Source organism: Formivibrio sp. oc-25, assembly GCF_055810895.1.
On sequence record NZ_JBVVOL010000020.1, the window covers coordinates 1 to 47719 of the forward strand.

The following is a 47719-nucleotide window of genomic DNA, read 5'->3' on the forward strand; positions in this document are numbered from 1 at the left end:
CGCCTCAGCGCCGATGATAGTGCAGATTGCCTGTGTGAAAGTAGGTCATCGCCAGACTCCCCTTAAAAACCCCCAGCTCAAAAGGCTGGGGGTTTTGCTTTGTGCACCCGACAGGTCAATAATTGCCAGGCAGAAATTAAATGGAAATTATTTCCCCCCAATTTCACTGGAAATTGTCGCGACATGGCGCGCCTCATTCGTGACATTTGCAATACTGATCTTATTCACGTCAATACCAAGTCTGACCAATTCCTCTTTGACGGTGAGTGCCCGCGCTTTGGCGGCACGCGTTGCATTTTTTATAGCACTCCGGTCACAATAGCCGGTAATAGTGACTTTATCTCCAGTTTTTAATAATGGCAGCATCTGTTCAAGTTGTTGTTGCGCCATTTTGTCGAGCTTGGCACTCATCTTGGTGAACGAAATGGTCATCGTAATGGGCTGCAGTGGCATTATCACGCTTTGGGCGGGGGTGACCGTTTCACTTCTTTGGGGGGGATTGTTGCTGCTCTTGTTCACAATGGTATCGCTGATCTTTTTCTGGACTACGTCCTCTGCTTGCCCTGTCAATTCATCTGTCGTTGGTACGGTTTCACACCCTGTTAGCAAAGTAACGGTGGCAAGTAATAATAAACCAGTCACTTTTATACTTTTCATGCAGTTCTCCTGATGGAGTATGAGTGTTGTCACGAACATGCCAGCGCGGGGCTGGCATGCTGTCATTGATCAAGATCTAGGCGATCGGCTTGTTCGCTGTCAAATCCCAGCCAGCACTGATGTTGCCTCCTCCTGCACCATCGGCACGTTTTTGCTGGGTATAGGTCCACTTGATCTTGCCGTAACTGAAGCTAACGGTTTCACCAGGAAATCCATCATCAGAGGCTGCGCCGCTGGTTCCGACTCGGGAAATCAGGACCTGTTCGAGTTTTACTTCCATGTATTTGAGCTTGTCGCCACCTGAACGACAAAATTCGATCACGACTTCCTTGATATGTTTCCCGGTGCAGCAAGCCTCGTAAATTTTCGGGCTGGCTTTGTCGAGCAAGTGGTAAATATCAAAAGTGGCGTGGTTGACGCGCTCGGCGGTGGCGCCACCTACTGAGCTGGCCGTCGCAGATGCGGGCTGCTCCATCCCATGCTGAAACGAGAGAATTTCAATCCAGTCCTTGTGTTTGTCATCCGTGCTTTCGCCGGGGATACCGTCAATTTTCAGAAATGCGTCAAATGCCATATTGCTAATCTCCCAATAGAGAAAATTCAGGTGGATGTGGAACTCGCAGCGGTTTGTTGTTAGCGAGTCGGTTTCGGCAACTCGGCGACGAGCCGCAGCGAAATGGTTAGCTCGTCGAGCTGGAAATGTGGACGCAAAAATGCGGCAGCACGGTAAACACCGGGACGCCCGGCTACTTCCACGACATCAACGCGGGCTTCTCGTAGTGGGTACTTTGCCTTGGCTTCTTGGCTGGCTGAGTCATCGAGCAGTACATACTGGGCTAGCCAGGTGTTGAGAAAGTCCTGAACGTTCTGACGTGAGGCAAAACTACCGATCTTGTCGCGCATGATGGATTTCATGTAATGCGCGATACGCGATACGGCAAAGATGTAAGGGAGTTGGGTGGAGAGCCGTGCATTGGCGTTGGCTGCATCGGTGTTGTAGCTTTTGGGCTTTTGAACAGATTGGCCGCTAAAGAAGGCTGCGTAATCAGTATTCTTACAATGCACCAGCGAGATGAAACCCAGGTCAGACAACAGTTTTTCGTTGCGATCGGTGATGGCGACTTCGGTTGGGCACTTGAGTGCGACTTCACCTGCATCGGTGGTGAACGTATGCGTTGGCAGCGCTTCAACAAGCCCACCACCCTCGACGCCACGAATCGCTGCGAGCCAGCCATATTCGGAGAATGCTCCCGTCATGCGGGCACCAAAGGCATAGGCTGCATTGGTCCAGAGATATTTGCAGTGATCTGCACCATTGACGTCTTCCTCAAATTGAAACGCTTCCACTGGAACTGTCTTGGCTCCATAGGGCAGGCGGCCCAGGACATGAGGGAGCAGCAGGCCAACGTAACGTGCATCTTCTGATTCGCGAAAAGATTTCCATTTGGCATATTCGACAGTGTCGAATATTTTCGACAGATCGCGTGGCTTGCCAATATTGGTAAAACTCTCAAGACCAAATAGTTGTGGGCCGGCAGCTGTAATCAGCGGGGCATGTGCCGAAGCGGCTACATGTGAAAGCTCTTCTATCAGGAAAAAATCTTCCGGGTGACGCGTGAATTCGTAATCTCCGATCAGACCGGCATAGGGGGCGCCACCGAAAGAGCCATATTCCTCTTCATAGATTTTCTTGAACAAGGCACTTTGATCGAATTCTGACGACGCTTTGAAATCTTTGACCAGATCTTTTTTACTGGCATTCAGCACCTTGATTTTTAACTGAGTACTTGTTTCCGACTGATCTGTAAGGTATTTCAGTCCACGCCAGGATGCCTCCAACTTCTGGAAATCAGGGTGGTGCATGATTGCATTGAGTTGGGTGGAAATCAGTTCATCCAGTTCCGCAATGCGGGCATCGATGCTGGCGGTTAAATCTCGCGATACCGTAACACTGCCTGCGAGCACTTGACTGACCAGTTCTTCGATCAGATCCCTTGTGTAGATTTTTTCCTGCTCATTGGTGGCGACCTTGCTTTGCTCAATGATGCTGTCGAGCAGGCTGGTTTCGGTGAGCATGGCGTTGACGTTTGCATGGATCAATGCGGAGGCTGTCATGAGTTACTCCTTGTCGCTGGGTTGAGTGCCGATTTCGTGCAGTTTCTGTGTGTCACGCAGAATTTCATCCAGCAGGCTTTCCAGCTTGTCATTAGCCACCATCTTGTTGCGCAGATCTGCCAGCCTGGTGCGGGCTGCCAGCAACTGACGCAAGGGGGCAACCTGATTTACTACGTTTTGTGGTTCAAAGTCTTCAAGCTTCTGGAAGTTGAGCTCAATCGAGAGCTGATTGCCGGCCTCTTTCGACAGCGTGTTATCCACGCGCATTGCCAGGCGAGGGCTCATGCCTTTGAGTACGTCATCGAAGTTATCGCGATCGATTTGGATGAATTTACGTTCCTTGAGCTTTGGTAATGCCTCCTTGCTGTGCCCGCTGTAATCGCCCATCACTCCAAGCACGAAAGGCAACTCCTTGGTTTCGATGGCATCGCCGATTTCGACGTCATAAGTGATCTGGACGCGAGGCGGGCGGATGCGGCTGAGTTTTTTCTGGGTACTTTCGCTAGACATATTTTGACCTGTCTGTAGTGGGGTGAAATGGTGGGGGTGAGGGTCAGCTGTTCCCGATTTTTTCCGCCAGCTGTGCGGTGAACTCGATCACTCGGCGTATGTTGGCCTGTGGATCAAGCAATTCGCGGCCAAGCAGATAGCTGGCCTCGGCATACAGGCGATGTGTTGCCCATGGTGGATTGGGTGTGTCCAAATCCAGTACGGTGAGCGGATCAGGCGCTGCACCTTGAAGTGCATGGGTGAGGCGCGACGGTATCCGGTCCGGGACGATGGTGAGGCGCGAGACGCCATTGCGGTGCGAGATGAAATATCCGGATAGGGCGTCGCCACGCAGATGGTGGGAAAACTGCATATAGATCATCAGCCAGGTGGCACTGTAGAAAGCATCTACGGCCGTGTCGCCAGGCAGGGGCAGCGAAATCTGTTGTTGCGTGCTCGGCGCGTTGAAACGTTTGCTTAACTCCAGTGAAAAACCGATATTGATCAACGCACGCTCAAGCAATCCACGATTGCCACGTTGCTCAAAGAGTGCTTCCAGGCTGGTTGCAGGTTGATATTGGTGAAAGCGTGTCAGTAATTCTTGCGCAAGATCCAGATCGGCACTGGCATGCCGACTGTTTCCAAGTTGTGTTTCAAGAAAATGCCGACATGCCAGCATTTCCACCGAATTATCGATTCCGCTAATCAATTGTTCACGCAGCCCAGTAAAGAAGAGCTCATAGACCAGCGGCAAATAAGGCATGAACTCGCTGATGGATTCACTCGGGGTAATGATGCCGGCTACTAAGGGATAGCGGCGGCCAGCACTGTCTCGACTGGGATGCATTGCGCCGATGAAGGCATGATGGAGATCTTGGGAAACAAAGAAAAAATCACACGGGCCGGCATGATCATAGTTTTCCTCCCAACCTGGTGTGGATGAGACTGCATCCAGGCTTTGTGCCAGTATGTTGTCAAATTCGCGAGCGATCGGATGGGTGGCATTGATGTAGAGAAAATCACTCCGTCCAGGTAATTTGCCAAAAATGGTGTAAGTTGCGATGCTTTCCAGGCTGCGGCCCTGTATCAATGCCATGTCTGGTATCCCTTTCAAAATGTAACTTTGGCAGGGAGGTTTTGCTTGCGCAGGCCGCCGAGCAACACGGGGTTATTGCCGCTGACCACCCGGAAATTGACACGAATTCGATCGGTCATATTCGTTTTGTTCTCTTGCGGGATGGGCCATTCGATCTGGCTGGAAGTCGCGGTGGTATTTTCGATGTGGCCGTGGGTCAAAAGACGCATCAAGCCCAGGCGTCCATTGAAGTTGTGTACCGTTAAGGTGGTTCCATTGAAGTAAACCACCTGAATGCGTGCGCCCAGAGCCGCTCCGCTGTTGCCAGGCCAGTTGAAGGGTGTCCAGATTTGCGGTCCATTGCGGTATCGCATGATCTGGCCATCAATTTCGATCAGGATTTCACTCATACCCGGGCTGGGGATGGGTTGCAGTTCAAACCGGGAAATATCATTTTCCGGCAGCAAGGTGGAACCCAACCCGGAAAGCCGGTTGATGCCGGATAGAAATCCTGGCGAGAAGTGGATGCTCTTGTCGGCCCAACTGCGCGCAATCAGGAGATCTCCTTTGCGGACCACCAGACCATCGAGGTGTTTATTAACGAATTTGGCCAGAATCCCTTCTTCTGGTTTGAGGAATTTCACAATATCGGCCATCGTGGCTTCATTGGCACTGTCGGCAAACGGATACTTGCTGGAAAGACTGGCCCAGGATGTCAGAACATCATGTCTCCATGCATCGTTCAGTGCCTGTTCAACCGGTGCGATCAACGCTGAGAAGGCGTGAATCAGCGGGCGAACCAATAGTGGACGTACCGTATTTCGAGCGTCCTCCGAAAGCCCCGCAAGCAAGGTGGTATCGATGTATTGCAAGGCCTCGGAGAGTTCGGAGCCGGAACCGTTGAAAGTGGCCTGCATCAATTGACGTGATTGCATGCCAGGTTGGTCGGCACTGGCGATCTGACCTAATCGCGTGTGCAATTTTCCGAGGATATCCAGATAGCCTTGCAATAACGGGTGCGATCCTGTTGGGTCAGGTGTCCAATCATGGCTCCAGGCAAATTGGCTGCCGAGCGAACCATATTGATGGGTTGCCAACTTGGTATCTACGTGTGATGTGGCCAGTAGCTGTTCAGTTTTTTGCAGGACGCTGACTTTGGCATTCTCAATTGAGCGGGATATTTCGCTGGGGTTATCCCATGATGTTTCGCATGCAATGCGCGCCAGAACGATACGGATCGGAGAGTTGCTTCGATCGGAAAGTATCCTCAACGACTGTGCTGCGCTTTCCGGGTTGGTATATTCAGGAACTGACAATCCAAGCAAAAATCGTTTCCATTCTGCGGCGTACTCGTTGCGATACAGCTTTTCCAGTTCAAGCTGATTGTTTGTTATATCTCCGTTCTTGCCGAGATTGTCCTGGATTGATCCACCCAGTACCCAGTCATCCCCCTTGATTTCCCCGTGGCTCGCATCCTGGATCGCCTTCCGGAAATATTTTTCCCAAGCTTCACGGGTAAAGGCACCTGCGATCATGTTGCTACTGGTGAGTACCCCTGCATTTTTACCCTCCAGAATTCTGCCGATGGTGAGCGGTGTAAATTGCGTATTGGCACGTGCCTTGAGCTCGTTGTACACACGTTCATGTGCACTCATCCGGGTGCGGGAGTTCTGCAAAACTTCTCGTGCCTGGTTGATCACATTTTTATCTGTGGTGATCAGAGGGAGATCCGGCTCATCAATCTGGGAGATATAAAACCCGACCAGTCGCTCAGCCAGGAGATTGACGCCGGCAGCCGGTTGCCCTCCGCTATGGCTTTCTAGCCAGCCGCGCCAATGGCGTGGTAACTGATCAGCCAAGTGCGTGGCTTCCATGTGGGCAGGATCAGCCAGCATTAAATAGGTTTTGAGTGAGTTGTATTGCTTTTCCTGCAGGTCGATGTTATCGGGTGCGATGCTTGATCCAGCTGTCGCTGCCGTGGCACGCATGGGTACAGGTCCACGTGCCGGTCGATAACTGCTCAGGTCGATGCTTGGCAGTTCATCTCGCTCTTGGGAGTGGCGCGAAGGTCGGGGCAGGGAGGGTGTGGGTAAATGGGGGGGAGTTGCCGCTGCTTTTTTTGGGGTACTTGCCAGCAGCGTTGCTTCCAGATGCGCTTGAACCGGCTCGAGCATGAGTTTGCGTACGCCAGCAAAGTATTCCTTGCGCAGTGTCTGTTCGATGGCTTGTCCGCGGTATAGTCCGAGGCCAATTTCCCAAGGGTGGTTTCCTTTGCGGTAGCGATACAGTTGCTCAATGCGCAATTGCAGAACCTGCAGGCGCATGAGCTGGTCATGCAGCGTACTGTTGCTTGCCGGTATTCCCGCGGTGTGCAGTTCTTCTGACGCCGCAGCAATCAGACGTTGATTACCCAGGTAGGACCAGGTCAGTCCCCCGCTCAAGCCCAGCAAGAACAGCAAACCGGTCAGGATGGAAACCAGCCGGATTCGTGCGGTGGCAGGTTTTGTCTGTCGCATGATCAGGTGCTGGTCAGGGAAAATCACCTCCCGGAACAAGTCACGCAAAAAATAACTGTATGAGGATACTGGCGGACCGGATTCAAACCCCGCACGCGAAAGATCGAACTGCGCGGCGATGCGATTCCCTGCACCGATACGCGGAGTTCCCTCTTGCAGTGCGCTAGTAAAGTAAAAACCACGAATCAGGGGGCGACTGTGATAAGGGTCATCCTCATGCAGGAGTTCAGCAAAACGTGCAATCGCTTCCTTGAGTGCATGGAATTCGATCGGGAAAGCGAAATGTGCCGGGCGATTCTGTGAGCTGCCAAGACGAGTAGCCTGTTTTTCTTCGCCACGCTGTACCAACCCTTTATAGAGCGTTTCCATCTGCTGATGGATAACCTGAGTCAGGTTGAAACCCGTTCCCTGATCGTGGGTAAGGGTCGCGCCCCAAGGCTTGGTGCGCTCTGCTTCTGGCATATCCTCGAAATACTGGCTGAATCCGCTCAGTAGATCGGCCTTGGTGAACAGAAGATAGATCGGAACCTGCACTCCAAAATTGTCTTCGATTTCGTAAATTCGCTCACGAATCTGGCGGGTGTAGATGGAGAAACTTTCATTTTTGTACTGCATTAATTCCGGGAGACTGATGGTTACCAGAATGCCGTTAACGGGTGCCTTGGCGCGGTATTTCTTGAGCAATTTCAGAAAACCCAGCCATTCACCGCGATCCTCGCTTTGTGTGGCGTATCGCCCCGCTGTGTCTAGCAGTACACCTTCCGTCGAGAAAAACCAGTCGCAGTTGCGTGTACCGCCTATCCCCTGGATGCCATTTTTTTCGTTGATTGGAAAAGAAAGCCCCGATTGCAGGATGGCCGAGCTTTTGCCGGCTGCCGGGTGGCCAATAATCATGTACCAGGGTAATTCGTACAATGCTGCTTTGCCGCGGATCTTGCCGATGCGCGAGGTTTTCAGCGTGTCGATAGCTGAAAGTAATCGTTGACGCAGTAATGCGACCTCCGCGCGCCGATCTCCCGCTGCCATGACCGCATCATCGGCTTGTCGCAGCAATAGTTTTTCCAATAAACCACTGGCATGCCGGGATAGATATTCGTGCAGCAGAAGGCTCGCGACCCAAAGCATCATGACGCCAAAAATGCAGGTTAAGCGAGACTCGCGTGATTCAAGGCCCAGCAATTGACCCATGAACCAGATCAATAGGATCAGGATCAGAAACCCCAGCGTTGACGCAATCTTTGGATCGCGCAGCCATTTCGACATCTTTTCGATCTCCGTTGTGCCAGATTTAGTGGTGAGTGCTGTTGCGGGCGGTTCGAGTTTTAATTAGCGTGGCGAGAGAGCCGCTCATTTCCACATGACCATAATCCCGAAATGACCAGCGCCCTCCCCATGTCATGCCAAGCAGCTCTGCTTCCTGGCCGAGTGTGCGATAGGCTTCATTGGCCCATTCGTCCTGGTTCTGGATGATCAGTCTCCCATCGTGCAGCGGCGCAACGTCAACCGCCAATCCAAATTGATGTTTGCTTTGATTGCCGCTGACCCGGGTAATGTGATTACCGCGGCTTGCCAAAATGTCTTGTCGCTCTGCGCTGCGATACCCCTCCAGCAGCGCCAGCGGATAACCACGTTTTTCCATCCTGGAAAAAAGTTGCAACACCCGCTGGGCGAAGTCGAAATCCAACTTCCCCCAGTCGCGATTTGCACTGGGCAAGTCAGTGTTACCCGTCGAGGTGAATAGCATCGGTGGCAGCGATGGTGGTGGGGCCAGTTTTTCTTCTGCCAGCATCTGGCGGACGCGTTGCTGCCCAGCTAACTCATGAATTTCCAGTTGCGCTGCGTCATGTTGATTTGCATTGATTTGTGCGAAATAAATCCCCGTCGTCAGCAGGGCGGGAATGGACAGGGGTATCAACCACCAATTCCAGCTTTCCCGGATGTATTGGGTGTAGGCAGATGCCCAAACTTTTGTTAACGCCTTTTGTGGCGCAGCTTCATTTTCTTTGAGTACTTGCAGCTCAGCGCAATGCCGTGCCGAGCGAATGGCTTGCAAGCAAATCCAGCTCAGCAGCACGTTCAGTAACAGCACAATCACGACGAGGATGTCGTCTAATCCTGACAAAAACATATAAAAATTCATCCATTGTGATTGCGGCCTGCTCGCATGGAGATGGTGTCTACTAATGACCTGCTTGACTGTCGGCTGCCCCGGTGCTTGCGTTATCACTCGGTCAACACACGGCGTGAGTTGGCAAACGACCATCATTGTTTCTTGGTCTGACATTGTTAATTAAGTAAGTTTAAAATAAGATTGGTGTATTTTGCAACGTGTTATAAAGTAAAATTTGCCTTGACTGGCTAGTGTCTTTTGTTTAGATTTCTCATTGCTTACTTTATTCGTATAAATAAATTTAAGCGAATATGAGATTAGTAAGTTATTGGGGGTGTGTCGTGTGCAAGTTGTTGCGCAAAGTTGCTTTGCATGTGCTGCCTCTCCTGTTTTTGGTGGCATGCACAAGTTCTGGCCCTATCAATGTTCAAGTGAGTGCTATAGCAGACGCCCGCATGAATCAGGATGAAATCGGCAATTCGCTTTCTCTGGTGGTAAGGACTTATCAGCTCAAATCAGAGAAGTCATTTGCGGCGCTCACTTTTGATTTTCTGGCGTCTGGGCGACAGGAAAATGAACTTCTCGGTTCGGATCTGGTTGCGCTGCGCGAATTGGTCGTGGTGCCGGGAGGACGAGTGGATATTCAGGACAATCTGCACCAGGAAACCCGCTATGTCGGTGCTGTGGCATTTATGCGCCATCCGGATCCGCATTACTGGCGCGTGCTGGTAGATGCGCGACAGGTTCGAAAAGACGGACTAACCCTAAAACTGAGCGACTGCTATCTGCAAGTCATCAAACCAGATTTGTTATTGCTTCCGGGGCAGCCCCCACAACCCAGTGGGATCTGCCCTTCGATGCCCGGTGGGCAGGCTCGTCCGATGGCTCATCCCCGCCACGGCAGATAGTTTTTTCGTTGATGTCCCGATTATTCAGCAAGGAACAGTACGTGATTCAGGCACAAAGAGTGCTGTGGGGCGAAGGCATGTTTTTACGCCCTCAGCATTTTCAACAACAAGCATTGTTTTTTGAGCAATCGCTAGCACAAGGCTTGCCCATGCATACCTGGGGGGTACGCCGCGTGGCGATGGATAACCAGGCCCTTAAAAACGGCATTTTGCGAGTTGATGTGCTTTCGCTCGTTTTTCAGGATGGTTTTGCTGTGGATGCGCCCACATCCGAGCCACTGCCTCAGGCTCGCCATCTGAATGAGTTACCCCAGCTGGGCAATAAAACGCGGGTCTACGCCTGCCTGCCGTTGCTGAATGCTTTTGGCTGCAATACTCGGGAGTCTGGCCAGGAAGTTTCGCGACCGACCCGATTTGTGAGTGAACGCGCCGTAGTGACTGATCTGTATACATGCGCAATTGACTCGGATGTCACGGTGCTGCGCGCTCAGACGCGCTTGATGCTGGAGGAGGAAAACCGCGATGGCTATTACTGTGTTGCCATTGCCAGAATTGCCAAAGATGCCATGGGTAACTGGCTGTTGGATGAAGCGTTCATTCCACCCTTGCGCACACTGGCCGGCTCTCAAGCGGTTCATCTGCTGATACGGCGTTTGCTGGATATCCTGCTGGTAAAAAGCCAAAGTCTGGGTGCCATGCATCGCGAGCGCTCCGGAAAGGTCATGGAGTATGGCACCAGTGATGTGGCATCTTTCTGGCTGCAACATACGGTCAATCGCAATTTTCCATTGCTGAATCACTTTCTGCATCAGCCCGATGCTATATCTGAAGCCCTATATTTGAGCTTGGCGCAGATGGCTGCTGAGTTAATCACCTTTTCGTCGTCGCACAGTCTGGCCGATATCCCGCTTTATCGGCATGACGATTTAACGTTGGTATTGGTGCGGCTGGACGAACTGATCCGAGAGCTCTTGGGAACGGTGATCTCGGCACGTTATGTTGTGATTCCACTTTCCACGCCCAAACCCTCTTTTCATGTTGGCATGCTGGAAAGCGAGCGTCTGATTGAAAACGTCGACTACTACCTCTCGGTACAAAGCGAGATGCCGTTGGCGCAGATCATTGAAGAAATCCCGTTCAAGCTGAAGGTGGGGGCACCGGATGATGTAGAAAAAATACTCAACTCGGCATTGCCTGGGGTGCGCTTGATTCATGCAGCACAAACCCCTGTGGCAATTCCTGTGCGCGTTGGGAATCACTATTTTTCCTTTGATCCGCACGGACAGATTTTTGAACGCATGCAAAAGGCACGCAGTATCTGCATTTATGTGCCGCAGGCGCTGGCCGAATTGAAACTTGAATTAATCGCCGTGTTCCGTTGAGGCTCCCATGACAACCGCCACGCTTGCTGCACAACCCATGGCCACCCGGCTGATAGATACGCCTCGCCCCCCCAGTTTGCGTGATTTGCTGGAGGATGGGATTTATCTCCTGTTTATGCTGCGTGACGGCAATGCTCCGAAGAGTGCGATGCAGTTCAATCGATGCATTGATCAATATCTGGCCATGTTTGAACGTAATGCCCGCAATTTTGGCAAGTCTACTGATGCCATAGAGCAGGCGAAATACGCATTTTGTGCCCTGATGGATGAAATTGTGCTCGCCTCCAATTTTCCGCTGCGTGAAGAATGGGAACGCGCACCCTTGCAGCTGCGTTTGTTTGGCGAACATTTGGCCGGAGAAGGTTTTTTCGAACGATTGGAACAACTGCGCTTCGATCCTGCCAAGCATATTGAGGCGCTTGAAGTGTTTTACAGTTGTTTGCTCCTGGGCTTTCAAGGCAAATATCTGCTGGAAGGACATGACCGGCTGGCCTATCTGCAACACCGCCTGGGGCAGGAAATTCAGCAGGCAAGAGGTGGATATGCCGATTTTTGCCCCAACTGGAAATTGCCACAGCGCTTTCAGCAATATGTGAAGAACGAACTACCCCTGTGGCTGTTTTTTGCCCTGCTGGCGATCGTGCTGGTCGTGGTGTACCTGTCATATCACTGGATGCTGGGGAATAAGATCGATGCGTTGACTCAGCATGCAGCGCAAACCCTTCCCGGCATGCGCATCGCATCGGCGGTGGTGTACAAGCCATGATTCGATATCGCCAAGCCAATATCATGGTGCCATCGTTGCTGGATCGTTTGATGGATGACAGCCTGCATGATCCGGTTGAGGCTGACGTGCCACGGCTCGACCTGCGCATGTACAAGCAAAGTGTCGCCCGCGATCTGGAATGCCTGCTCAATACGCGTTTGGGTCATGGTGAGGCGCTTTTCGAAAACTGCGCACTGGCCCGTTGTTCCGTTATCAATTTCGGCATTCTGGATGTCAGCAGTATCTGTTTGCTTGATCCGGATGACCGTAATTTTCTCCGCGATAAGGTACGGGAGGCGATTGAACGCCACGAGTCCCGTCTTGGACGCGTTCGAGTGACATTGGAAGTGCCGCAGGAGTACGAGCGTCAATTGCATTTTCGTGTGGATGCTGTGCTGCGCGTGCATCCCGGCCGGCCAGCCGTATCGTTTGATGCGGCATTGCAGTTGTCATCCAATGCCTATCAGGTTCGTGATTCACATTGAAAATAAAAGTGAATCCAGCCACGGGCACTTCGAAGAAGGCACAGTCAGATCGGATGATCGCTGTTGGAAATACGGCACGGCAATTTGGTATTTGCATCGGCCATAGTGATGTTGCAGATGATCTTTACCGATCTGCGATTGATGGCTTGGTTGGCACAGAAAACCAATGAGGCGTTTATGTCATGAGCAAGGGAGAGAAATGCGCGGCGTGATCCTTTTGGGTGACCCAACCAGCCATGGCGGCACAGTGGTCAGTGCCAGTTCTCATGTCTCGGTACATGGCAAGCCAGTGGCACGATTGGGGGATCGGTGTACATGTCCGATAGCGGGACATCACAACTGTGTGATTGTTGAAGGTGATCCGGATGTGCTGATCGATGGCATTCCCGTCGCTTTCGCTGGGCACAAGACCAGTTGTGGTGCCGTACTGATTTCCTCAACAAGCACGACTGGTCGAGGGTGAGTTTTCTACTGGGTAACGATTGATGACACGGATGCTCAAAACCCTGATTTCCCAACTGACCCCGCTTTCAAGGCGCAGCCTGGAAGCCGCGGCGAATCTGGCGCTGACCCGCACGCACCACGAAGTGGATGTCGAACATGTGCTGCTGTGCCTGCTCGATCGCGACGACAGCGATTGCGTGGCGGTGCTGCATGCGTTTGGCGTGGATGCCGATGCTTTTGCTGATGAGCTCAATGCCGCTCTCGCCGGTTTCAAATCGGGCAATACGCGCACGCCGGTGCTGTCGCGCCAGTTGCCCAAGTGGCTGGAGCAGGCGTGGCTCTTGGCCAGCGCGCAGCTCAAGCAGAACCAGATCAGCAGCGGCGTGCTGCTGCTCGCCTTGATCGCCAATGAGGAACTGTTGGAGACGCTGGGCAAGGCCGGCGTTTTGCTGCGCGGCATTGAAGCCGCTGAATTGCAGAAGGCGCTGCCGGCTTTCCTGCGCCAGTCGCGCGAAGGCAATGCGCCGGCGAGCCCGATGCCGCAGGAAGCGGCCGAGGCCGCGCCGGTGGCGCGCGGCCCGAACCGCACGCCTTCGCTCGATGCCTACACGATCGACCTGACCGCGCAGGCGTGCTCGGGCAAGATCGATCCGGTGCTGGGCCGCGATGCCGAAATCCGCCAGATGATCGACATCCTACTACGTCGCCGCCAGAACAACCCGATCCTGACCGGCGAGCCGGGCGTGGGCAAAACCGCGGTGGTCGAAGGTCTGGCGCTGCGCATTGCCGAGGGCACGGTGCCGCAAGTGCTGAAGAATGTGGTGCTGCGCACGCTGGATCTGGGCCTGTTGCAGGCGGGCGCCAGCGTGAAGGGCGAGTTCGAAAACCGTCTGCGCGGCGTGATCGACGAAGTCAAAGCCAGCCTGACCCCGATCATTCTGTTTATCGACGAAGCGCACACCATGATCGGCGCGGGCGGGCAGGCCGGCCAGAACGATGCGGCCAATCTCTTGAAACCCGCGCTGGCGCGCGGCGAGTTGCGCACGATTGCGGCGACGACCTGGGCCGAATACAAAAAGTATTTTGAAAAAGACGCCGCGCTGGCGCGTCGCTTTCAGGTGATCAAGGTTGAAGAGCCCGATCTGGAATCGGCGATCCAGATGCTGCGCGCGGTCGCGCCGGCCATGGAAAAACATCACGGCGTGCGCATTCTGGATGAGGCTGTGGTCGATGCGGCCAAGCTTTCCAGCCGCTACATCATTGGTCGCCAACTGCCGGATAAGGGTATCAGCGTGCTCGATACCGCATGTGCGCGCGTAGCCTTGTCGCAAGCCGGCAAGCCCGGCCCGATTGAAGACATCGAAACCCTGCTCGCCAATATCGAGCGCGAATGTACAGCGCTGGCCAAGGATGGCGAAGCGTACCGCCACGATGCGCGCCTGAACGAACTCGCCACGCGTAAAACTGAATTGGAACAGGATCTTGCGACCCTGCATGTCGCCTATGAAGCGCAAAAAGCCAAGGTCGAAGAAATCACCGCGCTGCGCGGTGAAGTGCTGACCTTGCAAGACGCGGCTGATCACGAAGAGGGCGGCAAGAAGCGCAAGAAGGCGGACGATCCGCTTGTGCAGGTGCGCGAACGTCTGCACGCCGCGCAAGCCGAACTGCGCGCGATGCAAAAGACCCAGCCGCTGCTGTACGAATGCGTGGATGGCGGCACGGTGGCCGACATTATTTCGGGCTGGACCGGCATTCCGCTGGGCCGCATGGTGGCGGACGAACTCGAAACCGTGCGCAATCTGCAGGCTTTGTTGGAGGAGCGCGTGATCGGGCAATCGCATGCGCTGGCGGAAATTGCCGAGCGCATTCGCATTTCCAAGGCGAGCCTGGAAGACCCATCCAAGCCCAAGGGCGTGTTCCTCTTGGTCGGGCCGTCGGGCGTGGGAAAGACCGAAACCGCACTGGCGCTCGCCGATGCGCTCTATGGTGGCGATCGCAATCTTGTCACCATCAATATGTCTGAATACCAGGAGTCGCATAGCGTCTCGGGCCTGAAGGGCTCGCCCCCCGGCTATGTGGGTTATGGCGAAGGCGGCGTGCTGACCGAGGCCGTGCGTCGCCGCCCGTATAGCGTGGTGCTGCTCGACGAAGTCGAAAAAGCCCATCCGGATGTGATGGAGCTCTTTTTCCAGGTGTTCGACAAGGGCACGCTGGAAGATTCGGAAGGCCGCGTGGTCGACTTCAAGAACACGGTGATCATCCTGACTTCCAATGTCGGCACCGATATCGTGATGCGGGCGATGGAGCACGGCGTGCGTGCGAGCGAAGAGGAAGAACCGCGTGCGCCGACCGTGACCGAGTTTACCGAGCTGCTGCGGCCGTCCTTGCAGAAAGTGTTCAAGTCCGCTTTCCTCGGTCGCCTTTCGATCGTGCCTTACTTCCCGATTCAAGATGACGCCCTGCGCGCGATCATTGGTCTGAAACTGGGCAAGGTCGGCAAGCGCCTGCATAGCAATCACGGCATCAAGGTGGATTTCCCGGCAGAGCTGATCGAGCTGATCGCCGGGCGCTGTCTGGATGTGGACAGCGGCGCGCGCGATGCCGATGCGATCATCAACCGTACCGTGCTACCGCAACTCTCGGACGAAATCCTGGGCTTCATGGCCGAGGGCCGGCCGCTCAAGAAGCTCGGCATTCAGGTCAAGCGCGGTGAAATCCGTGTGAAGGCAGCTTGAGCATGCTCGAAGAGTTGTTACCTTATTACGAACGTGAGCTGGCCAATCTGCGCCAGCTTTCCGGGGAGTTTGCCCGGCGTTACCCCAAAATTGCCGGACGACTGATGCTGGAAGGGGATCAGTGTGAGGATCCCCATGTCGAGCGCTTGCTGGAAGGCTTTGCCTTTATGGCTTCGCGTATCCATCGCAAGCTCGATGATGAATACCCGGAAATAACCGAGAGCCTGTTGCAGGTGCTGTATCCGCATTACACCCAGCCTTTGCCTTCATGCACCATCCTGCAACTGGAAGCCGATGCCAGCAAGCCGGAAATTGCCGGGCGCTATCACATTGCGCGCAATCAGTCGGTATTGGCACCTGCGGTCCAGGGTATCCAGTGCAAGTTTCGGACTGCTTATGCCGTGGACCTGTGGCCGATTACGGTGATCGAGACGCGGATTGAACAGGTGTCCAGTTCCTCATATCTGCAGAGAACTGCACAGGATGCGGCTGCGGTGCTGACGCTCAAGCTGCACACGCTCGGTAACCTGCCGCTGGCCCAGCTTGGGCTAGATAGGTTGCGTTTCTTTCTGGATGGTGATCCGCAACTGATGCCCCTGTTGTATGAGTTGCTTTGTGTACACAGCTTGCGGGTACAGATTTTTAATGGCGATGGCGTTTTGCAGCATACCTTGCCGGCGGGTGCAATCAGTCCGGTCGGTTTTGCCTGCGACGAAGCGCTGTTTGATTATGATGCGCGGTCCTTTCCCGGATACCGGTTGCTGTCGGAATACTTTGCATTCGCAGAGAAATTCCTGTTTGTCGATCTGCAGGGCCTGGATCATTCTGATCTGATGCTGGACGGACAGGTGCTGGAGATCCGCATTCTGTTTGACCATTTCCGGGATGGTGAACGTTATCTTCGCTTGATCGATGAGTTGGGGCCGAATAATTTTCGCTTGGGCTGTACCCCGGCAATCAACTTGTTTCGCCAGGCAGGGGAGCCTATCCGGATTACCCATCAGTGTGATACCTATCCGGTCTGGCCGGATAGCCGCAAGCAGCATGCATTCGAGGTGGTGAATATCGATAGCGTGATCCGCGTGGAGCGGGCAGGCAGCAATGAGATCACGCAGCGCATACCCCCGTTTTATTCGGTCAGTCATGCCAGTAGCGGTGTGAGTCGTTTTTACTGGCATATCACGCGGGAGGCCTCCACGCGCGCGCAGGATCGGGGCCGTGATGTGATGCTCAGTCTGGTCGAGCAGGATTTCAGTCCGGCGCGGCCTGATGCCGAAGTGCTGAGCATGGAACTGACCTGCAGCAATCGTGATTTGCCCGAGCAGATACCGTTTGGCGGTGGCGAGGCCGGGAGCCATACCGATTTCAGCTTGCCTGGACATGCCATCGTCAAGCGGGCTCGGGCACTGCGCAAGCCCACGGCTTCGCTGCGCCCTCCCACCAAGCGTGGCTTGCAATGGCGATTGATCTCGCATCTTTCGCTGAATTATCTGTCGATCGTAGATAGTGGTCGCGAGGCCTTGCAGGAAATGCTTTCGCTTTACAACTACAGTGACAGCCATGCCAATGTACGTCAGATCCAGGGGATTGCTGCCATCAGTAGTCATCCGACGGTGGCATGCATCAAGAGCGGCGCATTTTCTGGATTTGTCCGCGGGACACAGATCGACCTCACCCTGGATGAGGAGTTTTTTGTCGGTAGCGGTATTTACCTGTTCGCCAGTGTGCTGGAACGATTCTTTGCGTTGTACTGCACTCCCAACAGTTTTGTCCGGCTGCATCTGCATAGTCGGCAGCGGTCAGAGGAGGTCGCGCGGTGGAAACCACGCTCGGGCGATGCACTCGTGATTTGAATGTCGCGTTGCGGGTGGAGCCTTCCCGCTACCGTTTTTTTCAAGCCGTGCGGCTGTGGGGGCTGACTTGCCGTCAGCCCGGAGAGAAAAGGCTGATTCCAGCATCCTTGCGTTTTCGCACCCCGGCTTCGTTGATGTTTCCGCCCAGTGAGGTGCTTGTTGTGCGCGAACGTGAAGCCAGCGAGGCCGGACAAGGTGTCTTGGCGGAGATGGAGGTCAGCTTTTTGGGGCTGACCGGGCCGTCTGGAACGTTGCCAAGCCATTACACCGAATTACTGATCGAACGGCGTGCATATTGGCGTGATGGCGCCATGCATGAATTCTTTGATTTGTTCTCGCATCGATCGATCAGTCTGTTCTATGCAGCCTGGCGCAAATACCGGCACTGGGTTGCCTATGAGTCCGCTGACAACGATGGGCTTGCACATAATATCAAGGCGCTGGCTGGCATCGGTATTCGGCAGCTTTCGGAGCAGATCGCCGTCGGGAGCGGGGGCGTATCGCCTCTCTTTTTTATGTATTTTGCTGGCCTGCTGGCGCAAAAACCGCTCTCGGCCTGCAGTCTGGCTACCTTGCTTTCCGGTTATTTTGAAGTGCCCATCAAGGTCGAACAGTTTGTGGGAGAGTGGGTTTCGCTCCCTGCCAATGCGCAAACACGTCTGGGCCAGCAAGCGGCAAGCCTGGGTGGCGATGCGATTTCGGGAGAACGCATCTGGGCACGGCAGAATAAATTGCGTCTGATTGTCGGACCTTTGCGTGCCAATCAATTCGTGGCATTTCTTCCGGGGGGCTGCGGATGCGAGGCTTTGGCGACCCTGATGCGTTTTGCTGTCGGGCATGGATTGGGGTGCGATGTCATGCTGATTTTGTGTCAATCCGATATTCATCGTTCTCGCATGGATGGCGAGGCTGATGTGCGCTTGGGGTTCAACGCATGGGTATCGAGTGTGCCGCTGGATCATGATGCGGATGATGTGCGGTATACCTTGCTGCATTGAGCTGGAATGGAAGGGAAAAATACGCGCATGTTGTTCAATCTCGGGACGTGGATGGCGACGACACTGGGCTGGGCCAGCCTGCTGTGGTTCGGCCTGAAGCTTGAGCTGGCAAGTTATTTCCCTCTGACGCTGATAGCTATCCATCTGGTACCGCCCTTGCTGATTACACTGGTGGTGGCCGCATGGCGCCATGTGCGCAAGCGGCGCGCGGCATCCAGGGAGGCGGAACACTTGGCGTTCGAACAGGAAAAGCATGTGGCTGCGCAGTTGGCCGCGCAGCAGGCGCATCTCGCGTACATGGCGCAGCGGCGCGAGGGCTGTGATTGCCGAGGCGTGGCCGTGACCGGTTTGCGCGTGCCGGATGATCAGGTTCTGCAGTGTTTGCCGCAGGGCGATGGACTGTACTGGAGTCTGCTGGAACTGGAGGATGAACCGAAAGCGCAGGACCCGCATGCTGCGCTTGTGCCACCTCTGCAAGAGGCATTGCAGGCCGTGTATCAGCGATGTCCTGCGGCAATCTGGCTACCGCTTTTTATCTGTCCGCCTGCTGCTGCCCAGATCGGTGCGTCCTGGCAGGATTGGGTGCGCGATGCCGCACAAAGTGTGGCACGTACAATAGTTGGGGATCAGTTGCCGGCAATGTCATTGCGCCTTCTGCCTGAAGCCGTGCATATCACCGAGCGTTATCTCGATTTGTTCGAGTCCGATCCAACGTTGCCTGGGGCAATCGTTCTGGGTTTCGATTCCCCGGCTATGTTTGGCGTTCCGGATACGCCATGCGATGTGTCAGATCCCACCGCACAAGAATCACGACTCTGGCTGGGGCGACCGGGTCAGGCCGTTGTTGCCCTGTTGTTGACTGCACCGTGGTTGGCGCATCAGGTGGATTCCTTGCGGGTGAAGACATCGCAGCCTGTGGTCGATAGCTATACCCCGTACTGGGATCGAGATACGGTAGTACATGATGAAGCATGGTTCGCACAAATTCCGGCACCTTGGCGCGATAGCTTGCTGGATGTGCCGATATTGGCCCGGCTGTATCGGGGTGGGTACAGCCAGTCAGAGCAAGTGCCCGTTCGGCCGCTGGCGCTGGCGGATTGTTGTCTGAATGTACTTGATTGCGCACTGATCAATGCCGGCTTGCGCGAAATGCCTTACGGCGCCCAGTGCTCGGAAGCTATCGCGAAGCCACTTGATGCCCACTGTCGCTGGCTGGTTCATCATGCCGGTAGCGTCGAGCGTGGCGGTGTGCGCCTGGCCGCCTTGGGCAATGCCCTGACTTCTTTCGGTATCGATCTGCATCCGATTGATGATGCCTGCAATAGTGTCGTGTTGTTTGGCCATGTCGGGCGTGTTTTGCCGTTTTTGCTGTCCGCACTCACCATTGCGCACGCGTCTCGTGCTGGCGGCGCGCTTTGTGTCGAGTTTCCCTCTTCCGCCGAAATCGCTGCCTGGCTGGCGCTGTCGCCTGCAAGAAAATTGAATTTGAATGGATAAATTGCCATGAATGCTGAATTGCGCGCGCAATTGTTACATCCGATCTCGCCAGCCAGTGCCGCCGGGGAGGATATTTCCTATTCCCGGTTTTTTGACGACATTCGCGAAGCGCGCCGTTGTGATGATCCACTCCTCAATCAGGGGGAGTGGGCGACAGGAATAAAAAATGCCGACTGGTCCAGGGTCCGGCAATTGTGCGAGCAGGCCCTGCAGTGCGAGAGCAAGGATCTGCAACTGGCAGCCTGGTATCTTGAGGCGCTGACACGCCAGGGTGGCTTTGCAGGGCTTGGCTTTGGTTTGCAGATATTGACAGGACTGGTTGAACAATATTGGGAAACACTCTATCCGGCATTCGATCCGCATGATCTGGATGCACGCGCCGGCAAGTTTGAATGGGTGAACCGGCAACTGGCCAGCGTTATCCGTGAAATCCCGCTTACCAGCGTGCAGCATGGTGCTTATACCTGGAATGACTGGCAAGCATCGCGCGAAGTTAAAAATCTGGGCTTGCGCGACCTGCAATTGCGTGAGGCGGCCATTGCCGGCGGCAAGCTTTCCGACGAGTGTTTTGATAAATCGGTGCGTGAGAGTGGGCAGCAGCATTATGCGCATTTGGCTACGGAAGTCGCTAATGCCTGTCAGTATTTGCACCAGCTGGAGGCGTGGCTGGATCGGCATATGGGCGCGCAGGCTCCCAGTCTGGTAGATCTGCGCCAGGCGCTGGCCGATTGTGATGCTGTTATCAGGCAAGTTCTGGCGCAGTTTGGAGGCGATTCGATTTCACCGCATATGATGTTGCCAGACATCCATCCACAGACTAATTCTGTGAATCCTGCGGTGACGAGTGTGCCACTCGCTGGTGTGTCGGTACATGCTGGTGCGATTGCCTCGCGTACCGATGCTTTGCAGGCTTTGCGCCAGGTAGCGCAGTACTTTCGCATCAACGAGCCTCATAGTCCGGTAGCACTGCTGGCTGAACGCGCAGCACGCTGGGGCGAGATGTCGCTGGAAGAATGGTTGGCCAGTGTCATCAAGGATGACGGGACATTGCATCAGCTTGATGAGCTGCTGGGTGTGCGGCGAGGCTGATGCCGACAGTCACGAGGCCCTGATTCGGGCCTCGTGTGACGGATGTTGGCGTGACGTTTATTTCGGCGCCGACGTTCTGATCAGGTGATCAAACGCGCTCAGGCTGGCTTTTGCACCTTCACCCATGGCAATGATGATCTGCTTGTACGGCACCGTGGTGGAATCACCGGCTGCAAATACCCCCGGCAACGAAGTTTGCCCTTTGGCGTCGATTTCGATTTCCCCGCGCGCAGAAAGCTTGATCGTTCCCTTCAGCCAGTCTGTGTTTGGCAACAGGCCGATCTGTACGAAGATACCTTCCAGTTCGATCCAGTGCGTATCGCCACTGTTACGATCCTTGTAGAACAGGCCGGTCACCTTCTGGCCATCGCCGCTGACCTCGGTGGTCTGTGCGCTCTTGATGACCGTGACGTTCGGCAGGCTGTAGAGCTTGGCCTGCAGCACGGCATCGGCACGCAGCACGCTGTCGAATTCAATCAGGGTGACATGGGCAACGATGCCGGCCAGATCAATGGCTGCTTCCACGCCCGAGTTGCCTCCGCCGATCACGGCCACGCGCTTGCCCTTGAACAGCGGACCATCGCAGTGCGGGCAGAAGCAAACACCCTTGGCCTTGTATTCCTTCTCTCCCGGCACATTCATTTCACGCCAGCGCGCCCCGGTAGCAAGGATAACGGTCTTGCTCTTCAGTTCGGCACCGTTGGCTAGTTTGATGCGATGTGGTTCACCCACCTCACCCGGCACCAGCGCCTCGGCGCGTTGCAGGTTCATGATGTCCACTTCGTAAGTCTTGACATGCTGTTCCAGCGCCATGGCCAGCTTGGGGCCTTCGGTTTCCTTGACTGAGATGAAGTTCTCGATGCCCAGGGTATCGAGCACCTGGCCGCCGAAGCGCTCTGCCACCACGCCGGTGCGGATACCTTTGCGTGCCGCGTAGATGGCTGCAGCCGAGCCGGCAGGGCCGCCACCGACAACCAGAACATCGAAGACTTCCTTGGCCGACAGCTTTTCGGCTTCACGCGCACTGGCACCGGTATCGACCTTGGCGAGGATTTCTTCCAGCGTCATGCGGCCCTGGCCAAAATGTTCGCCATTCACGAAGACGGTCGGTACGGCCATGATCTTGCGTGCCTCGACTTCCTGCTGGAACACCGCGCCATCGATCATGGTGCTGCTGATATTCGGATTCAGCACGGCCATCAGGTTGAGCGCCTGCACTACGTCCGGGCAATTGTGGCAGGAAAGCGAGATGAAGGTCTCGAAGCGCAGGCTTCCGGGCAAGGACTTGATCTGTTCGATCAGTTCGGCTTCCACTTTGGGTGGATAGCCGCTGACTTGCAGCAGGGCCAGTACCAGCGAAGTGAATTCATGCCCCATCGGAATACCGGCGAAATGCACGCGCGCAGCATCGCCGGGGCGGGCAATCGCGAAGGATGGCTTGAGGGTGGCATCGCCATTCTCGCGCATGCTGACCTTGTCGGAGAGGCTGGCAATGTCTTGCAGCAATTCACGTATTTCTGCGGCTTTGCTGCTGTTATCCAGTGTGGCAACCAGCTCGATCGGATTGACGAGCTTTTCGAGATACGCCTTCAACTGGGTCTTGATGTTGCTGTCGAGCATGGTATTCGTCCTTTGGCAAAAGGGATTGCAATGAAAAAGCGCCAGACAGGTTAATGGCTGGCGCTTTTGCGCTGCAACCCGGTGGCAGGAAACCCGTGTTTCCGCCACCGTTGTTCAGTAGATTAGATCTTGCCGACCAGATCCAGCGACGGAGCCAGAGTGGCTTCACCCGGGGTCCACTTGGCCGGGCAAACTTCACCCGGATGGGAGGCTACATACTGGGCAGCCTGCACCTTGCGCAGCAATTCCTTGGCATCGCGGCCAATGCCCAGATCGTGGATTTCGGCAACCTTGATCTCGCCTTCCGGGTTGATCACGAAAGTGCCGCGCAGTGCCAGGCCTTCGGATTCGATCATCACATCGAAGTTGCGGGTGATCACGCCGGTCGGGTCACCGATCATCGGGTAATGGATCTTCTTGATGGTGTCCGAAGCATCATGCCATGCCTTGTGGGTGAAATGGGTGTCGGTGGAAACCGAGTAGCATTCCACGCCCAGCTTCTGGAATTCCGGATACAGATCGGCCAGATCACCCAGTTCGGTCGGGCAGACGAAGGTGAAATCGGCCGGGTAGAAGAACACCACGGACCATTTGCCTTTCAGGTCGGCATCGCTTACCTGGACAAATTTGCCATTGTGGTAGGCAGTGGCGTTGAAGGACTTGATGGTGGTATTGATCAAGGAACTCATGCTGGTTTTCTCCTGGTTGTGGTGACTATTGCTTGATTCGAAGAACGCGTGTTGTTCGTCGATGGATGTGACTGTAAAGCAATCTTTTTGATCAATCTAATTGATCTTTCCCAACTGTTTGATAGGTTTGCTCTATCTTTTGATCTGGGTCAGACAATCAAGGCAACCGTTTTGCCTCAACCATTTTCCCGATCAGCAAACTGGCTGGAATCCACTCGACCAAATCATCATAGTTTACAGAGGATGATTCATTTATTTGATTGACGAATGGCTGGCTGATAAAGACAGTATCTTCGTTGGCGTTTTCAAACTCTGCACCGGTGCTGCCGGCGGATCGTGTGCCGCCTTGTGGACCATAAGACCCCTGCAGATTCTTGCCGTGAGAGACAAAGACCGCAACGCTGGTAGGCACGCCAAGCGTGCCGGGCTGGCTCAGAATCGTGATGTCTCCGCTGGAACAAACCGCAAACGAAATGGCAAGGTCGGCGGCTGGCGCGCAGGATGAGCCCGCGCCAATCGTGGTGTGGTTGGTATCGGCAAAATAGTCGGTAATGCGGTAGCTGAAGCGACCACCCCAGACATCAAGCTCTTTCAGACCAAGCGTGGCCCAGGGAAGCACGCCCTCCACGCGTGTGCACTGACCTGCCGCCGTGCGGGATTCAACGCCTGCCCCGGGGCTGGCGCTGGCAAGGGTCGGATCTGCCGGGCAGGGCAGGTGCCCATGTCCGAGCGTGAAGCCAAACAGTGCTTCGCGGATATCTGCCAGTGCCTGCCGGGTTTCCCGAATGCGGTTGGCTTCAAGCTGGTTACGGTATGCCCCCAGCATGCCGCTGAGCACCAGGCCGACGATGATCAGCGCCAGACTGAGTTCTACCAGGGTAAATCCGGTTGCTTGTTTCATGGGTTCACACTCCCCCCGGTTGGCTTTGCTCTGACTGACAAATTGCTGCAGCGGTAGCTCAGCCATTGTTCCCATTGGTTGCGCGTGAGCCAGTTGGTATCGCTGCCTTCTTCGTCGTCGGCCGGCGGTGTGCCATCACAACTGCCCTCCTGTGCTGGAGGATATGGCGGAGTCGGGTATTGGCGACGCAGCATCTGCGGGTATTCCAGGAGTACCCGCTGCATGACTTTGGGCAGCAGCTCATCGACACTGATCGTGACCAGCTGGTCATTCAGAACCAGTGTCGTTCCATCGAATACCGGGCCGTTACGGAAACGGCTGGATGAGGTGAGGCCGGTATTGTCATATGGGCCATGTTTGTCGAGGTAATTGCGTACGTCCAGTTGTGCGGCCAGGGTGTCGCGCGATTGAGTGGGCAATATGCTGCCCGGGGCAAAAACCAATGCGACGGCAGCCGGATAGCTTGTGCCGAAGCCAGTATGGGCGCGCATAGGCATGGCAACAGGGGTGTCGGGGTTCAGCGCACTATTGTCGCTATCGTGAAACGGGGTGCTTACCGTGTACCACAGGGTCTCGCCACTGCCATCAAGCAGCCTGGGTAGGCCCAGTGTTTTCCAAGGCAGGCGACCGGTACGGCGTATTGCAGTTTCGCAGCTGGCATCGTCATTGCTGCCTGCCCAGCCGGCATCTTCACTGTCGGGCGCATGGAGATCAGGGCAAGGCAGTTCTCCCGGGCGGCCGTGGTTGTAAATGGTCGATTTGTGTGAAAGCGACCAGGCCATCAGGGCCTGTTTTGCCTCTGCCAGCGAGCGCGTTGTTCGTGCTGCGGACTGGGCCAGCTGGCGGCTGCGGGTTTGCCCCTGTACTGCCATCAACAGCAGAGCCAGCCCGGTGCTCAGCCCCAGCAACAGTAGCAGGATGACAGCGCCGCGTTGAGCCATGTTCAGCGGTCGGTTTGCCCGGACGTACCGGCTTGTACTGTCCAGCGATCACCCGGGCGAATGCCAAGCGGCAAATCATGGCGGGTTTGTGCTGTTCCGTTGACCCAGCGGATAGTGCTGCCCTTGCTGCTGCGCAGTTCACCATCGAAGCGGTAAGTTTGCTCAGGCATGGATGCAGGTCGATCCATGGCCGCGCGTTGTGCCGGAGAATAAAACAGTGTTTTCCATTCCGCCCGGATTTCAAGGCTGAACAGCAAGATGACAAGAGATAGCCACTTGCTCATGGCAACCGTTCTCCTGGGTCGATGGGCATGTCGAACATGATCCAGCCATAGTCGCAGTCGGCCTCAAGTCCATGATCGGTGCGCTTCAGTTGCCAACGTAGCGGCAAGGGCTTGTCAGGCAGGGATTGCACCCGCTGGTGCAGGACCGAAAAGGCCGGTTCATGGCGAGTGGGCAGCTGCAGGTTCAGGGGCGTAAGCAGCAAGGTGCGCCTGCCTGCTTGGCCTGCGCCCGGAAATGGGTGCTGCACCCCGATGCGATAGCGGATCTGCGGATGGTCTTGCTGGATAAGCATCAACCCATGCAGCCAGGCCATGCGATCTTCTTGCCGCTGCAACAGCCCATCCTTCTGCAGGATGTGCATAAGCCGCTGTTCGTCTTGCAACCGCGAATGCGTGGCTGTTTGTGTCTGCAGGGATGTCCGAAGCGTAGTCAATTGTTGCTGCAGATCGTGCTGTTGCACGGCCAGATAGTATGAACCGGCTGTTGCACCGCCCCAGCACAACGTAGCCAGCAGCAAGGCCAAAGCCGGCCAGCGCAGCAGATGCGCCAGGTCAATCCAGACCGGGCGGATGCTGGCGGCAGTCATGGCCGGCTATCCCGCATCGGGGCGATAACAATGCGGATGCCAAATGCTGCCGATGACGCGGCCAGTACATCGCTGCTGAGCTGGCTTTGCCCATCCAGGCTGATCAGGGGGTTGCGCAGGCGGACCTGGCTGCGCTCCAGTGTTTTCAGCCGCTGCAGCAGTTGTGCCAACTCTGCTAGGGCAAGGCGGTAATCCTGCAGATCGGCAGTGCCGTCCAGATCGATGATCTGCCAGCAACAGGCCGCCGGAGAGGGCAATGCAGATGGCATTGATGCCGCCGCTGATTCGTCTGGCAGTGTGGGGGTGTTGCTGGTTTGCCAGCGATATTGTTGCAGTTTCAATGTGGCCAGCTCATCCAGATACTGGCTCACCTGCTGTGCGGTCTGCTCCGGATCCGGCCATGCCTGCAGATATTGCCGATAAAGCTGTAGCCTTTCCTGCAGGGCTTGGGGTGCCTGGCTTTCCTGTCGCGGTTGGCTGGCTTGCCTGGCAAGCAGTGTCTCCAGGGTGTGTTGGTCTGATTCCAGCGCGTTGTGCTGATCGCGCAGTTGGGCAACAGTTGGAAAGGTGAGTGCCAGAATGATCAGGGCAATGAACAGCGTGCTTGCTTGCAGGACATGCCGCTTTTGATAAAGGCGATGGCGACCAAGCGTGGCAGCTGGTGCATAGTGGTTGTGCAGCTTGCCATGGCCTGCTGCAAGCATCAGCAGTGCCTGCCAGGAGGCCTGTTGCGGGAGGTGCAGCCGCTTCGTCAGCGCTTGCGTCGAGATAACCTGGCAGCGGGCAAATCCCTGCAATAGGCTTAGCTGTTGAACAATGGCAGCCACGTGTTCATCACCGGATTCTGCCAGCAGGGTGATGGCAGGCTGCGCGGTGCTGGCGGATCGCTGCAACGTTGCCAGATATTGGCTGAGCTGACGGGTTTCCTCGGCAATGCCGGTAGCCCGCTCCTGCCCATGCCGATCCGGCAAAACGCAACGGCGAACGTAGGCTACGCCATCATTTTCCAGCAATGCCTGGTACAGGGTATTGCCAGCATCGATCGCCAGCAACAGATTGGGCGAAGTGGGCGGGCTGGTTGTGAACAGCAGTTCTGCCAGTGCCAGTGCTACGGAATGGATGCCAGCCAGCACACCACCACACTGTTGCAATAAACCGGTGATCCGGTCGACCCAGCTGCAGTCAGTCAATGTGCTCAGCAGTGCCGACTGCTGCCCGTTCTTGGTCGGGCAGATTCGTGCATGCCGATAGCGGGTGGATGGGAAAAGTTGCTGCAGCCGGCGATCGAGCAGGATCTGTCGGTCTTTGCCTCGCACTGGCGGCAGTGATTCCAGCCGGAATTCTTCCGGTAGATCGAGTAACAGATGGAAGGTGAAATTGCCTTGCTGGCCGGCCCAATTTTGCAACGCAGGCAGGGTGCCAGCATCAAGCGGGCAATGAAAGATCAGATCAACATGCGTGCCGTTGATTCCGATTATGCGCAGATCGGTTGTCCCAAGCCACAGGCACCATTGATGGCTTTTCATCGAATCGCCCCGATGGTGTCAAAAATGGGCCCCAGCACGGCGGACATGATGCCGGCGAGCATCAGCCCCAATACGACGATCAGCACAGGCTCGATCAGCACCTGGATTGAGGCAATCGATTCGCGCACATCCCGGCCATAGAAATAGGCGACGTTATGCAGGGCGGTATCTAGCGCGCCTGTCGTTTCGCCGATATGCAGCATGCGCAGTGTCAGTGCAGGAAAGAGCCCTGCCTGCCGGAAGCCTGCCGACAGCGGTGTGCCTGCGGCAATGCGTCCAGACAGTTGCTGCAGGGTGTCGCTGATCCGGCTGTTGCCAGAAAGTCCGGCAGATATGTGCAGGCAATCGAGAATCGGAATGCCTGCGGCATAGAGCATGGCGAAGATCCGGGCAAAACGGGCCAGAATGATTTTGTGCAGAATCTGGCCGATCAATGGCAGATGCAGGATAGCTCCGTCGATCCGGCGACGCAGTCCCGGATGCCGTCGCCAGCATTGATGCAGGGTGATGCCAGCCAGGATCAGGCCCGGCAAGATCAGCCAGCCATGGTGCCGAAGCCATGTCGATACGCTGACCAGGAGTCGGGTTCCCCACGGCAGTTGCTGCCCCATTTCCTGCACAAAAACCACCAGTTGCGGCAGCACAACCAGCAGCAGAAAAATCAGGACCCCGCCGACCAGTACGCCGACAAAAGCGGGGTAGAGCAAAATCTTGCGCATCTGTGCGGCCAGCTCATCCTGCCATTTCAATGCATCGACCAGTTCTCGCAGGATTTGCGGCAATGTTCCGCTGCATTCGCCGGCCCGAACCAGCTGCACGAAAACGCAATCGAATATCCCGGGATAGGCAGCGAGCGCTTGCGACATGGTTTTGCCGCCTTCCACGTCGGCCAGGATGCCGGCCACGATTGCACGCAACTGCGGTTGGCTGGCGTGATCACGCAAATCCTGCAATCCATCGATCAACGGAATGCCTGCCTGTATCAACTGCTCCAGATGAAAACAAAAGTCGATCAGATCGCGCCGCTGCAAGGTGTTCCGAACGATATGGCGCTGCAGCAGGCATCTGCGTGCGCGGATCAGCAGCAACTGCTGTTGGCACAGTCGCCATTCCAGCTCGGCAAGACTGGCTGCTTCCAGCGTGCCTCGTTGAATATGACCGCTGCTGTCGGCAGCGCGGTAACGAAACAGCATCAGCAGGCTCCCGCGGTGAGGTCAATTACGCGAGCCGCCTCTTCCAGTGAAGTATCGCCTTGCAGAATGCGATGACGCGCATCGTCGATCAGACTGCGAAATCCCTGGTTTTTAGCTGCCTGCAGCAGATGGGCGGCGGAGGCGCGATTCGCCAGCAAGGCATCGAGCTCCGGATTTAGCGGCAGTGATTCCATGATGGCAAAACGGCCGCGATAGCCGCTGTGATTGCAGTGCTGGCAGCCCCGTGCCCCATACAGTTGTGGGCTGGCCTGGAGCGGCAGTCCGAGTACTTGGCGTGCATGGGCATCGACAGGGATGGCTTCGCGACAATGTTGGCAGAGTTTGCGCACCAGACGCTGGGCAATGATGCCAGTCAGGTTGCCGGCGAGCATTTCGGGAGCGATGCCAAGGTTTTGCAGGCGAGCGATGGCACCGATGGCGGACTGCGTGTGCAGCGTGGCATGGACCTGATGGCCGGTCATGGCTGCACGCAGGGCCATCTCGGCGGTTTCATGATCGCGGATTTCGCCGATCAGGATGACATCCGGATCTTGCCGCAGCATGGAACGGATGCCTGAGCCGAAATCCATTTTTACCGTGTCATTGATCGAGGTCTGGCGTATCCAGGGCAGGGGATATTCGACCGGATCTTCCAGCGTCATGATGTTGATGCCGGGGGAGTTGATATGACCAAGAATCGAATACAGGGTGGTGGTTTTCCCGGCGCCGGTCGGGCCGGTGACAAGCAGAATGCCATAGGGCCTGGCCAGCATGCGCTGCAGACGCTGCAACTGTTCCGGTTGCAAGCCGAGCCCGCTCAGGGGAACCAGGCCCTTGTAGCGATCCAGAATGCGCAGCACAAAATTCTCGCCCCAGAGTGTCGGCTGGATCGAGGCGCGGAAGTCAAGCTGACGTCCGGCCAGTGTGAGGTCGATGTGCCCGTCCTGTGGACTGCGATTTTCCGCGATATTCATGCCAGCCATGACCTTGAGCCGAACAATCATGGCTGGCCAGCAGTTCTTGTGCAGGGAGCGGATCGGTTGCAGTACCCCGTCGATCCGGTAACGGATGCGCACGAAGCCCTGCTCTGGCTCGAAATGGATGTCGGAGGCCTGGCGTGCGATGGCATCGGCCAGCAGTGCATCAATCAGCCGAATCACCGGCTGGGCAGGTTCACCACCCGGGTTTGATCCGACCGCCTGCGCGGTTTCGATTTCCTGCAGGATGCCGTCGATGGACAGTTCAACCCCATAATGCCGGTCGATGGCTTGGGAAATATCTGCTTCGCTGGCGACGCGCAAATCCAGTGTCAGTCTGTGTCCGAGATGCTGGCGGATGTGATCCAGCATCATCAGGTTGTTGGGGTCTGCCACGGCCAGCGTGAGTTTTTGCAAGGCCGGATCATGCGCCAGCGGAAATGCCAGCCATTGGCTCACCAGTTTTTTGGGGATCAGGGCCAGCGCCGATGCTGGCGCCTGTACTTGGGCAAGATCGATACTTTGCCTGCCCAGCAGCGTGGCAAGGCCATCGCGCAAGATGGTCTCGGAAACAAAGCCGAACGCAACCAGAATCCGGCCCAGCATCCGGTAGTTGCGTTTTTGTTCGAGCAGGGCGATGTGCAGCTGATCTGCCGTGATCATGCCCTGTTCGATCAGCCATTCGCCCAAGCGTTGCCGGGGCATGCTTGCCAGTATTGCTGGCGCCATGCTGCTCATGGCTGCGGGCCCTGGGAGGCCGCTGGCGGATTGCCGCTATGCCAGGCCGAGAGTGCATGATCGGCAGACTTGGCGAAAAAATCCTGCTTGGGCAGCATGCCATGTTGCGCAGCAAACGATGTTCCGGCCATGACCGCTACCGGCTTGATGAAAACGACCAGTTCAATTTTTTGAACCGTGTCTTCGCGATAACTGAACAGATCGCCGATGAAAGGCAGGCGCGACAAGCCGGGAAGGCCATTGCGCTGGTTGATCTGCTTGTCCTGGATCAGCCCGCCGAGCATTGCGATCTGTCCACTGGGGATAGCCAGTGTCGAATCAAACTCGCGTACCTGCAGATTGGGTACCAGGCTTTTGACACCCAGATCGCTGGTAGCTGAAACAATGGCAACGGCCGGATCTTCCGCATAACTGCTGATATTGGTAATGGTGGGCCGGACATTGAGCATGATCTGGTTGGTGCTGCTGATTTGCGGCGTGACCTGCATGACCAAGCCCACCGGCACCGTATGCAGTTCGCTGGTGTAGGTGCGGCTGACAATATTGCCGGCTTCATTTTTGTCTTCCTCAATCGAAAGACGGAAATAAACCTGCTCATCGACGACCTTCATCACGGCGGTCTGATTGTTCAGTGCCATGATGCGCGGGCTGGAAAGCACCCGCGTACGACCGAATTGCTCCAGCAATTTGAGCGTGGCACGAAACAGACCGTTGTCGTAGCCGATCATGCCGAGTGGGGAATTACTTCCCAACGCTGCGCCAGTCAGGGTTTGTGTCAGCGACCAGTTACTACCTTGGGCAATACGGCTCCAGTCAATACCGGCCTGGTATTGGTCCGAAAGAGAGACCTCGACCACCGTGGCTTCCAGCATGATTTGGCGCAACGATGCCAAGCCCACCCGCTCCAGGAATTCCGCCACCTTCGCGTGTTGCCTTTGCGATGCATGCACCATGATCACCCCCGATTCCGGATGCATGATCAGATTGCTGGCAGACTGCTTGCCGGTTGGTGCTGCACTCGTGGCGGTGGCCGAATCGGGCATGGCAGTTTCTGCCGGATTTTGTTGCGCCGGCTCTGTGGCCGGAGTGACTTCCTTGTCGATTGCCGATTGCGCATCGGTTTCAATGCGTTCAGTCAGCAGCTCATGCAGATTCCGCTCAAGCCTTTTCCAGAAGGTGTGCTCACTGCTGGCGCGAATCTCGGTACTGGAGCTGTTGCTGCTGGCTAGCCCACTCTGTTTGCCTGTCGGCGATATGGAATTGGCAATGCCGGTATGGATTCTGGTTGTGCGTGCCAGTGTCAGATAATCGACCTGATAGGCTTTCAGGTAGGGCGTATCCGGTTCGACATGCAGGGTGGCATCCTGGATTTGCCAGCGCAGGTCGACTTGTCTGGCGATGCGCGCCAGGATTTTTTCCAGAGGCTGGTTGATTGCTGTCAGCGTGACCTTGCCCTGCAGGGCAGGATGAATATCGGCATTGATATTGGCATCGCGTGCCAGCGCGAACAGCAGCTCATGCACTGGCAGTTTGTTGACCGAAATGCTGTAGGTGGCCGTCGCGATGCTGGCGGGAGATGTTGCCCGTGTGGCTACCGCGTCGAGCTGCTTGCTGTCGGCCGCAACGGGTGCGGATGATGCCGGCGGGGCGAACAGATGTTGATCCTGCCTGGCCAGATGACTGGCGGTGCTGCTGCAACCAGCCAGCAAAGCCAGGAAAACACAGCTAGTCAGACCAAGACGGAATGAAAGGACCATCAGTAAATCCTTGCAAATTGTGCGGAATCAATTTATCACAATTTGCAAGAATATTACTTGTTTGTAAGTTAATTTTAATTTTCGTGTTGGTTATTGCCGTTGCATGGCTGCTGCGAAGAAACCATCCGTGCCGTGCTTGTGTGGCTGCAATTTCAGCAGTGGGCCCTCAAGTGTGCTGGCAAGCGCTTCCGGTAACAGTTCGCGCGCATCGCACAGGCTGAAATCAGGGTTGGCGGCAAGAAAGCTTTCCACGATGGCTTCATTCTCGGCCTGCAGCAGGCTGCAGGTGGCATATACCAGCTTGCCGCCACTTTTCACCAGCCGGGCGGCGGACGCGAGGATGCTTGCTTGCTTGGTGTTGAGCTCGGCCACGCTGTCGGCACTCTGGCGGTATTTCAGGTCGGGATTGCGGCGCAAGGTTCCCAGCCCCGAGCAGGGGGCGTCGACCAGAACCACATCCATCTTGCCAGCCAGGCGCTTGATTTTCTGGTCATGCTCGGACGTGATGAGTTGCGGCTGTACATTGGATAGACCGGAACGGGCCAGTCGCGGTTTAAGGTTGGCCAGGCGTTTTTCGGATACATCAAAGGCATACAAGCGACCGGAGGATTGCATCATGGCACCCAACAGCAGTGTTTTGCCGCCTGCACCAGCGCAGAAATCTGCCACCATCTGGCCACGACGTGGAGCTGCCAGCAAGCCCAGCAACTGGCTGCCTTCGTCTTGCACTTCAATCAGGCCTTCATCAAAAACCTTGGTTTTGTTGATCGGCGGTTTGCCTTGTACGCGCAAGCCCCAAGGCGAGTAGGGTGTCGGGGCGGCGTCGATGCCGGCCGCTGACAGGCGATCGATAATGATGTCGCGATCTTTGGCCTTGAGCGTGTTCATGCGCAGGTCAAGCGGGGCCGATTCGAGCAAGGCTCGGCCCAGCGCCAACAGCTCGTCATCTTGCATTCCACTGGCTTGCAGCGCGTCGGCAACCCATTGCGGCAGGGCGGCACGCACTGCCAGTGGGGCATCCTTGAGGGATCTGGCCTTGAGTTGACTGGCATATTGCCGGTCATCTTCATTGAAGACCGCTGGCAATTCGCGCAGGTTGCGGCGTTCAATGCCAATGAACCAGGCCAGCAGGATCTGGCGCGGGCTGGGCAGGGTGCCGATCAGCCATTCGATTTGCGGCAGGTGGCGCAGAATGCTGAAGACGGTTTCTGCAACGATGCGGCGATCATTGCTGCCGAGTTTGCGGTTATCGCGAAAATGGCGCGAAATCACGGCATCTGCCGGACTGGTAAAGCCCAAGACCGAGGCAAGTACTTCGATGATGGCGGAAAGCTGGATCTGATTCATGGTGTTCCTGTTGGATATATAAGGCTGTTCGTGCAAGGGCGATTATCTGTTGCTGCTGTGATCGCGTGTTCTCTTCGTTTGCGTGCTACCCGGCCTGACCCATTCGAGTACCTTTTTGCCCTCGATGGTGATGTCATTGGCCCAGATGTCGAGTTCCAGTTCCTTCATGGTGAAGGTGATGCGTACCGGGATATTGTGCCACTCCGGAGCGAGCCAGAAATCGGCGCGCCGGTCATCCCATTCGCCGCGCAGCAGCAGGGCGGTGACTTCCTTTTGTCCCAACCGCAACTGGGCTTCGCCCATCACGCGCAACACGGCATTTTCGTATTTGCGCCGGCCCGAAAAGATGGCAAAGCGATGCTCGGACTGGTTGCCGCCGATCAGGCCGATATGGAAGGCGGTCGAAAAGATATCCTGGTCGCCGTTGGCCAACGGTTCAATCTTGCGTTTGCCCGGTTCACCGACTTCCGCTGTCATGGCGGTCCAATCAAAGTCGATCTGGTAGCGCGGTTCATCTTTACCATCGCGATACTCCTGAAATCTATCCGGCCTGACGCCATGCCGATCCACTTTCCCGTGACTCAGGAAGGTGCGTGATTTGCCCAGGAATCCGCCCTCCAGGCGCAAATCATACTGCCCATTGTGGATTTTCCAGGTCATGCGGGCAGGAATGATGCCGTAGACATAGGTGATATCCAGCTCGCTGGGGTAGCGCAACGGTGCGGTATCGGGCTGCGAGACAGGTTGTTCCCGAGGGGCGCTGGCGACTGCCACGACTGCCGGTGTCGCGCTGGCGGGCGGGGCTGCAGGCTCGCTGGCGGCAACCGGATCAGGTGCACTTGTTTCGATCCTGGCAGCAATGGTTGACGCTTCGTCAACGACGCTGGCTACGGGCGGAAGCGGGCGAGTTCTGGGTGCGGATTTCGGGGTCGCTCTGACTGGTTTGCTTGATGGTTGCTTGGCCGCAGGAGGGCGCAGCCGTACTTCCAGCGTATCCGGTGGGGTAATGCCCGCCAGTTCAGTTTGTGCGGCCTCATCCAGCGACATGGCTTTCAGCTGTTGGCTCGGCTGCTTCAGCTCGGTTTGCTCGAATTCCGGCTGGGTAACCCAGTAATAGATTTCTTCGCTGAAAATTCCGCCAAGATGCACGAGCAGCGAGACAATCAATGCGCCCCACAGCGTGCGACGAAGCCAAAGCCGCAACTGCATTGATCAGGCCGAGGGACAGCGCAGGGCATCGCCTTGCCTGCTGGCAGCAGACAGGCGAACCTGGCCATCAACCACTTGCAGCCGGCCTTCAATGAACCAGCGCACGGCTTGCGGATAGATGCAATGTTCCTGTTGCAGGATACGTTCTGCCAGCGTGTCGGGCGTATCGTCATCCAGCACGGGTACGGCGGCTTGGGCAATGATCGGCCCATGGTCGAGTTCCGGTGTCACGAAGTGCACGGTACAGCCGGTGATCTTCACGCCGGTTTCAATGGCGCGGGCATGGGTATGCAGGCCGGTAAATGCGGGCAGCAATGACGGATGGATATTCATCATGCGGCCGGCATAGTGCTCGACAAAGGGCGTGGTGAGAATCCGCATATAGCCGGCCAGCACAACCAGATCAGGCTGGAATTCGTCGATGGCAGCGGCCAGGGCTTGATCAAAGGCTTCCCTGCCGGCGAACTGCTTGTGATCAAGCGCAACCGTGGGGATACCCTGCGTTTGTGCCCAAGCCAGGCCGGCAGCATCCGGACGGTTGGAAATCACCGCAGCAATGCGTGCGCCGGGTATGCCAGCTTGCACGATGGCCTGCATGTTGCTGCCCCGACCGGAAATCAGGATGACGATGTTTTTCATGGGAACCAGTGAATGAGTGAAGCTGTGAACGCGTGAACAGGTTGAGACATCCTTACCCGTTCACGCGTTCACCCGATCACTGAACTTGTGTCTGATGCTCATCGCCCACGCGTGCGCGAATGGCGCCGATGGTGTAAACCGTTTCGCCTTCGGCCTGCAGCAGCGCGGTGGCCTGTGCGGCATGCTCGGCCGCAACAATCACGACCATGCCGATGCCGCAGTTGAAGGTGCGGTACATCTCGCTTTGCGCCACGCCACCTTTTTCCTGCAGCCACTGGAACAGCTTGGGCATGGTCCAGCTCTTGGCATCGATCTGGGCGACTGTATTTTCCGGCAGCACGCGCGGTACGTTCTCGCTGATGCCGCCACCGGTGATGTGTGCCATGCCCTTGACCGGCAGGGTTTGCATGAGTTTGAGCAGCGGTTTCACGTAGATACGGGTCGGTGCCATCACGACATCGGCCAGCGATTTGCCATTGTCGAATTCTGCCGTGTAGTCGGCCTCGGCCAAGTGCAGGATCTTGCGTACAAGCGAATAGCCGTTGGAATGGGCACCGTTTGAGGCAAGGCCCAGCACCACATCACCCGGCTGGATGGTCTTGCCGGTAATGATCTGCGATTTTTCCACCACGCCCACGGCAAAGCCGGCCAGATCGTATTCGCCGATCGGGTACATTCCCGGCATCTCGGCCGTTTCGCCGCCGATCAGTGCGCAGCCGGCCTGTTCGCAACCGGTGGCAATGCCCTTGATCACTTCGGTTGCTGCCGGTACATCGAGCTTGCCGCAGGCAAAATAATCGAGGAAAAACAACGGTTCGGCACCCTGGACCAGGATGTCGTTCACGCTCATGGCCACCAGATCGATACCGACGGTATCGTGGCGTTTGAGTTCGAATGCCAGCTTGAGCTTGGTACCCACGCCATCGGTGCCGGATACCAGCACGGGCTCTTTGTATTTCTTGGAGATTTCCACCATGGCGCCAAACCCGCCCAAGCCGCCAAGGACTTCCGGACGCATGGTCCGTTTGGCAAAGGGTTTGATGTTCTCGACCAGTTGATCGCCCGCGTCGATATCAACGCCGGCATCGCGGTAGGAAAGGCTGGGAGCAGTCATGGGTTCCTCGTGCAGGTTTGCCGGATGCGCTAGAATCGGCACATCCTTGAAAAAACGCGATTTTACCGTATCCCGCCATGAAAAGCCCACTTGCCCGACGCTCGTCCCCCGCCATGTGGTGGGTTCTGGGGGCGGCCCTCGTCCTGCTGGGCTGGCTTGGATACAGTTTGCTGCCCATCCTGACGCCGTTTGTGGCGGCGATCCTGCTGACCTATATCTGCCACCCGGCACAGGCATGGCTGCTGCGGCGCGGCTTGAATGCGAATGTGGCGGCTATTCTGGTAATGCTTGGTCTGATGCTGCTGGGTGTTGCATTTCTCCTGGTACTGTTGCCTTTGCTGTTCCAGCAGTTGCGAGCGCTCTATGACGGCTTGGTCGTGCTGTTTACGCTGGCGCAGTCAAGCTGGCTGCCACGTCTGCAATCGCTGCTTGGTGTGGATTTTGTCTTTGATATCGCGCACCTCAAGGATTTGCTGGCACAAAACAGCGACAGCCTCAAGGCAGCCATGCCAGCAGTGCTCAAAAGCCTGAGCGCGCAGGGCGGGGCCGTGATGCAATGGCTGGCCAATTTTGTACTGACCCCCGTCGTATTTTTCTACCTGTTGCGTGATGCCGTGGATATTACGCCGCGCGTGTTGCAGCTGGTTCCGCCGCGTTATCTGGCCCGGATCAGGCATTTATTGGCAGAGGTGGATGATGTGCTGGGTCAGTTCCTGCGCGGGCAACTGACCGTCATGCTGGTGATGGCCGTGATCTATTCCGCCGGTTTGTGGCTGGTGGGCCTGCAGGCCGCCTTGCCAGTCGGGCTGATTTCCGGATTGCTGACCTTCATTCCCTATGTCGGAGCCACCCTCGGTTTGTTGCTAGGGGTGATCAGCGCTTTTACCCAGTTTGATTCACTGATCAGCGTGTGGCCGACCTTGCTGGTGTTTCTGATTGGCCAGATGCTGGAATCCAACCTGATTACCCCCAAGCTGGTGGGTGAGCGCATCGGCCTGCATCCGGTTGCGGTGATCTTTGCGCTGATGGCGTTCGGCCAGCTGTTTGGATTCATCGGCGTGTTGCTGGCATTGCCCATGGCGGCAGTGCTGTTGGTGGGATTCCGCCATGCTGTGTGCCAGTATCAGTACAGCCGTTACTACCGTGCCGGCAAGACCGGCGTGAAGGGAAGTGACGCGTCTTGAAGCAACTCATTCTCGATCTGGCCTTGCCCGATCCCGAACCCTTCACCGATTTCTCACCTGGCGAAAATGCGGAACTGCTGTTTCAGCTCAATGAGTGGGCCAACCGTGCTGCGCATGTGCGCTTCCTTTATTTGTGGGGTGAGCCTGGCAGTGGCAAAAGTCATTTGCTGGCCGCTGCGGCGCGGCGTGGCGCGGGTCTGCTGATCAATGCCGAGGCCCGGCAGTTGCCGGATGAGATGGCGCCGGATGCCTTGCTGGCAGTCGATAATGTCGAAGCACTTGATCGCGATGGGCAGGAAAAGTTGTTTGCGCATTTTAATACCCTGCGCGCCGGTAGCGGTGGGTTGCTGGCCAGCGGTACCCTGCCGCCGATGTTATTGCCGATTTTGCCGGATCTGGCGACACGCCTGGGCTGGGGGCTGGTGTATCAGCTCAAGTCCTTGTCTGATACAGACAAAATCCAGGCCATGCAGACGCGTGCGCGCCAATTGGGGTTCGAGCTCTCGGGTGAGCTGGCCGATTATCTGTTGCGCCACGCGCCGCGTGATCTGGCCTCCCTGTATGCCTTGCTGGCGCAGGCTAATGAACTGGCGCTTTCCCGACGCAAGGGCGTGACCCTGAGTGTGTTGCGCGAGATTTTGCATGCCCGCGAGGCCTGAGTTTCCAAAATCCGTTTGCAGGTCGAAGCGCTGCGCAAAAGGCCGGAGTGTGTAGGTGCTGATTTTGCGCGGAACATGAGTCCTGATCACGGCCTCGCGTCGAGATCGTGATCGGTTCTCAGGGAAGGATGCGCATGCCCAGGCTGGCCAGGCCCGATCTTCCCCAGCAATCTACGTTGCCGTCATAATCATTGGTGGCTTCACTGCCGGTATTGACGCTGCTGCGGACAAAGCCGGTCTCCGGTGCGCCGTCATCCATGATCCGGTCAAGTTGGCAGACAAAACGCACATCGACCACGCTGTTGCCGATGCCGCCGGCTGTCAGGTAGTTGATGCCGGCATCAAAGTGGGTGGCGCCTGTGGCGTTGGAGATGCTCCAGTTGCCGTTGAATGCGTTCTGCAGATCTGCCTGTGCCAGGAGGCCTGAATTTTGCAAGACCGAGATCGCAGCAGCGGTTTCGGTGGCGGAATCCAGCAAGCCGTTGCGCAAACCGCTTGCACCGGTCACTGATGTGCCGGGAGCTGCAGTCCAGCCATCGCCGGGGTGGCTGCCGTATTTTTCCTGATAGACATTGAATGCAGCGGCAATCTTGTTGTATTGCGCTTGCGCATTTCTGACCTTCGCGCTGTCGATCAGGTCACGCCCCTTGAATGCCATGCCCATGATCAGCCCGATTACCACCAGCACGATGGCCAGCTCCACCAGTGTAAAACCGAGTTGTCTCTTCATCATTTGCTTCCTTTTTGATCTGTTCACAAGATTGATAGTAAACCTACTTCAAAATTACAAATAAATTTCATTTATTGTTATTTGTGGCGGGAGTACTACGTTCAGGCAACAGGGCCGGGAAGATATTGATCTGTAGAAAAACGCTGAATGGCACGCTGGCACGCTATAATTGCCCGTTTGCAAACAAGCCCCTTAGCGATTCCATCATGCAGGAACACTACACCCCCTCCGCCATCGAATCCGTTGCCCAGCAAAAGTGGGAAAAGAACCAGGTTTTCAAGGCCATCGAAGATGCCAGCAAGCCCAAGTATTACTGCCTGTGCATGTTCCCGTACCCATCCGGCAAGCTGCACATGGGGCATGTGCGCAACTACACGATTGGCGATGTCCTGAGCCGCTACCACAAGATGCAGGGCTACAACGTGCTGCAGCCGATGGGCTGGGATGCTTTCGGCCTGCCGGCTGAAAACGCCGCGATTGCCAACAAGGTGCCGCCGGCCAAGTGGACCTGGGACAACATCGATTACATGCGCATGCAGCTGAAATCGCTGGGTTTTGCCATCGATTGGGATCGTGAGATTGCCACCTGCAGCCCGGATTACTACAAGTGGAACCAGTGGATGTTCCTGCGCATGCTCGAGAAGGGCATTGCCTACAAGAAGACGCAAGTCGTGAATTGGGATCCGGTTGACCAGACTGTGCTGGCCAACGAGCAGGTGATCGACGGCCGTGGCTGGCGTACTGGCGCACCGGTGGAAAAGCGCGAAATTCCTGGCTATTACCTTGGCATTACCCAGTACGCTGAAGAGCTCCTGGGCGATCTGGACAAGCTGGAAAACTGGCCGGAGCGCGTCAAGCTGATGCAGGCCAACTGGATCGGCAAGAGCACAGGCGTGCGCTTTGCCTTCCCGCACGATATCAAGGATGAATCCGGCGCGCTGATCGGTGAAGGCAAGCTGTGGGTATTCACCACGCGCGCCGACACCATCATGGGCGTGACCTTCTGCGCCGTGGCTGCCGAGCACCCGATTGCCACGCATGCCGCCAAGAACAACCCCGAACTGGCTGCCTTTATCCAGAAGTGCAAGAGTGGTTCGGTCATGGAAGCCGATATGGCCACCATGGAGAAGGAAGGCTTGCCGACCGGTCTGTTCGTGACGCATCCGCTGACTGGTGAACAAGTTGAAATCTGGGTCGGCAATTATGTGCTGATGAGCTATGGCGATGGCGCCGTGATGGCGGTGCCCTCGCATGACGAGCGCGATTTTGCCTTTGCCAAGAAATACGACCTGCCGATCAAGCAGGTGATCCAGGTCGGCGACAACACCTTCAGCACAGATGCCTGGCAGGAATGGTACGGTGCCAAGGATGGCGTCTGCGTGAATTCCGGCAAGTATGACGGACTGAACTACACAGCCGCCATCGATGCCATCGCCGCTGATCTGAAAGCTAGGGAGGCCGGCGACAAGAAAGTGCAATGGCGCCTGCGTGACTGGGGTATTTCCCGCCAGCGTTACTGGGGCTGCCCGATTCCGCTGATTCATTGCGACGACTGCGGTACCGTGCCTGTTCCCGATGACCAACTGCCGGTGAAGTTGCCGGAAGATTGCGTGCCGGATGGCTCGGGCAACCCGCTCTTGAAGCGTGATGACTTCCTCAAGTGCACTTGTCCGAAATGCGGCAAGCCGGCACGCCGCGAAACTGACACGATGGATACCTTTGTTGATTCGAGCTGGTATTACGCCCGCTATGCCAGCCCGGATAACGCCAATGCCATGCTGGATGCGCGTGCCAATTACTGGATGCCGGTCGACCAGTACATCGGCGGTATCGAACACGCGATCCTCCACCTCTTGTATTCGCGCTTCTGGAACAAGGTCATGCGCGATCTGGGCCTGGTGGAGTGCGACGAGCCGTTCCAGCGCCTGCTTACGCAAGGCATGGTGCTCAACCATATCTTCTCGCGCCGTACCGACAAGGGTGGCATCGAATATTTCGCGCCGGAAGAGGTCGAGGCCGAGACCGACGAGAAGGGTCGTGTACTGTCGGTCAAGTCGAAGCTTGATGGTCAGCCGGTCGACTATCAGGGCATCGGCACGATGTCGAAATCCAAGCGCAACGGGATCGACCCGCAGGCGCTGATCGAAAAATACGGTGCCGATACCGCACGCCTGTTCATGATGTTTACCGCGCCGCCGGAAATGACGCTGGAATGGTCCGATTCGGCCGTGGAAGGTTCGTACCGCTTCCTGCGCCGTGTCTGGAAACTCGCGCACGACCATATCAGCGCCGGCATCGTACCGGCCTATGCGGGCGGTGAGCTGACTGCCGAACTCAAGGCGCTGCGCTTCCAGTTGCATCACCTGATCCAGAAGGTGGCGGACGACTATGGCCGTCGCCAGCAGTTCAATACCGCGATTGCAGCGGTAATGGAATTCCTGAATGCCTATGCCAAGACTGATCTGACGAGCGCTGCCGGTCGTGCCGTGGCGCAAGAAGCGCTGGAGACGGTGACCCTGTTGCTGTCGCCAATCGTGCCGCATATTGCCGATGCCCTCTGGAACGAACTGAAACCGGGCAGCGACATCATCGATCAGCCTTGGCCCAAGGTTGATCCGGCCGCGCTGGTGCAGGATGAAATCGAACTGGTGGTACAGGTGAACGGCAAGCTGCGCGGCCAGATCAAGGTGGCCAAGGATGCGAGCAAGGAGGCGATCGAAGCCGCCGCGCTGGCAGATGAAAACGTGCAGAAATTCGTGACGGGCACACCGAAGAAGGTCATCGTGGTGCCGGGACGTCTTGTCAATATCGTGGCTTGACCGGGAGCTGCCATGCGTATTTTTCTCACCTTGTTCCTGAGCCTGGTTCTGACCGCTTGCGGCTTTCATCTGCGCGGCATGGATGGGGCCGGCGCGCTATCGTTCAATCAGGTGCAGATTCAGGGCGAGGGCGTGGCAGCCAAGTATTTGCGCGATTACCTGGCCAATTACCGCGGCGTGCAGTTGGTCAACCAGGGCAGTGCCGAAACGGTGATCCGCGTTCTGGATGAGCAATACAGCAAGGATGTGTTCAGCGTAAACAATAGCGGCCGCGTGGCGGAATATCGCCTGAACTACCGTATCCGCTTCTCGGCCAGTTACAAAGGTGAAACCGTGCTGGAAGAAGGCTCGGTGGCAGCCTCGCGCATGTTGTCGTGGAACGAAAACAGCGTGCTGAGCAAGGAATCCGAAGAAGCCACCCTGCTGCGCGACATGCAGCGGGATGTGATGCAGCCGCTGTTGCGCCGGGTCAGCGCCATGGTTAAAAAGGCGCAGCAGCCGTGAAACCGGATGACTTGCCGCGTGCGCTTGCGCGTGGTCTGGCTCCACTCTATGTGATTCATGGCGATGAGACTTTGCTGGCGCTGGAAGCGGCGCAACTGATTCGCGATCAGGCGCGCAAGGCCGGCTATACCGAACGCGAAGTGCTGACGGTAGAGAGTGGTTTTGATTGGTCGCGCCTGGCCATGTCCGGCAACTCTTTTTCGCTGTTTGCCGAGAAAAAACTGATCGACTTGCGTATTCCGACCGGAAAACCGGGTGTGGAAGGTGCCAAGGTTCTGGAAGCTCAAGCCAAGGATCTGGCCCCGGATACCCTGTATCTGATCACATTGCCCAAGCTCGATCGCACTGCGCTCAATAGCAAGTGGTTCAGTGCGCTGGCGGCGGCGGGTGAAGTGATCGAAGCGCGTACGATTGAGCGGCATCAATTGCCGGCATGGATCAATGCCCGTCTGCAGTCGCAGAAGCAAAGACTCGGAGCCGAGGCGATGGATTTTCTGGTCGACCGCGTCGAAGGCAATTTGCTGGCAGCGCATCAGGAAATTCAGAAACTGGCACTGCTGTATCCGGAAGGCGAAATCGCTTTTGCCGACTTGCAGTCCGCGATTAGCAACGTGGCGCGCTATGATGTATTTCAGTTGGGCGCTGCCTTGCTGGAGGGCGATGCCGCGCGCTTTTCGCGCATGCTGGATGGCTTGCGTGCCGAAGGTGAAGCGCCGCATCTGGTGCTGTGGGCACTGGCCGAGGAGTTGCGTACCTTGTACCGGATCGGCAAGGGGCGCAGCGAAAAGATACCGCTGGCCCAATTGTTCAAGGAATACCGGGTCTGGGGCGAAAAGCAGAAACTGATTGAACAGTCCTTGCCGCGCATGACGGCAGGCAAATTGCGCAAGGCGCTTGCACATGCCGCGCGTATCGATGAACTCAACAAAGGTATCGGCGAAGGGGAAGTCTGGGATGAACTTCTCGATCTCGCCTTGCCGTTGATGCACTGAGCGTAATTATGAAAGAACAGATTCTCGTCAACGTCACGCCGCGCGAAACCCGGGTTGCCGCCATTACCGACGGAGTGGTGCAGGATCTGCACATTGAACGTAGCGCACAACGCGGCATCGTCGGCAATATCTATCTGGGCGTGGTCAAGCGCGTTTTACCCGGTATGCAGTCGGCGTTTATCGAAATCGGTCTGGAGCGTGCGGCCTTTCTGCATATCGCTGACGTGATCGAACAGCGCCAGCATCCGAATGAGCCGCAGCGGATCGAGCGTATCGTGCATGAGGGCCAGACTGTACTGGTGCAGGTGATCAAGGATCCGATCGGCACCAAAGGCGCGCGTCTTTCCACGCAGATCAGCATTGCCGGGCGTTTTCTGGTGCTGTTGCCGCAGGAAAGCCATATCGGCATCTCGCAGCGCATCGAGGATGATGGCGATCGCGAATCGCTGCGTAGCCGCTTGGGCAAGCTGGTTGAAGGCGCGCATCAGGGCTATATCATCCGCACTTCGGCCGAGCATGCCACCGATGAAGAGCTCAAGGCCGATATCGAGTATCTGACCCTGATCTGGAAGGATATCCAGCAAAAGGCGCAAACCTTGCCGGCGCAATCGCTGTTGTTCCAGGATCTTTCCCTGCAATTGCGCGTGCTGCGCGATATCGTGACGGCCGACACCGAACAGGTGCTGGTCGATTCGCGCGAAAATTTCCAGCGCATGATCGAATTCGCCGAACAGTTCGTGGCGGATGTGTTGCCGCGGGTGAAGCATTACACCGGTGAGCGGCCGTTGTTCGAGTTGTATGCCATTGAGGCGGAAATCGAAAAAGCCCTGTCGCGCCGTGTCAATCTGAAGTTCGGCGGGTATCTGATCATGGATCAGACCGAAGCCATGACCACGATCGATGTGAATACCGGCGGCTTCGTTGGGCATCGCAATTTCGATGACACCATCTTCAAGACCAACCTGGAAGCCACCCATGTGATCGCGCGGCAGTTGCGGCTGCGTAACCTGGGCGGGATCATCATTGTCGATTTCATCGACATGGATAACGAAGACCACCGCCGGGCCGTGCTGGACGAGTTGCAGAAAGCGCTGGCCAGCGATCGCACCAAGATCACGGTATCGGGCTTCACCACGCTGGGTCTGGTCGAGATTACGCGCAAGCGCACGCGCGAAAGCCTGGCGCACGTGCTGTGCGAGCCATGCCCTACCTGTCAGAGTCGGGGCGAGATCAAGACTGCGCAGACGGTTTGCTATGAAATTCTGCGTGAAATTCTGCGCGAGGCACGCCAGTTCAATGCGCGCGAATACCGCATTCTGGCGGCACAGAATGTGATCGACATGCTGCTGGATGAAGAATCGACCAGCTTGGCTGAGCTGGCGGACTTTATCGGCAAGCCGATCTATCTGCAGGTCGAAAATGCCTATACCCAAGAGCAGTACGATGTCGTGCTGATGTAAGCCGGGAACCCCGTGAATCCACTCGAATTACGGGCGGCTACCGGCCTGGCTGGTCTGTATGCCCTGCGCATGCTGGGCATGTTCCTTATTCTGCCGGTGTTTGCCGTGCATGCCGCTGCCATGCCGGGGGGCGGAAATTACACCCTGGTTGGTCTGGCATTCGGCGCATTCGGGTTGACCCAGGCCCTGCTGCAGCTCCCCATGGGCATGTGGTCTGATCGCATCGGTCGCAAACCTGTGATCTACCTAGGCCTGTTGCTGTTTCTGGTCGGTAGCCTGATCTGTGCGCTCGCCGACCATATTGGCTGGCTGATCCTCGGGCGAGCCGTGCAGGGCGCCGGTGCCATTTCCGCTGCCGTGACGGCCTTGCTCGCGGATCTGACGCGCGAAGAACACCGCACACGTGCCATGGCGATGATCGGCGGATCGATTGCCACCTCGTTTGCCGTATCGCTGGTATTGGCCCCAAAGCTGGCTGGCTGGATCGGGCTGCCCGGTATTTTCTGGCTGACGGCCGGATTGACGGTGATCGCCATGCTGGCGGTTCAATACTATGTGCCCGATCCGGTCGTTGTGCGCTTTCATTCGGATGCAGAAGCAAGCCAGGCGCGCCTGCCTGTCGTTTTGCGCAACCCGCAGCTGCAGCGGCTCAATTACGGGGTGTTTGCCCTGCACGCCGCCCAGATGGCGATGTTTACCATCATGCCGCTGATCCTGACCCGGACTGGCGGCCTGGATCTGCAGCATCACTGGCAAGTCTATCTGCCGGTGGTACTGGGCGGATTTGTGCTGATGATCCCGGCGGTGATCGTCGGTGAAAAGAAGCATCACCTCAAAGGGGTATTCTGTTTTGCCATTGGCCTGATGCTGTTTGCACAGATCGGCATGGCATTCTGGCTGCCCCATCTTGGCAGTATCGTGCTGTGGCTGGCTTTGTACTTTATCGCTTTCAATATCCTGGAAGCGACCCAGCCTTCACTGATTTCCAAGATTGCACCCGTCGCTGCCAAAGGCACGGCCATGGGGGTATACAACACCTGCCAGTCGCTCAGCATGTTCGCCGGTTCAGCCCTGGCCGGCTTGATTTACCATCGATGGGGCACTACTCCGGTATTCATTTTCTGCGCGGTGCTGATGGGAGTCTGGTTCTGGCTGGCGTTGGGCATGCAAGCCCCCAGGCCGGTTAAAACCCGGCTCTTCCATCTCGATGAGCAATGGGCAGGCGATGCTGGCTGGCTCTCTGCTAAACTGCGGGAAATCGACGGTGTAACCGAAGCCGTTGTACTGATTGAAGAACGTGTGGTGCTGCTGAAAGTCCTGCAGGATGGCTGGGATGAAGCCAGCGCCAAAAAACTGATTGAGGAGACATATTGATATGGCATCACTGAACAAGGTTCTGCTGATTGGCAATCTGGGCCGCGACCCTGAAAACCGCTACCTGCCATCAGGTGGCGCCGTTTGCAACTTCAGCATCGCCACCACGGATCGCTTTACCGACAAGGCCGGCCAGAAGCAGGAGCGCACCGAATGGCACAATATCGTGATGTACGGCAAGCTGGCTGAAATTGCTGCCCAATACCTGAAAAAAGGCTCCGCCGTGTATGTGGAAGGCCGCCTGCAGACACGCAAGTGGCAGGACAAAAATACCGGCGCAGATCGTTACAGTACGGAAATCATCGCGGATCAGATGCAGATGCTCAGCGGCCGAGGCCAGGGCGGCGGACAAGCCGATTCAAACGACTATAACCAGGAATACAGCCCGGCCCCTCAAGCCGCCCCGGCAGCACGCCAGGCCCCGGCGCAGGCAGCAGCCAAGCCCGCCAACAAGTTTGATGATTTTGAGGACGATATTCCGTTCTGATTCGGGATTTCATTTCCAATGAAAATCGCCTGGCGTGTGGATAACGGCCAGGCGATTTTTTATGGCGGGCAAGTGCTTGCCCGGACAAGCGCAAATTACAATCCGTTCATTACGTTTAGTGGTCTTTCCTTCTTGGCCAAAGCGGCCACAATGTTTTCCACGCAATGCTCACCGATTGCATTGATTGCACCATCGGTGTAACCAGCAATGTGAGAAGTAGCTACAGGGCGGCAAATACCGCATGCCGCATGGCGTATCGAATGCCATCCTGCTGCCCTACGTAATGCGTTTCAACACGAACGGCAACGAAGAAAAATTCCAGGACATGGCGATTGCCATGGGGGTTGGAGGTGGACAAGCTCTCCCCGAAAGTCGCCGCCAACGCCATGATCGATGAACTGTTCGCTCTGAACCGGGATCTGGAAATCCCGGCCGATCTCAAGCGCTGGAATATCACGGAAGCTGATCTGGATACATTGGTCGAGGGGGCAGCCAAGGTCACCCGGCTGCTTGATAACAATCCGCGAGTCATGGATAAATTGGAAATTCGCACAATTTACCAGCAGTTAATTTGATCTTATGCATAGTCAGCGCCATGGTGGTCTGCGTAGAATCCTACGTTCTGATCTGCCATGGCAGTTTGTATCTGTAAATACAGGCCATCCCCGATCGATGAAAACTAATGCGGCAATCCCCTTGTCTATAGTGATGGTGGATAGCTGGATTGCCGGATTGTTTTTTTTCATCGTGGAGCAACATCATGGCAGTAACCAACCTCAAGGAGCTCAATGAGCTAGTCGCCCGAGTCAAGCAAGCCCAACAAACCTTCGCGGGGTTCACGCAAGAGCAGGTGGACCATATCTTCCGTT

41 protein-coding genes and 2 pseudogenes are annotated in these 47719 nt (G+C 56.3%); 21 read left to right on the forward strand and 22 right to left on the reverse strand.

Annotated elements, in window-relative coordinates:
- Positions 1-147: 147 nt before the first annotated feature.
- The 7 genes from AC0KVQ_RS12380 to AC0KVQ_RS12410 form a co-directional block, all read right to left on the reverse strand.
- Positions 148-657, reverse strand: a complete 510-nt coding sequence (locus AC0KVQ_RS12380; protein WP_473421471.1) for an OmpA family protein — start codon at positions 655-657, stop codon at positions 148-150.
- Positions 658-733: 76 nt separating this feature from the next.
- Complete coding sequence (locus tag AC0KVQ_RS12385; protein WP_473421472.1) at positions 734-1231, reverse strand: Hcp family type VI secretion system effector; 498 nt, start codon at positions 1229-1231, stop codon at positions 734-736.
- Between the two features lie 59 nt (positions 1232-1290).
- A complete protein-coding gene (tssC, locus tag AC0KVQ_RS12390; RefSeq protein WP_473421473.1) occupies positions 1291-2772 on the reverse strand; it encodes a type VI secretion system contractile sheath large subunit in 1482 nt (493 codons plus the stop codon).
- A 3-nt stretch (positions 2773-2775) separates the two neighbouring features.
- On the reverse strand, positions 2776-3282 hold the full coding sequence (tssB, locus tag AC0KVQ_RS12395; protein ID WP_473421474.1) for a type VI secretion system contractile sheath small subunit: 507 nt from the start codon (positions 3280-3282) through the stop codon (positions 2776-2778).
- A 43-nt stretch (positions 3283-3325) separates the two neighbouring features.
- Complete coding sequence (tagF, locus tag AC0KVQ_RS12400) at positions 3326-4357, reverse strand: type VI secretion system-associated protein TagF (RefSeq protein WP_473421475.1); 1032 nt, start codon at positions 4355-4357, stop codon at positions 3326-3328.
- A 14-nt stretch (positions 4358-4371) separates the two neighbouring features.
- Entirely contained in the window at positions 4372-8115 is a 3744-nt protein-coding gene (tssM, locus tag AC0KVQ_RS12405; protein ID WP_473421476.1) for a type VI secretion system membrane subunit TssM, read from the reverse strand.
- Positions 8116-8140: 25 nt separating this feature from the next.
- On the reverse strand, positions 8141-8992 hold the full coding sequence (locus tag AC0KVQ_RS12410; protein ID WP_473421477.1) for a M15 family metallopeptidase: 852 nt from the start codon (positions 8990-8992) through the stop codon (positions 8141-8143).
- 281 nt (positions 8993-9273) lie between these two features.
- Here AC0KVQ_RS12410 and tssJ point away from each other — a divergent pair, with 281 nt between their 5' ends.
- The 10 genes from tssJ to tssA all read left to right on the forward strand — a co-directional run bounded on the left by tssJ (position 9274) and on the right by tssA (position 21119).
- Positions 9274-9870, forward strand: a complete 597-nt coding sequence (gene tssJ / locus AC0KVQ_RS12415; RefSeq protein ID WP_473421478.1) for a type VI secretion system lipoprotein TssJ — start codon at positions 9274-9276, stop codon at positions 9868-9870.
- Positions 9871-9881: 11 nt separating this feature from the next.
- Positions 9882-11252, forward strand: a complete 1371-nt coding sequence (tssK, locus tag AC0KVQ_RS12420) for a type VI secretion system baseplate subunit TssK (protein ID WP_473421479.1) — start codon at positions 9882-9884, stop codon at positions 11250-11252.
- 37 nt (positions 11253-11289) lie between these two features.
- Positions 11290-12018 (forward strand): type IVB secretion system protein IcmH/DotU, encoded by a 729-nt coding sequence (gene icmH, locus AC0KVQ_RS12425; protein WP_473421480.1) that lies wholly within the window; start codon positions 11290-11292, stop codon positions 12016-12018.
- Positions 12015-12503: a type VI secretion system baseplate subunit TssE gene (tssE, locus tag AC0KVQ_RS12430; RefSeq protein WP_473421481.1), complete on the forward strand. Its 489-nt coding sequence runs from the start codon at positions 12015-12017 to the stop codon at positions 12501-12503. The genes icmH and tssE overlap by 4 nt, the downstream gene beginning before the upstream one ends.
- A gap of 199 nt (positions 12504-12702) precedes the next feature.
- Positions 12703-12966, forward strand: a complete 264-nt coding sequence (locus AC0KVQ_RS12435; protein ID WP_473421482.1) for a PAAR domain-containing protein — start codon at positions 12703-12705, stop codon at positions 12964-12966.
- Between the two features lie 22 nt (positions 12967-12988).
- Complete coding sequence (tssH, locus tag AC0KVQ_RS12440; RefSeq protein ID WP_473421483.1) at positions 12989-15682, forward strand: type VI secretion system ATPase TssH; 2694 nt, start codon at positions 12989-12991, stop codon at positions 15680-15682.
- 2 nt (positions 15683-15684) lie between these two features.
- Entirely contained in the window at positions 15685-17535 is a 1851-nt protein-coding gene (gene tssF, locus AC0KVQ_RS12445) for a type VI secretion system baseplate subunit TssF (protein WP_473421484.1), read from the forward strand.
- 14 nt (positions 17536-17549) lie between these two features.
- Positions 17550-18533 (forward strand): type VI secretion system baseplate subunit TssG, encoded by a 984-nt coding sequence (gene tssG / locus AC0KVQ_RS12450; RefSeq protein ID WP_473421511.1) that lies wholly within the window; start codon positions 17550-17552, stop codon positions 18531-18533.
- A gap of 27 nt (positions 18534-18560) precedes the next feature.
- Positions 18561-20030 (forward strand): hypothetical protein, encoded by a 1470-nt coding sequence (locus tag AC0KVQ_RS12455; RefSeq protein ID WP_473421485.1) that lies wholly within the window; start codon positions 18561-18563, stop codon positions 20028-20030.
- 6 nt (positions 20031-20036) lie between these two features.
- Positions 20037-21119, forward strand: a complete 1083-nt coding sequence (tssA, locus tag AC0KVQ_RS12460; RefSeq protein ID WP_473421486.1) for a type VI secretion system protein TssA — start codon at positions 20037-20039, stop codon at positions 21117-21119.
- A 57-nt stretch (positions 21120-21176) separates the two neighbouring features.
- On the opposite strand, the gene ahpF is transcribed toward tssA, so the two are convergent.
- From ahpF to purM, 14 genes are all read right to left on the reverse strand, one after another.
- Entirely contained in the window at positions 21177-22739 is a 1563-nt protein-coding gene (gene ahpF / locus AC0KVQ_RS12465) for an alkyl hydroperoxide reductase subunit F (protein WP_473421487.1), read from the reverse strand.
- Positions 22740-22861: 122 nt separating this feature from the next.
- Positions 22862-23428, reverse strand: coding sequence for an alkyl hydroperoxide reductase subunit C (ahpC, locus tag AC0KVQ_RS12470; protein ID WP_473421488.1), 567 nt, complete (start codon positions 23426-23428; stop codon positions 22862-22864).
- A 157-nt stretch (positions 23429-23585) separates the two neighbouring features.
- Entirely contained in the window at positions 23586-24329 is a 744-nt protein-coding gene (locus tag AC0KVQ_RS12475) for a type II secretion system protein (RefSeq protein ID WP_473421489.1), read from the reverse strand.
- Positions 24326-25270, reverse strand: coding sequence for a hypothetical protein (locus tag AC0KVQ_RS12480; protein ID WP_473421490.1), 945 nt, complete (start codon positions 25268-25270; stop codon positions 24326-24328). The genes AC0KVQ_RS12475 and AC0KVQ_RS12480 overlap by 4 nt, the downstream gene beginning before the upstream one ends.
- Positions 25271-25272: 2 nt before the next feature.
- Positions 25273-25554 carry a hypothetical protein gene (locus AC0KVQ_RS12485; protein WP_473421491.1) on the reverse strand — a complete coding sequence of 94 codons (282 nt, stop codon included), beginning with the start codon at positions 25552-25554 and terminating at the stop codon, positions 25273-25275.
- Positions 25551-26141: a hypothetical protein gene (locus tag AC0KVQ_RS12490; RefSeq protein ID WP_473421492.1), complete on the reverse strand. Its 591-nt coding sequence runs from the start codon at positions 26139-26141 to the stop codon at positions 25551-25553. Before AC0KVQ_RS12490 ends, AC0KVQ_RS12485 begins: the two co-directional genes overlap by 4 nt.
- Positions 26138-27667: a hypothetical protein gene (locus AC0KVQ_RS12495; RefSeq protein ID WP_473421493.1), complete on the reverse strand. Its 1530-nt coding sequence runs from the start codon at positions 27665-27667 to the stop codon at positions 26138-26140. The genes AC0KVQ_RS12490 and AC0KVQ_RS12495 overlap by 4 nt, the downstream gene beginning before the upstream one ends.
- Positions 27664-28860, reverse strand: a complete 1197-nt coding sequence (locus AC0KVQ_RS12500) for a type II secretion system F family protein (RefSeq protein WP_473421494.1) — start codon at positions 28858-28860, stop codon at positions 27664-27666. Before AC0KVQ_RS12500 ends, AC0KVQ_RS12495 begins: the two co-directional genes overlap by 4 nt.
- Positions 28860-30566, reverse strand: a complete 1707-nt coding sequence (locus AC0KVQ_RS12505) for a GspE/PulE family protein (RefSeq protein WP_473421495.1) — start codon at positions 30564-30566, stop codon at positions 28860-28862. Before AC0KVQ_RS12505 ends, AC0KVQ_RS12500 begins: the two co-directional genes overlap by 1 nt.
- A gap of 5 nt (positions 30567-30571) precedes the next feature.
- On the reverse strand, positions 30572-32332 hold the full coding sequence (locus AC0KVQ_RS12510) for a type II secretion system protein GspD (protein ID WP_473421496.1): 1761 nt from the start codon (positions 32330-32332) through the stop codon (positions 30572-30574).
- Positions 32333-32422: 90 nt separating this feature from the next.
- The gene (locus AC0KVQ_RS12515; protein WP_473421497.1) at positions 32423-33679 is read right to left on the reverse strand and encodes an RsmB/NOP family class I SAM-dependent RNA methyltransferase; all 1257 of its coding nucleotides are present in this window, start codon (positions 33677-33679) and stop codon (positions 32423-32425) included.
- Positions 33680-33721: 42 nt separating this feature from the next.
- The gene (locus AC0KVQ_RS12520) at positions 33722-34888 is read right to left on the reverse strand and encodes a DUF3108 domain-containing protein (protein WP_473421498.1); all 1167 of its coding nucleotides are present in this window, start codon (positions 34886-34888) and stop codon (positions 33722-33724) included.
- 3 nt (positions 34889-34891) lie between these two features.
- Positions 34892-35527: a phosphoribosylglycinamide formyltransferase gene (purN, locus tag AC0KVQ_RS12525; RefSeq protein WP_473421499.1), complete on the reverse strand. Its 636-nt coding sequence runs from the start codon at positions 35525-35527 to the stop codon at positions 34892-34894.
- A 76-nt stretch (positions 35528-35603) separates the two neighbouring features.
- Complete coding sequence (gene purM / locus AC0KVQ_RS12530; protein WP_473421500.1) at positions 35604-36641, reverse strand: phosphoribosylformylglycinamidine cyclo-ligase; 1038 nt, start codon at positions 36639-36641, stop codon at positions 35604-35606.
- A 77-nt stretch (positions 36642-36718) separates the two neighbouring features.
- Here purM and AC0KVQ_RS12535 point away from each other — a divergent pair, with 77 nt between their 5' ends.
- Positions 36719-37825 (forward strand): AI-2E family transporter, encoded by a 1107-nt coding sequence (locus tag AC0KVQ_RS12535; protein WP_473421501.1) that lies wholly within the window; start codon positions 36719-36721, stop codon positions 37823-37825.
- Positions 37822-38484, forward strand: coding sequence for a DnaA regulatory inactivator Hda (hda, locus tag AC0KVQ_RS12540; RefSeq protein ID WP_473421502.1), 663 nt, complete (start codon positions 37822-37824; stop codon positions 38482-38484). Before AC0KVQ_RS12535 ends, hda begins: the two co-directional genes overlap by 4 nt.
- 118 nt (positions 38485-38602) lie before the next feature.
- Here hda and AC0KVQ_RS12545 read toward each other — a convergent pair whose 3' ends face one another.
- Positions 38603-39217, reverse strand: coding sequence for a type II secretion system protein (locus AC0KVQ_RS12545; RefSeq protein WP_473421503.1), 615 nt, complete (start codon positions 39215-39217; stop codon positions 38603-38605).
- A 203-nt stretch (positions 39218-39420) separates the two neighbouring features.
- On the opposite strand from AC0KVQ_RS12545, the gene leuS reads away from it, so the two are divergent.
- The 9 genes and pseudogenes from leuS to AC0KVQ_RS12590 form a co-directional block, all read left to right on the forward strand.
- A complete protein-coding gene (gene leuS / locus AC0KVQ_RS12550; RefSeq protein ID WP_473421504.1) occupies positions 39421-42033 on the forward strand; it encodes a leucine--tRNA ligase in 2613 nt (870 codons plus the stop codon).
- 12 nt (positions 42034-42045) lie between these two features.
- Positions 42046-42537, forward strand: a complete 492-nt coding sequence (locus AC0KVQ_RS12555; protein WP_473421505.1) for an LPS-assembly lipoprotein LptE — start codon at positions 42046-42048, stop codon at positions 42535-42537.
- Positions 42534-43529, forward strand: coding sequence for a DNA polymerase III subunit delta (gene holA, locus AC0KVQ_RS12560; protein WP_473421506.1), 996 nt, complete (start codon positions 42534-42536; stop codon positions 43527-43529). The genes AC0KVQ_RS12555 and holA overlap by 4 nt, the downstream gene beginning before the upstream one ends.
- An 8-nt stretch (positions 43530-43537) precedes the next feature.
- A complete protein-coding gene (gene rng / locus AC0KVQ_RS12565) occupies positions 43538-44989 on the forward strand; it encodes a ribonuclease G (protein ID WP_473421507.1) in 1452 nt (483 codons plus the stop codon).
- Positions 44990-45001: 12 nt separating this feature from the next.
- A complete protein-coding gene (locus AC0KVQ_RS12570; RefSeq protein WP_473421508.1) occupies positions 45002-46363 on the forward strand; it encodes an MFS transporter in 1362 nt (453 codons plus the stop codon).
- Position 46364: 1 nt separating this feature from the next.
- On the forward strand, positions 46365-46850 hold the full coding sequence (locus AC0KVQ_RS12575) for a single-stranded DNA-binding protein (RefSeq protein ID WP_473421509.1): 486 nt from the start codon (positions 46365-46367) through the stop codon (positions 46848-46850).
- An 18-nt stretch (positions 46851-46868) separates the two neighbouring features.
- A complete protein-coding gene (locus AC0KVQ_RS12580; protein ID WP_473421510.1) occupies positions 46869-47051 on the forward strand; it encodes a hypothetical protein in 183 nt (60 codons plus the stop codon).
- A gap of 34 nt (positions 47052-47085) precedes the next feature.
- Positions 47086-47139 (forward strand): annotated as a pseudogene (locus AC0KVQ_RS12585) (hypothetical protein); the annotation flags it as partial.
- 28 nt (positions 47140-47167) lie between these two features.
- Positions 47168-47425: pseudogene (locus tag AC0KVQ_RS12590) on the forward strand (hypothetical protein); the annotation flags it as partial.
- Between the last annotated feature and the right edge of the window lie 294 nt (positions 47426-47719).

Coding starts and splice junctions, on each gene's coding strand:
- AC0KVQ_RS12435 (WP_473421482.1), top strand. CDS start 12,703: ATGCGCGGCGTGATCCTTTTGGGTGACCCAACCAGCCATGGCGGCACA.
- AC0KVQ_RS12380 (WP_473421471.1), bottom strand. CDS start 657: ATGAAAAGTATAAAAGTGACTGGTTTATTATTACTTGCCACCGTTACT.
- AC0KVQ_RS12520 (WP_473421498.1), bottom strand. CDS start 34,888: ATGCAGTTGCGGCTTTGGCTTCGTCGCACGCTGTGGGGCGCATTGATT.
- purM (WP_473421500.1), bottom strand. CDS start 36,641: ATGACTGCTCCCAGCCTTTCCTACCGCGATGCCGGCGTTGATATCGAC.
- tssF (WP_473421484.1), top strand. CDS start 15,685: ATGCTCGAAGAGTTGTTACCTTATTACGAACGTGAGCTGGCCAATCTG.
- leuS (WP_473421504.1), top strand. CDS start 39,421: ATGCAGGAACACTACACCCCCTCCGCCATCGAATCCGTTGCCCAGCAA.
- tssA (WP_473421486.1), top strand. CDS start 20,037: ATGAATGCTGAATTGCGCGCGCAATTGTTACATCCGATCTCGCCAGCC.
- tssH (WP_473421483.1), top strand. CDS start 12,989: ATGACACGGATGCTCAAAACCCTGATTTCCCAACTGACCCCGCTTTCA.
- AC0KVQ_RS12490 (WP_473421492.1), bottom strand. CDS start 26,141: ATGACTGCCGCCAGCATCCGCCCGGTCTGGATTGACCTGGCGCATCTG.
- AC0KVQ_RS12575 (WP_473421509.1), top strand. CDS start 46,365: ATGGCATCACTGAACAAGGTTCTGCTGATTGGCAATCTGGGCCGCGAC.
- ahpC (WP_473421488.1), bottom strand. CDS start 23,428: ATGAGTTCCTTGATCAATACCACCATCAAGTCCTTCAACGCCACTGCC.
- AC0KVQ_RS12480 (WP_473421490.1), bottom strand. CDS start 25,270: ATGGCTCAACGCGGCGCTGTCATCCTGCTACTGTTGCTGGGGCTGAGC.
- AC0KVQ_RS12545 (WP_473421503.1), bottom strand. CDS start 39,217: ATGATGAAGAGACAACTCGGTTTTACACTGGTGGAGCTGGCCATCGTG.
- ahpF (WP_473421487.1), bottom strand. CDS start 22,739: ATGCTCGACAGCAACATCAAGACCCAGTTGAAGGCGTATCTCGAAAAG.
- tssB (WP_473421474.1), bottom strand. CDS start 3,282: ATGTCTAGCGAAAGTACCCAGAAAAAACTCAGCCGCATCCGCCCGCCT.
- AC0KVQ_RS12385 (WP_473421472.1), bottom strand. CDS start 1,231: ATGGCATTTGACGCATTTCTGAAAATTGACGGTATCCCCGGCGAAAGC.
- AC0KVQ_RS12410 (WP_473421477.1), bottom strand. CDS start 8,992: ATGAATTTTTATATGTTTTTGTCAGGATTAGACGACATCCTCGTCGTG.
- tssK (WP_473421479.1), top strand. CDS start 9,882: ATGTCCCGATTATTCAGCAAGGAACAGTACGTGATTCAGGCACAAAGA.
- tssE (WP_473421481.1), top strand. CDS start 12,015: ATGATTCGATATCGCCAAGCCAATATCATGGTGCCATCGTTGCTGGAT.
- AC0KVQ_RS12475 (WP_473421489.1), bottom strand. CDS start 24,329: ATGAAACAAGCAACCGGATTTACCCTGGTAGAACTCAGTCTGGCGCTG.
- purN (WP_473421499.1), bottom strand. CDS start 35,527: ATGAAAAACATCGTCATCCTGATTTCCGGTCGGGGCAGCAACATGCAG.
- AC0KVQ_RS12495 (WP_473421493.1), bottom strand. CDS start 27,667: ATGAAAAGCCATCAATGGTGCCTGTGGCTTGGGACAACCGATCTGCGC.
- AC0KVQ_RS12580 (WP_473421510.1), top strand. CDS start 46,869: ATGAAAATCGCCTGGCGTGTGGATAACGGCCAGGCGATTTTTTATGGC.
- tssJ (WP_473421478.1), top strand. CDS start 9,274: ATGAGATTAGTAAGTTATTGGGGGTGTGTCGTGTGCAAGTTGTTGCGC.
- AC0KVQ_RS12555 (WP_473421505.1), top strand. CDS start 42,046: ATGCGTATTTTTCTCACCTTGTTCCTGAGCCTGGTTCTGACCGCTTGC.
- AC0KVQ_RS12510 (WP_473421496.1), bottom strand. CDS start 32,332: ATGGTCCTTTCATTCCGTCTTGGTCTGACTAGCTGTGTTTTCCTGGCT.
- AC0KVQ_RS12455 (WP_473421485.1), top strand. CDS start 18,561: ATGTTGTTCAATCTCGGGACGTGGATGGCGACGACACTGGGCTGGGCC.
- AC0KVQ_RS12500 (WP_473421494.1), bottom strand. CDS start 28,860: ATGCTGTTTCGTTACCGCGCTGCCGACAGCAGCGGTCATATTCAACGA.
- AC0KVQ_RS12485 (WP_473421491.1), bottom strand. CDS start 25,554: ATGAGCAAGTGGCTATCTCTTGTCATCTTGCTGTTCAGCCTTGAAATC.
- rng (WP_473421507.1), top strand. CDS start 43,538: ATGAAAGAACAGATTCTCGTCAACGTCACGCCGCGCGAAACCCGGGTT.
- tssC (WP_473421473.1), bottom strand. CDS start 2,772: ATGACAGCCTCCGCATTGATCCATGCAAACGTCAACGCCATGCTCACC.
- icmH (WP_473421480.1), top strand. CDS start 11,290: ATGGCCACCCGGCTGATAGATACGCCTCGCCCCCCCAGTTTGCGTGAT.
- AC0KVQ_RS12505 (WP_473421495.1), bottom strand. CDS start 30,566: ATGGCGCCAGCAATACTGGCAAGCATGCCCCGGCAACGCTTGGGCGAA.
- tssM (WP_473421476.1), bottom strand. CDS start 8,115: ATGTCGAAATGGCTGCGCGATCCAAAGATTGCGTCAACGCTGGGGTTT.
- AC0KVQ_RS12535 (WP_473421501.1), top strand. CDS start 36,719: ATGAAAAGCCCACTTGCCCGACGCTCGTCCCCCGCCATGTGGTGGGTT.
- AC0KVQ_RS12515 (WP_473421497.1), bottom strand. CDS start 33,679: ATGAATCAGATCCAGCTTTCCGCCATCATCGAAGTACTTGCCTCGGTC.
- tagF (WP_473421475.1), bottom strand. CDS start 4,357: ATGGCATTGATACAGGGCCGCAGCCTGGAAAGCATCGCAACTTACACC.